Origin of the sequence: Amycolatopsis sp. lyj-23 (assembly GCF_046549135.1) — a bacterium.
In the GTDB taxonomy this organism is placed as follows: Bacteria; Actinomycetota; Actinomycetes; order Mycobacteriales; family Pseudonocardiaceae; genus Amycolatopsis.
Genome location: NZ_JAJPWN010000005.1, coordinates 55,144 through 111,662, shown reverse-complemented (window position 1 = coordinate 111,662; position 56,519 = coordinate 55,144). Strand labels below are relative to the sequence as shown.

At 72.7% G+C, this 56,519-nt stretch carries 51 protein-coding genes (2 of these 51 only partly in view); 20 read left to right on the top strand and 31 right to left on the bottom strand.

Annotated elements, in window-relative coordinates; all coding sequences use genetic code 11:
• Positions 1 to 293 carry the 3' portion of an RNA 2'-phosphotransferase gene (locus ACLJPY_RS13130; protein ID WP_410588473.1) on the top strand. 241 nt of this gene lie to the left of the window's left edge, so the window shows 293 of its 534 coding nt (coding positions 242-534); its start codon lies off the left edge, out of view; it ends in the stop codon at positions 291 to 293.
• Positions 294 to 485: 192 nt separating this feature from the next.
• On the opposite strand, the gene ACLJPY_RS13125 is transcribed toward ACLJPY_RS13130, so the two are convergent.
• Positions 486 to 1,079 carry a TetR/AcrR family transcriptional regulator gene (locus ACLJPY_RS13125; protein WP_410588471.1) on the bottom strand — a complete coding sequence of 198 codons (594 nt, stop codon included), beginning with the start codon at positions 1,077 to 1,079 and terminating at the stop codon, positions 486 to 488.
• 205 nt (positions 1,080 to 1,284) lie between these two features.
• On the opposite strand from ACLJPY_RS13125, the gene ACLJPY_RS13120 reads away from it, so the two are divergent.
• The 3 genes from ACLJPY_RS13120 (at position 1,285) to ACLJPY_RS13110 (ending at position 5,337) form a co-directional block, all read left to right on the top strand.
• The gene (locus ACLJPY_RS13120) at positions 1,285 to 3,468 is read left to right on the top strand and encodes an MMPL family transporter (protein WP_410588470.1); all 2,184 of its coding nucleotides are present in this window, start codon (positions 1,285 to 1,287) and stop codon (positions 3,466 to 3,468) included.
• Between the two features lie 93 nt (positions 3,469 to 3,561).
• Positions 3,562 to 3,912, top strand: coding sequence for an effector-associated constant component EACC1 (locus ACLJPY_RS13115; RefSeq protein WP_410588468.1), 351 nt, complete (start codon positions 3,562 to 3,564; stop codon positions 3,910 to 3,912).
• Positions 3,913 to 5,337 carry a caspase domain-containing protein gene (locus tag ACLJPY_RS13110; RefSeq protein WP_410588466.1) on the top strand — a complete coding sequence of 475 codons (1,425 nt, stop codon included), beginning with the start codon at positions 3,913 to 3,915 and terminating at the stop codon, positions 5,335 to 5,337. It begins immediately after the preceding gene.
• On the opposite strand, the gene ACLJPY_RS13105 is transcribed toward ACLJPY_RS13110, so the two are convergent.
• The 5 genes from ACLJPY_RS13105 to hisD are packed head-to-tail and all read right to left on the bottom strand — an operon-like array spanning position 5,237 to position 9,486.
• On the bottom strand, positions 5,237 to 6,259 hold the full coding sequence (locus tag ACLJPY_RS13105) for a hypothetical protein (RefSeq protein WP_410588464.1): 1,023 nt from the start codon (positions 6,257 to 6,259) through the stop codon (positions 5,237 to 5,239). The two genes, ACLJPY_RS13110 and ACLJPY_RS13105, sit on opposite strands and share 101 nt — an antisense overlap.
• A gap of 53 nt (positions 6,260 to 6,312) precedes the next feature.
• Complete coding sequence (locus ACLJPY_RS13100; RefSeq protein ID WP_410568863.1) at positions 6,313 to 6,471, bottom strand: hypothetical protein; 159 nt, start codon at positions 6,469 to 6,471, stop codon at positions 6,313 to 6,315.
• Positions 6,468 to 7,067: an imidazoleglycerol-phosphate dehydratase HisB gene (gene hisB, locus ACLJPY_RS13095; RefSeq protein WP_410588463.1), complete on the bottom strand. Its 600-nt coding sequence runs from the start codon at positions 7,065 to 7,067 to the stop codon at positions 6,468 to 6,470. Before hisB ends, ACLJPY_RS13100 begins: the two co-directional genes overlap by 4 nt.
• Entirely contained in the window at positions 7,064 to 8,164 is a 1,101-nt protein-coding gene (locus ACLJPY_RS13090) for a histidinol-phosphate transaminase (protein ID WP_410588462.1), read from the bottom strand. The genes hisB and ACLJPY_RS13090 overlap by 4 nt, the downstream gene beginning before the upstream one ends.
• Positions 8,161 to 9,486 (bottom strand): histidinol dehydrogenase, encoded by a 1,326-nt coding sequence (gene hisD / locus ACLJPY_RS13085; RefSeq protein WP_410588460.1) that lies wholly within the window; start codon positions 9,484 to 9,486, stop codon positions 8,161 to 8,163. Before hisD ends, ACLJPY_RS13090 begins: the two co-directional genes overlap by 4 nt.
• Positions 9,487 to 9,570: 84 nt before the next feature.
• Between hisD and ACLJPY_RS13080 the strand changes: the two genes are divergently transcribed.
• On the top strand, positions 9,571 to 10,365 hold the full coding sequence (locus tag ACLJPY_RS13080) for a carbon-nitrogen hydrolase family protein (RefSeq protein WP_410588458.1): 795 nt from the start codon (positions 9,571 to 9,573) through the stop codon (positions 10,363 to 10,365).
• Positions 10,366 to 10,492: 127 nt separating this feature from the next.
• Here ACLJPY_RS13080 and ACLJPY_RS13075 read toward each other — a convergent pair whose 3' ends face one another.
• The 3 genes from ACLJPY_RS13075 to eccB are packed head-to-tail and all read right to left on the bottom strand — an operon-like array spanning position 10,493 to position 13,247.
• Positions 10,493 to 11,122, bottom strand: a complete 630-nt coding sequence (locus tag ACLJPY_RS13075) for a response regulator (RefSeq protein WP_410568868.1) — start codon at positions 11,120 to 11,122, stop codon at positions 10,493 to 10,495.
• The gene (locus tag ACLJPY_RS13070; protein ID WP_410588456.1) at positions 11,119 to 11,814 is read right to left on the bottom strand and encodes a response regulator; all 696 of its coding nucleotides are present in this window, start codon (positions 11,812 to 11,814) and stop codon (positions 11,119 to 11,121) included. Before ACLJPY_RS13070 ends, ACLJPY_RS13075 begins: the two co-directional genes overlap by 4 nt.
• Before the next feature lie 11 nt (positions 11,815 to 11,825).
• On the bottom strand, positions 11,826 to 13,247 hold the full coding sequence (gene eccB, locus ACLJPY_RS13065; RefSeq protein ID WP_410588454.1) for a type VII secretion protein EccB: 1,422 nt from the start codon (positions 13,245 to 13,247) through the stop codon (positions 11,826 to 11,828).
• Positions 13,248 to 13,388: 141 nt separating this feature from the next.
• Here eccB and ACLJPY_RS13060 point away from each other — a divergent pair, with 141 nt between their 5' ends.
• A complete protein-coding gene (locus ACLJPY_RS13060) occupies positions 13,389 to 14,429 on the top strand; it encodes a type VII secretion protein EccE (protein ID WP_410588452.1) in 1,041 nt (346 codons plus the stop codon).
• A 2-nt stretch (positions 14,430 to 14,431) separates the two neighbouring features.
• Here ACLJPY_RS13060 and ACLJPY_RS13055 read toward each other — a convergent pair whose 3' ends face one another.
• The 7 genes from ACLJPY_RS13055 to ACLJPY_RS13025 all read right to left on the bottom strand — a co-directional run bounded on the left by ACLJPY_RS13055 (position 14,432) and on the right by ACLJPY_RS13025 (position 21,238).
• On the bottom strand, positions 14,432 to 15,697 hold the full coding sequence (locus ACLJPY_RS13055; protein WP_410588451.1) for a glucuronoxylanase: 1,266 nt from the start codon (positions 15,695 to 15,697) through the stop codon (positions 14,432 to 14,434).
• 120 nt (positions 15,698 to 15,817) lie between these two features.
• Entirely contained in the window at positions 15,818 to 17,191 is a 1,374-nt protein-coding gene (gene eccD, locus ACLJPY_RS13050; protein ID WP_410588449.1) for a type VII secretion integral membrane protein EccD, read from the bottom strand.
• A gap of 34 nt (positions 17,192 to 17,225) precedes the next feature.
• The gene (locus tag ACLJPY_RS13045; RefSeq protein ID WP_004558471.1) at positions 17,226 to 17,546 is read right to left on the bottom strand and encodes a YbaB/EbfC family nucleoid-associated protein; all 321 of its coding nucleotides are present in this window, start codon (positions 17,544 to 17,546) and stop codon (positions 17,226 to 17,228) included.
• Positions 17,543 to 18,013 (bottom strand): hypothetical protein, encoded by a 471-nt coding sequence (locus ACLJPY_RS13040; protein WP_410588447.1) that lies wholly within the window; start codon positions 18,011 to 18,013, stop codon positions 17,543 to 17,545. Before ACLJPY_RS13040 ends, ACLJPY_RS13045 begins: the two co-directional genes overlap by 4 nt.
• Complete coding sequence (locus ACLJPY_RS13035) at positions 18,013 to 19,374, bottom strand: WXG100 family type VII secretion target (RefSeq protein WP_410588445.1); 1,362 nt, start codon at positions 19,372 to 19,374, stop codon at positions 18,013 to 18,015. The genes ACLJPY_RS13040 and ACLJPY_RS13035 overlap by 1 nt, the downstream gene beginning before the upstream one ends.
• Before the next feature lie 3 nt (positions 19,375 to 19,377).
• Positions 19,378 to 20,436 carry a hypothetical protein gene (locus ACLJPY_RS13030; RefSeq protein WP_410588444.1) on the bottom strand — a complete coding sequence of 353 codons (1,059 nt, stop codon included), beginning with the start codon at positions 20,434 to 20,436 and terminating at the stop codon, positions 19,378 to 19,380.
• Positions 20,437 to 20,467: 31 nt separating this feature from the next.
• Positions 20,468 to 21,238, bottom strand: coding sequence for a WXG100 family type VII secretion target (locus ACLJPY_RS13025; RefSeq protein ID WP_410588442.1), 771 nt, complete (start codon positions 21,236 to 21,238; stop codon positions 20,468 to 20,470).
• Between the two features lie 143 nt (positions 21,239 to 21,381).
• On the opposite strand from ACLJPY_RS13025, the gene eccCa reads away from it, so the two are divergent.
• Positions 21,382 to 25,308, top strand: coding sequence for a type VII secretion protein EccCa (gene eccCa / locus ACLJPY_RS13020; protein WP_410588440.1), 3,927 nt, complete (start codon positions 21,382 to 21,384; stop codon positions 25,306 to 25,308).
• Positions 25,309 to 25,350: 42 nt separating this feature from the next.
• Here eccCa and ACLJPY_RS13015 read toward each other — a convergent pair whose 3' ends face one another.
• Both ACLJPY_RS13015 and ACLJPY_RS13010 read right to left on the bottom strand, forming a co-directional pair.
• The gene (locus ACLJPY_RS13015) at positions 25,351 to 25,677 is read right to left on the bottom strand and encodes a hypothetical protein (RefSeq protein WP_410588439.1); all 327 of its coding nucleotides are present in this window, start codon (positions 25,675 to 25,677) and stop codon (positions 25,351 to 25,353) included.
• Positions 25,674 to 29,444: a hypothetical protein gene (locus tag ACLJPY_RS13010; protein ID WP_410589186.1), complete on the bottom strand. Its 3,771-nt coding sequence runs from the start codon at positions 29,442 to 29,444 to the stop codon at positions 25,674 to 25,676. The genes ACLJPY_RS13015 and ACLJPY_RS13010 overlap by 4 nt, the downstream gene beginning before the upstream one ends.
• A gap of 634 nt (positions 29,445 to 30,078) precedes the next feature.
• Here ACLJPY_RS13010 and ACLJPY_RS13005 point away from each other — a divergent pair.
• The 5 genes from ACLJPY_RS13005 to ACLJPY_RS12985 all read left to right on the top strand — a co-directional run bounded on the left by ACLJPY_RS13005 (position 30,079) and on the right by ACLJPY_RS12985 (position 36,114).
• Positions 30,079 to 30,606, top strand: coding sequence for a hypothetical protein (locus ACLJPY_RS13005; RefSeq protein ID WP_410587854.1), 528 nt, complete (start codon positions 30,079 to 30,081; stop codon positions 30,604 to 30,606).
• A gap of 35 nt (positions 30,607 to 30,641) precedes the next feature.
• Positions 30,642 to 32,654 carry an FG-GAP-like repeat-containing protein gene (locus tag ACLJPY_RS13000; RefSeq protein ID WP_410588438.1) on the top strand — a complete coding sequence of 671 codons (2,013 nt, stop codon included), beginning with the start codon at positions 30,642 to 30,644 and terminating at the stop codon, positions 32,652 to 32,654.
• Between the two features lie 191 nt (positions 32,655 to 32,845).
• A complete protein-coding gene (locus ACLJPY_RS12995) occupies positions 32,846 to 34,762 on the top strand; it encodes an FG-GAP-like repeat-containing protein (RefSeq protein WP_410588436.1) in 1,917 nt (638 codons plus the stop codon).
• 136 nt (positions 34,763 to 34,898) lie between these two features.
• Complete coding sequence (locus tag ACLJPY_RS12990) at positions 34,899 to 35,603, top strand: S1 family peptidase (RefSeq protein WP_410588434.1); 705 nt, start codon at positions 34,899 to 34,901, stop codon at positions 35,601 to 35,603.
• 64 nt (positions 35,604 to 35,667) lie between these two features.
• Positions 35,668 to 36,114 (top strand): YdeI/OmpD-associated family protein, encoded by a 447-nt coding sequence (locus ACLJPY_RS12985; RefSeq protein WP_410588432.1) that lies wholly within the window; start codon positions 35,668 to 35,670, stop codon positions 36,112 to 36,114.
• Here ACLJPY_RS12985 and ACLJPY_RS12980 read toward each other — a convergent pair whose 3' ends face one another.
• Positions 36,115 to 37,521 (bottom strand): class I adenylate-forming enzyme family protein, encoded by a 1,407-nt coding sequence (locus ACLJPY_RS12980; protein ID WP_410588430.1) that lies wholly within the window; start codon positions 37,519 to 37,521, stop codon positions 36,115 to 36,117.
• Positions 37,522 to 37,553: 32 nt separating this feature from the next.
• On the bottom strand, positions 37,554 to 38,543 hold the full coding sequence (locus ACLJPY_RS12975) for a hypothetical protein (protein WP_410588429.1): 990 nt from the start codon (positions 38,541 to 38,543) through the stop codon (positions 37,554 to 37,556).
• A gap of 217 nt (positions 38,544 to 38,760) precedes the next feature.
• Here ACLJPY_RS12975 and ACLJPY_RS12970 point away from each other — a divergent pair, with 217 nt between their 5' ends.
• The 6 genes from ACLJPY_RS12970 (at position 38,761) to ACLJPY_RS12945 (ending at position 42,834) form a co-directional block, all read left to right on the top strand.
• Complete coding sequence (locus tag ACLJPY_RS12970; protein ID WP_410588428.1) at positions 38,761 to 39,105, top strand: WXG100 family type VII secretion target; 345 nt, start codon at positions 38,761 to 38,763, stop codon at positions 39,103 to 39,105.
• A 17-nt stretch (positions 39,106 to 39,122) separates the two neighbouring features.
• Positions 39,123 to 39,425: a hypothetical protein gene (locus ACLJPY_RS12965; protein ID WP_003057455.1), complete on the top strand. Its 303-nt coding sequence runs from the start codon at positions 39,123 to 39,125 to the stop codon at positions 39,423 to 39,425.
• Positions 39,426 to 39,528: 103 nt separating this feature from the next.
• A complete protein-coding gene (locus ACLJPY_RS12960; RefSeq protein WP_410588427.1) occupies positions 39,529 to 39,915 on the top strand; it encodes a hypothetical protein in 387 nt (128 codons plus the stop codon).
• Positions 39,912 to 41,216, top strand: a complete 1,305-nt coding sequence (locus ACLJPY_RS12955; RefSeq protein ID WP_410588425.1) for a WXG100 family type VII secretion target — start codon at positions 39,912 to 39,914, stop codon at positions 41,214 to 41,216. The genes ACLJPY_RS12960 and ACLJPY_RS12955 overlap by 4 nt, the downstream gene beginning before the upstream one ends.
• Positions 41,216 to 42,484 carry an alpha/beta hydrolase gene (locus ACLJPY_RS12950; RefSeq protein WP_410588423.1) on the top strand — a complete coding sequence of 423 codons (1,269 nt, stop codon included), beginning with the start codon at positions 41,216 to 41,218 and terminating at the stop codon, positions 42,482 to 42,484. The genes ACLJPY_RS12955 and ACLJPY_RS12950 overlap by 1 nt, the downstream gene beginning before the upstream one ends.
• Positions 42,481 to 42,834, top strand: a complete 354-nt coding sequence (locus tag ACLJPY_RS12945; RefSeq protein ID WP_410588421.1) for a hypothetical protein — start codon at positions 42,481 to 42,483, stop codon at positions 42,832 to 42,834. Before ACLJPY_RS12950 ends, ACLJPY_RS12945 begins: the two co-directional genes overlap by 4 nt.
• A gap of 347 nt (positions 42,835 to 43,181) precedes the next feature.
• Here the strand turns inward: ACLJPY_RS12945 and ACLJPY_RS12940 are convergent, their stop codons facing one another.
• From ACLJPY_RS12940 to nadA, 4 genes are all read right to left on the bottom strand, one after another.
• Positions 43,182 to 44,318, bottom strand: coding sequence for a S8 family serine peptidase (locus ACLJPY_RS12940; protein WP_410589184.1), 1,137 nt, complete (start codon positions 44,316 to 44,318; stop codon positions 43,182 to 43,184).
• Between the two features lie 88 nt (positions 44,319 to 44,406).
• Positions 44,407 to 45,300, bottom strand: coding sequence for a carboxylating nicotinate-nucleotide diphosphorylase (gene nadC, locus ACLJPY_RS12935; protein ID WP_410588419.1), 894 nt, complete (start codon positions 45,298 to 45,300; stop codon positions 44,407 to 44,409).
• On the bottom strand, positions 45,297 to 46,940 hold the full coding sequence (locus tag ACLJPY_RS12930) for an L-aspartate oxidase (RefSeq protein WP_410588417.1): 1,644 nt from the start codon (positions 46,938 to 46,940) through the stop codon (positions 45,297 to 45,299). The genes nadC and ACLJPY_RS12930 overlap by 4 nt, the downstream gene beginning before the upstream one ends.
• Positions 46,937 to 47,947, bottom strand: a complete 1,011-nt coding sequence (gene nadA / locus ACLJPY_RS12925; protein WP_410588415.1) for a quinolinate synthase NadA — start codon at positions 47,945 to 47,947, stop codon at positions 46,937 to 46,939. Before nadA ends, ACLJPY_RS12930 begins: the two co-directional genes overlap by 4 nt.
• A gap of 112 nt (positions 47,948 to 48,059) precedes the next feature.
• Here nadA and ACLJPY_RS12920 point away from each other — a divergent pair, with 112 nt between their 5' ends.
• Together ACLJPY_RS12920 and ACLJPY_RS12915 are read left to right on the top strand one after the other, a co-directional pair.
• Positions 48,060 to 48,692, top strand: a complete 633-nt coding sequence (locus ACLJPY_RS12920) for an NUDIX hydrolase (protein WP_103339831.1) — start codon at positions 48,060 to 48,062, stop codon at positions 48,690 to 48,692.
• Between the two features lie 40 nt (positions 48,693 to 48,732).
• Positions 48,733 to 49,449: an LON peptidase substrate-binding domain-containing protein gene (locus tag ACLJPY_RS12915; RefSeq protein ID WP_410588413.1), complete on the top strand. Its 717-nt coding sequence runs from the start codon at positions 48,733 to 48,735 to the stop codon at positions 49,447 to 49,449.
• Positions 49,450 to 50,055: 606 nt separating this feature from the next.
• Here the strand turns inward: ACLJPY_RS12915 and ACLJPY_RS12910 are convergent.
• From ACLJPY_RS12910 to ACLJPY_RS12880, 7 genes are all read right to left on the bottom strand, one after another.
• Positions 50,056 to 51,084, bottom strand: a complete 1,029-nt coding sequence (locus ACLJPY_RS12910; RefSeq protein ID WP_410588411.1) for a M48 family metallopeptidase — start codon at positions 51,082 to 51,084, stop codon at positions 50,056 to 50,058.
• A gap of 49 nt (positions 51,085 to 51,133) precedes the next feature.
• Positions 51,134 to 51,730 (bottom strand): DUF2567 domain-containing protein, encoded by a 597-nt coding sequence (locus ACLJPY_RS12905; protein WP_410588410.1) that lies wholly within the window; start codon positions 51,728 to 51,730, stop codon positions 51,134 to 51,136.
• Positions 51,731 to 51,827: 97 nt separating this feature from the next.
• Positions 51,828 to 52,031 (bottom strand): hypothetical protein, encoded by a 204-nt coding sequence (locus tag ACLJPY_RS12900; RefSeq protein ID WP_410588409.1) that lies wholly within the window; start codon positions 52,029 to 52,031, stop codon positions 51,828 to 51,830.
• A complete protein-coding gene (gene bioB / locus ACLJPY_RS12895; protein ID WP_410588407.1) occupies positions 52,018 to 53,031 on the bottom strand; it encodes a biotin synthase BioB in 1,014 nt (337 codons plus the stop codon). Before bioB ends, ACLJPY_RS12900 begins: the two co-directional genes overlap by 14 nt.
• A gap of 79 nt (positions 53,032 to 53,110) precedes the next feature.
• Positions 53,111 to 53,836 (bottom strand): dethiobiotin synthase, encoded by a 726-nt coding sequence (gene bioD / locus ACLJPY_RS12890; RefSeq protein ID WP_410588405.1) that lies wholly within the window; start codon positions 53,834 to 53,836, stop codon positions 53,111 to 53,113.
• A gap of 114 nt (positions 53,837 to 53,950) precedes the next feature.
• Positions 53,951 to 56,134, bottom strand: a complete 2,184-nt coding sequence (locus tag ACLJPY_RS12885) for a SulP family inorganic anion transporter (protein WP_410588403.1) — start codon at positions 56,132 to 56,134, stop codon at positions 53,951 to 53,953.
• 266 nt (positions 56,135 to 56,400) lie between these two features.
• Positions 56,401 to 56,519, bottom strand: partial view of a bifunctional SulP family inorganic anion transporter/carbonic anhydrase gene (locus tag ACLJPY_RS12880; protein WP_410588401.1) — the end only. It continues 2,113 nt past the right edge of the window; the window shows 119 of its 2,232 coding nt (coding positions 2,114-2,232); its start codon lies beyond the right edge, outside the window — the gene reads right to left on this strand; its stop codon occupies positions 56,401 to 56,403.

Below are 56,519 nucleotides of genomic sequence, written 5' to 3'. Positions count from 1 at the left end.
TCGACCTCGACCTGCCGGACGCGACACCACCGGACGTGCTCTTCCACGGCACGGTGGCGACCCACCTCGACGCGATCTTCCGCGAAGGCCTGCGTCCGATGAACCGCCACGCGGTCCACCTCTCGGCGACGATCGAGACGGCGAGGATCGTCGGCGCCCGCCGCGGCAAGCCGGTGGTCCTCCGGGTCGACGCGGCTGCGATGACCAAGGCCGGGCACGCGTTCCAGGTGAGCGCGAACGGGGTCTGGCTGACGTCGGCGGTGCCACCGGAGTACTTGGCGTTCACCAGCTGACCGCCGCCGGCGGGGTCAGCCCGCGTACCCGAAGGGTCGGCTTGCGTACCTGGAGGGTCGGCTTGCGTACCTGGAGGGTCGGCTTGCGTACCTGGAGGGCCGGCTTGCGTACCTGGAGGGCCGGCTTGCGTACCTGGAGGGCCGGCTTGCGTACCTGGAGGGCCGGCTTGCGTACCTGGAGGGTCGGCCGGGTCAGAGGGCGGCGAGCGAGGTGGGGGTTCGGCGGCGGGGGCGGCCCAGGAGGCGGCGGCCCACGTCCAGGAGTTCCGTGCGCAGCTCTTCGTCGCCCAGGCCGGCCAGGTCCGGGGAGCCGCCCGCCATCGCGATGCCCGTCAACGTCACCAGGGCGTTGACCCGGGCCGTCGTGTCCGGGTCCGGGCCCGACAGGATCCCGAGCAGCACCTGGCCGAAGCCCTCCATGCCGCCGTGAGCCGACTTCTCGATCGCGCGGGCGATGCCCGGGTCGCTCGAAAACAGCGCCACCAGCGCCCGGTGGCGGATCACCAGGTCGACGAACCCCTCCAGCAGCAGGTCCACCTGCGCGCCCCGGCGCTTCTGGGCCGCCGCGCGGCGGACGAGCTCGTCCAGGTCGCGCACGCCCGGTTCGGCGACCGCCTCGGTGATCTCCGCCTTCGTCTTGAAGTGGTAGTACACGGCCGCCTTGGTGATGCCCAGCGCGTCGGCGATCATCTGCAGCGACGTGCCCTCGACCCCGTGTTCGGTGAACAGGCGCAGCGCGGTGTGCAGCAGTCGGGTCCGGGTGTCCTCGGCCGGGCCGGCGGTCATTCTTCCTCCTCAGCAGCCGTCGGAGCCTACGTCACGCCCTGTCGATCGGCAAACCGCCTTACTAGCCGACCGGCTAGGAATAAACCTTGCTGTTCGGCAAGTCACATACTTGCCGATCGGCTTGGAGTCCCCCTTGCCGATCGGCTAGCTTGGAGTAGACCCTATGGAGTGAACCGACCCCGTTCGGGCGAAACGGAGCTGACTCGTGGCGACCTTCCTGTACCGGCTCGGCCGGTTTTCCTTCCGGCGCAGAGCGCTGGTCGCGGCCGTCTGGGCGGCGGTCCTGGTGGCGCTGGGCCTCGGCGCGCTGACGCTGTCGAGCCAGCTGTCGAACTCGGTGACGATCCCCGGCACCGAGTCGCAGCGGGCGATCGACCAGCTCACCGAGAAGTTCCCGCAGGCCAACGCGGGTGGCGCCACCGCGCGCGTGGTCATCGAGGCGCCGGACGGCACCACGGTGACCGACGCCAAGGGCAAGGCCGCCGTCGAAGCGCTGGCCGGCCGGCTGAAGTCGGCGCCGAAGGTCGTCGCCGTGGTCGACCCGTTCCAGGCGCGGTCGATCTCCCCCGATCAGCGCGTCGCGCTCGCCCAGGTCAGTTACGGAGCGAAGGCGTACGAGCTGACGGACGAAGATCGTCAGGCGCTGCTCGACACCGCGAACGCCGCTCGCGCCGCCGGGTTCACCGTCGAGTTCGGCGGCGACGCCGTGCAGGGCGTACCCGCGACCGGCGCCACCGAAGGCCTGGGCGTCGCGGTCGCCGCCGTCGTGCTGGTCATCACGTTCGGCTCGCTGCTCGCCGCCGGGATCCCGCTGCTCACCGCGCTGATCGGCGTCGGCACCGGGATGGCGGGCATCTTCCTCGCCTCCGGGTTCCTCGAGCTGAACTCGAACACGCCGGTCCTGGCGCTGATGATCGGCCTGGCCGTCGGGATCGACTACGCGCTGTTCATCGTGTCGCGCTACCGCCACGAACTGAGCATCGGCCGCGAGCCCGAAGAGGCCGCGGGCCGCGCCGCGGGCACCGCCGGGTCCGCCGTCGTCTTCGCCGGGCTGACCGTCATCATCGCGCTGGCCGGCTTGACCGTGATCGGCATCCCGTTCCTCGGCCAGATGGGCGTCGCCGCCGCCGTCACCGTCGCGATCGCCGTGCTGATCGCCCTGACGCTGCTGCCCGCGATCCTCGGCTTCGCCGGGGCCCGCGTCGCCGGCGGCCGGATCCGGCTGCGCCGCAAGCCGGTCGAACCGACGCACGGCGAACGCTGGGCGCGGTTCGTCGGCCGGCACCGGATCCCGGTGCTGCTCGTCGCGCTGGCCGGGATGGCCGTCGTCGCGCTGCCCGCGCTGAGCATGCAGCTCGGCCTGCCCAACGACAGCACCGCGGCGCCGGAGTCGACGCAGCGCAAGGCGTACGAGATCGCCAGCCGCAGCTTCGGCGAAGGCTCGAACGGGCCGCTGCTGGTCGTCGTCGACGTCTCGCAGAGCGCCAACCGCCAGGCCGCCCTCGGCCAAGCTGCGGCCGACATCCAGAAGCTGCCCGACGTCGCCGCCGTCACTCCGCCGCGGGTCAACCAGGCGGGTGACACGGCGTTGCTGACGGTGATCCCGAAGAGTGGTCCGAGCAGCCAGCAGACCGAGGACCTGGTCGCCGCGATCCGCACGGAGTCCGGCAAGCTGGACGCGAAGCTGGCGGTCACCGGCCAGACCGCGGCGAACATCGACGTCTCCGAGAAGCTGTCGGACGCGATGCTCCCGTACCTGGCGCTGATCGTCGGGCTGGCGTTCGTGCTGCTGATGCTGGTGTTCCGCTCGGTGGTGGTGCCGCTGAAGGCGACGATCGGCTTCCTCGGCTCGGTCGCGGCCACGTTCGGCGCGGTGGTCGCGGTGTTCCAGTGGGGCTGGCTGACGGACGTGCTCGGCGTTTCCTCGACCGGCCCGATCATGAGCATGCTGCCGATCCTGCTGATCGGCGTGCTGTTCGGCTTGGCGATGGACTACCAGGTGTTCCTGGTGACGCGGATGCGCGAGGAGCACGTCCACGGCGCGCAGCCGCAGGAGGCGGTGGTGACGGGCTTCCGCCACGGCGCCCGCGTGGTGGTCGCGGCGGCGCTGATCATGATCAGCGTGTTCGCCGGCTTCGTGCTGGCGGAGTCGTCGTTGATCCAGTCGATCGGTTTCGCACTGGCGTTCGGCGTGCTGGTGGACGCGTTCGTGGTCCGCATGACGCTGGTACCGGCGGTGATGTCCCTCCTCGGCCGCGGCGCGTGGTGGCTGCCGAAGTGGCTGGACCGCGTGCTGCCGGACGTGGACGTGGAGGGCGAGAAGCTGACGAAGCAGCTGGACGACGCCCCTGGCGACGACGGACGCGAACTGGTCGGCGCGAACCGCTAGCACCGAATTCCCCGGCCCGGTCGTGACGTGACAAAACCACGTCACGGCCGGGCTTTGTCGTTCCCGCAGCGAGCACGAATTACACTACGACGTGTGACGGGGACGACAGTATTGATCACGGTCGAGGGTGAAGACGACGCGCTCGGCCTGCTGGACTGGCTCGAACAAGACTTCCCTGGAAATGCGCGTCTGGACAACCAGTCCGCCGGCAAGGGCACGATGGGCCCGGCCCTCGACACGGTCTCGCTGGTCATCACCAGCGGGTTCACCGCGATGACCACAGCTCTCGTCGCCTACCTCAGAACGCGGGGCATGAAGGTCGACATCACGGTGAAGGCAGGCGACAAAACCGTTTCTCTCAAAGGGGAGCGCATCCACCGGACCGCCGTGAAGGACCTGAACGACACCGCGATCGCGTTGGCCAAGCAACTCGGCGAGGAATGAATGCGCCTGGCCGACCCCGCGGGCTCCAAAGCGATTCTCATCGGCGCCGCCCAGTACGACGACCCGGCGCTGGATGACATCGCCCAGGCAAGAGCCAACGTCGACGACCTCGCTGCCGTCCTCGCCGACCCGGAGCTCGGCGGCTTCCTGCCGGGCAACGTCCGCACGATGGTCAACCCGCGGCACAAGGACGACGCGGGGCTGGAGATCGCGCGCTGGTGCCGCACCGCGACCGATACCCTGATCGTGTACTACGCCGGCCACGGACTCGTGGACATCAACAGCGAGCTCCTCCTGGCCACGAGCGACACGATCGAAGCGGAGAAGGAATTCCACTCGCTGCGCGTCGAGACGTTGCGCCGGGCGGTGAACAAGAGCGACGCCAGGATCAAGATCGTCATTCTGGACTGCTGCTACTCCGGCCGCGCCTTCGGCAAGGCCATGGCGAACGAGGCGTCCGGGGTGCTCGACCAGATCGAGACCTCGGGCACGTGCGGCCTCGCTTCCGCGCCCCGGCACCTGGCCTCCCTGTTCGTCGAGGGCGAGCGGCACACGGTCTTCTCCGGAGAGCTCATCAGGGTGCTGCGGGAAGGACTGCCCGACGAGGGGGCGCTGCTGTCGTTGTCCGCGGTCTACCGGGAACTCCGCAGCCGGATGCGGAAACGCGAGCACCCCGAGCCGAAGATCACGCACAGCGACTCGGTGAGCGACTTCGCCCTGGTGCGCAACCGCGCCTACCGCCCGGCGCCGGCCGCGCCTGCTCGGGCCGTGGCCCCACCGCCGCCTCGGCCGGCGGCACCACCGGTCCAACGCCCGTCGCCGCTGCACACCATCGCCGAAGCCGACGCTCTCGTGAGCGGCTTCCCCCGCGGCGGCACCACGAACACCCAACTCGCCTCGGCCGCGATGCACCCCACCTGGCCGGTGCTCGCCCGGCTGCGGTTCGTCTCGGAGCTGGCAGTCGCCGGAGAAACGTTCTTCGCCGAGCAGGCCTTGCAGGGCTTTGGGGTACCGGACACGGCCCGGGCGGTCTCCGCCGTCAAGCGGTTGTGCAAGGACTTGGCCAAGGGCCGGATGTGGGAGAAGAACGACGAGTGGGACGTCGGCGAACTGGTCCCGGACGGCGCGGAAGTGACGGACGTCGATGCCAGGCAGCTCTGGGGCATCGCCATGGCGATGCTGCTCGCCGCCGCCGAGCTGCCCGAGCCCGTGCGCATCCAAGCGATCCGGGAACTCGCCGATCTCGGCCACCGCGACGAGGCGGAGTGGATTGCGCAGGGCATGCTCCGCGATCAGCACGCCGTTCCCGCGCTGGTCGCCGACGTCATGGTTTTCCTGAGCCAGGCAGCAGACGGAACACCGGGTCGGACCGGCGCAACTCCTCCAGCACCCGGGCGATCCCGCCCGGCCGAGCCCCCGACCTGATGAGGAAGGCCAGTTCGGTGAGCGCCCGCATCCCCCAGCGGACGGCGATCAAAGCTGCACCGGCCGCACCCACTTCGAGGGCGGTCACCAGCCAGCCCGCCAGTTCCCCGACGATCGCCGTGACCAGCGCCGCCACGGCGGCGAGGCCGACCGCGAGCGCACCGAAAGCCGAGAAACCGGACTTGCTGCCGGCCGCGTCGATGAACACCCTGTCCGGCACCACTTCCCACGTCCCGCGGCCGACGAGCCAATAGAGGAGCAGGAACCCGAGGAGCGGGACGATCAGGTACCCGCCGAGGACCGCCCCCGACGTCAGCAGGGCGTCGACGAACGACGGCAGGTCGAACGACGCCATGATGGTGATCAGCACCGCCGCCACGCCCACCCCCGCGCTCGCGGCCAGCAGCAAGTGGCTCCCGTCGTAGGTCGTCACCGAACCCGCGCGGGTGAAGCCGTCATAGAGGAAGAGAGATGCCGCATCGACGACGAACGCGGCGGCGAAGGACGCAGTGCCCACGTTCATCAAGCTGTCCCAGCCGGAACCGAAGTCGACGAAGATGTCGGCCAGCAACGACGCCACCGCGAACAACGGCAGCCTGACGATGGCGTCGTCCCCATCGTTGGCGAAGGACACGGCGATCGCGCCGATGCCGACCAGGCACGCCACCACGATGCCGAACAGCGGCTGCGGAGCGTGGATCCGCTCGTCGAAGTGCGTCAACCTCTGGGCGACCACCGCTGCGATGCCGACGGCCAGCACGAAGATCCCGTAGCCGTAGCCGTTCTGGGCGAGCGCCGTCAGCAGCAGCAGCGTGCCGATGCCGATCGCGACCCACGAACCGCCCGCGACCACGCCCGTGGTCTGCGGCGGAACGGCGAGGACCAGGTGCGCCAGCAGTCCGGCGACACCCAGGATGATCACGAGAAGTCCCGCTCTGCCCACGGTCGGTCATCATACCGCCGGGCGGCTTCGCGTCAGCTCGAGAACCAGAAGATCGCGCCGCCGATGGCGAGGGCTGCGGCCACTCCCAGGACCACCGCCATGAACTTCGCCGTCTTCCAGGTCGAGTACACCCCGCCCAGCAGGAAGCCGCCCAGGGCCAGCAGGAGGACTCCGACCACTCCGTTGCTCACAGGACGCCCTTCGTCGACGGGATGCCGCCCGCCCTCGGGTCCGGTTCCGTGGCCGCGCGCAGGGCCCTTGCCACCGCCTTGTACTCCGCCTCCGCGATGTGGTGGGGGTCGCGGCCGTGGATCACCCTCACGTGCAACGCGATCTGCGCGTGGAACGCCAGCGAGTCGAACACGTGGCGCGTCAGCACGAACGGGTAGTTGCCGCCGATCGTGAAGGTGTTGAACTGCTCCGGCTCGCCCACGTGGACGCAGTACGGGCGGCCCGACACGTCGATCGCCGCGTGGGCCAGTGTCTCGTCCATCGGGATCCAGGCGTCGCCGAAGCGGCGGATGCCGCTCTTGTCGCCCAGGGCCTGGCGGATCGCCTGGCCCAGGACGATCGCCGTGTCCTCGACCGTGTGGTGGGCGTCGATGTGGACGTCGCCCGTGGCGTCGACCTTGAGGTCCAGCGAACCGTGGACGCCGAACGCCGTCAGCATGTGGTCGTAGAACGGGACGCCGGTCGAGATCTCGACCTCGCCCGTCCCGTCGAGGTCCAGCTGCACGGAGATCGAGGACTCCTTGGTGGTCCGTTCGACCTTGCCGATGCGGGTCATCGCGAGACTTCCTTACTCGCCTCGAGGAAGGCGTCGTTCTCTTCCGGGGTGCCGATGCTCACGCGCAGGTGACCGGGGATGCCAGGGTCGCGGATCAGCACCCCGCGGTCCAAATAGGACTGCCATGCGTCCGCAGGCGAGGAAAACCGTCCGAAGAGGACGAAGTTGGCGTCGCTGGGCACCGGGTCGTAACCCAGGCCCGCCAACGCTTCCACGACCCGATCGCGCTCGGCCGCCAGCTTGTGCACGCTGCCCAAAGTGGCGTCCGCGTGCCGCAGCGCCGCCCGGGCGGCCGCCTGCGTCAGCCGGGACAGGTGGTACGGCAGCCGCACCAGCTGCAGCGCGTCGACCACCGCCGGCGCCGCCGCCAGGTAGCCGAGCCGGCCGCCCGCGAACGCGAACGCCTTGCTCATCGTGCGCGACACGATCAACGACGACGGGTAGTCCGCCAGCAGCGAGACCGCGCTCGGCTGCGACGAGAACTCCGCGTACGCCTCGTCGACGACCACGATCCCGGTGGCCGCGTCGAGCAGCGCGCGCAGCTCCGGCAACGGGATCGAGCCACCCGTCGGGTTGTTCGGGCTGGTCACGAACACGATGTCCGGCCGCCGTTCCGCAATGACCGCGGCCGCCGCGGCCGTGTCCAGCGTGAAGTCTTCGCGGCGCGGCGTCGGCACCCACTCGGTGCGGGTGCCCGAGGCGATGATCGGGTGCATCGAGTACGACGGCTCGAAGCCGAGCGCGCTGCGCCCGGGGCCGCCGAACGCCTGCAGGATCTGCTGCAGCACCTCGTTGGACCCGTTCGCCGCCCAGACGTTCGCCTCCGACAGCACCACCCGCGTCGACACGCTCAGGTAGTCCGCCAGGTCCTGCCGCAGCGCCACCGCGTCGCGGTCCGGGTAGCGGTGCAGCTCGGCCGCCTCGAGCCGGACCGCCTCGGCCACGTCCGCGACCAGCGCAGGCGGCGGCGGGTACGGGTTTTCGTTCGTGTTGAGCCGGATCGGGACGTCCAGCTGCGGTGCGCCGTAGGGCGACTTGCCGCGCAGGTCCTCCCGCAGCGGCAGCTGGTCCAGCGTGACCTCTTCGCCGATCGTCATCGGACCGCTCCTCCGAACCGCGCGGTGACGGCCTCGCCGTGCGCGGGCAGGTCCTCGGCGTCGGCCAGCGCGACGACGCGGCCGGCGACCTCGCGCAGCGCGTCCTCGGTGTAGTCCACGACGTGGATGCCCTTGAGGAAGCTCTGCACGGACAGGCCCGAGGAGTGGCGGGCGAACCCGCCGGTGGGCAGGACGTGGTTGGACCCGGCGCAGTAGTCGCCCAGCGAAACCGGGGCGTACGCGCCGACGAAGATCGCGCCCGCGTTGCGGACCCGGGCCGCGACCGAACGCGCGTCCGCCGTCTGGATCTCCAGGTGCTCGGCGGCGTAGGCGTCGACGACCCGCAGCCCGTCGTCCACTGTGGACACCAAGATGACGCCGGACTGCTTGCCGCCCAGGGCTTCGGCGACCCGCGAGCTGTGCTTCGTCGCAGCGACGCGGTTCACCAGCTCCTTGTCGACCGCGTCGGCCAGCTCGATCGACGTCGTCACCAGGACGCTCGCGGCGAGCGGGTCGTGCTCGGCCTGGCTGATCAGGTCGGCGGCGACGTGCACCGGGTCGGCCGTCTCGTCGGCGAGGATGGCGATCTCGGTCGGCCCGGCCTCGGCGTCGATGCCGATCAGGCCGCGCAGCAGCCGCTTGGCCGCGGTCAGGTAGATGTTGCCCGGCCCGGTGACGATGTCGACCGGGGCGAGCTCGGCGCCGTCGGTGTCCGTGCCGCCGTACGCCAGCAGCGCGACGGCCTGCGCGCCGCCGGCCGCCCACACCTCGTCGACGCCGAGCAGCTCGGCCGCGGCGAGGATGGTCGGGTGCGGCAGGCCGTCGAACGCGGCCTGCGGCGGCGAGCAGACGACCAGCGAGCCGACGCCGGCGATCTGCGCCGGGACGACGTTCATCACCACGGTGGAGGGGTACACGGCCAGCCCGCCCGGGGCGTACAGCCCGACCCGCTCGACCGGCACCCACTTCTCGGTGACCGTGCCGCCCTCGACGACGGTCGTCGTGACGTCGGTGCGGCGCTGCTCGGCGTGCACCTTCCGGGCGCGGGTGATCGACTCCTCGAGCGCGGCGCGCACGGCCGGGTCCAGCTGCGCCAGTGCCTGCGTCAACGCGGCCCGCGGCACCCGCACGGACGCGGGCCGCACCTTGTCGAACTTTTCGGTGTACTCGAGGACGGCGTCGACACCGCGGTCGCGGACCGCCTCGACCACCGGGCGCACGTGGTGCAGCGCCGCGTCCACGTCGTATTCGGCGCGGGGCAGCGTGGCGCGCAGTTCGGCGGCGGTCGGGACCTGCCCGCGCAGGTCGGTGCGGTTCAGCATGCCCACCAGGGTACGAGGTCACGCCCAGCCGCTTTTCAGCGATACTCCCCGGTGACGGCCGATCCCAGCATGCAGGAGGCAGCGGTGGCGCGAATCGCGTTGTGCCAGGTCAACTCGGGCGACGATCCGGAGGCGAACCTGAAACTCGTTCGCTCCGGCGTGGAGGCCGCGGCGGCGGACGGCGCGCGGATCGTCGTGTTCCCCGAGGCGACCATGGCCCGCTTCGGCCGGCCGCTCGAACCGGTCGCCGAGCCGCTCGACGGACCCTGGGCGTCGGCCGTGGCCGCGGTGGCCGCCGAGCACGACGTCGTGGTCGTCGCCGGGATGTTCACCCCGGCCGGCGACGGGCGCGTCCGCAACACGCTGCTGATCACCGGCGGCGGGCACCACCGCGGCTACGACAAGATCCACCTCTACGACGCGTTCGGGTTCGCCGAGTCCGACACGGTGGCGCCGGGTTCCACGGCGACGACGTTCGAGCTGGACGGCGTCGTCCACGGCGTCGCGACCTGCTACGACGTGCGGTTCCCGGAGCTGTTCCGGGCGCTGGCGGACGACGGCGCCGACGTCGTGCTGCTGCCGACGTCATGGGGGGCGGGCGCGGGCAAGCGCGAGCAGTGGGAGGTCCTGGTGCGGGCGCGGGCGCTGGATTCGGGCTGCTGGGTGCTGGGCTGCGGCCAGGCCGACCCCGCGGCGACCGGCCTCACGGTCAACCCGAAGGCACCGACGGGCATCGGGTACTCGCTGGTCGCGGACGGCTTCGGCCGGGTGGTCGCTCAGGCGGGTCCCGCTCCCGAGACCCTCCTGGTGGACGTGGACCCGGCGGTCTCGGCCCAGGCCCGCGCAGCCACGGGAGCCCTGGCCAACCGGCGGCTCTGAAGCCGGAACTCGCGTGATCCGGCCCGGAACTCGCGTGATCGAGGCCGGAACTCGCGTGATCGGAGCCGTAACTCGCGAGTTCCGGCTTCAATCACGCGAGTTGCGGCGCTGATCACGCGAGTTCCGGCTAGCGGAGGAGGCCTTCGCGGATGGCGACGCGGACGAAGCCCGCGCGGCGGCGTTCGCCGGTCTTGTCGCGGATGCGGTCCAGGTACGAGCGGACCGTGCGGACGCTGATGTTCAGGATCTCCGCCACGTCGACGTCCCGCTCGCCCGCCGCCACCAGGCGCAGCACCTGCTTCTCGCGCTCCGACAGCACGATCTTCGGGCCCGCGTGCCGCTCCTCGCTGTCCTGGATGATCATCCCGGCCAGCGTCGGCGACACGTACGCGTTGTCGTCGGCGATCGTGCGGATCGCGCGCAGGAGCTCGTCGCCGTCGACGTCCTTCGACAGGAAGCCCTTCGCGCCCGCCTGCATCGCGCCGAGGACCTCCGGCTGTTCCGCGTGGGCGGACACCACCAGCACCTTGTGCCCCATCTGCCCCACTTCCAGGACCGCGGCCGCGTCCTGGACACCCCGGAGCTTCAGGTCGAGCACGACGACGCTGCCCGCCGGCTGGTCCTGGACCGCGAACCGGGCCACCGAGTCGGCGACCGCGCCCAGCTCGATGTCCGCGGCCTCGGTCAGCACGCGGGTCAGCGCGTACCGGTAGAGCGGGTGGTCTTCGATGACCCCCACCGCGATGCGCCCGCTCATTTGCGGCCGCCGCGCCGGGGGCCCGCCTCGCCGATCAGGCCGCGGCGGATGGCCTCCTTGACCAGGCCCGGCCGCCGCCGTTCGCCCGTCTTGTCGCGGATGCGGTCGAGGTAGCCGCGGACCGTCCGGACGCCGATGCCGAGGATCAACGCGATGTCGACGTCCCGCTCCCCCGCCGCCACCAGCCGCAGCACCTGCTCCTCGCGCGGGGACAGCTCCGCTTCGGCCGACACGGCGGGCCGGTCGGCGTTGTCCTTCATGATCATCCCGGCGACCACCGCCGAGACGTACGCGCCGCCGTCGGCGACCGTCTTGATCGCGATCAGCAGCTCGTCCGCGTCGACGTCCTTCGACAGGAACCCGCGCGCCCCCGCGGCGATCGCGCCGAGCACGACCTCCGGCTCGGCCTGCGCGGACACGACGAGGACGTGGTGCCCGAGCTCGCACACCTCCAGCACGGCCGCCGCCCCGGCGACGCCCGGCAGGCCCAGGTCGAGCAGGACCACGCTGCCCGGCGGCTGCCGGTGCACGTGGAACCGGGCGACCGAATCGACGACCGCGCCGAGCTCGACGAAGTCGGCCTCGGCCAGCACCCGTTCCACGGAGACGCGGTACAGCGGGTGGTCTTCGACGACCGCGACCCGGACCCGCCCCTGGTCCAGCTCACCCTCGGTCGGACGCTCTTGTGTCATGTGCACGACTTTCACCCCGTTCCACCCGACGGAGCCGGCCGCCCGGCCGTGGCCGGGTCCAGCGCGGGGCCCGTCGGCACCAATGCCAGCAAACTACCGGTGACCGGCGGCCTGGCCACGCTTCCGTAACCGAGCGAAGCCAAAGCCTGCCCGTTCACCACCGGGTACTTGCGGCCCGTATCGGTCACCAGGTAGGCGGTGACCGAACCGGCCTCGACGACGACAGCACCTCCGGACGGAGGGACGAAAACCTCGTCGGCCACCCGTGCTTCGGTCCGGGTGGCGACCTGGATGGCTTTGGCGCCGGCGGGAAGCGGGAATTCGGCCGAAACGAGCAACCGGCTGCCCTGAACGCACAGCGCGACGGAACCGCCGGTGATCGGCGCCTTGCCGGGGATGCGGTCGGGGTAGGCGGCCGGGTCGGCCCCGCCGGCGCGCGGCGCGGCGACCTTCGCGACGGCGGCGACGTCGGCTGCGCGGACCTCCACCGGCGCGGGTGGCCCGGCGTAGGCGGCGGCGTTGGCCGCCGTCGTCACCAGCAGGCTCGCCTCCGTCTGCCCGACCGGCTCGAGGCCCTCGCGGTGGACCAGGTAGTACGACGTGGCCGCACCGGGCGCGGCCATGGCGTCGACGACGGCGAGGACTTCGCCGACCCGGGTGCCGCGCCCGCCCACCGCCGGTCCCGGGTCGCCGGCGCCGCCGACCGGCAGCGCGGTGAGGTCGCGCCCGGCCGGGACGGTGTCGATCCACCGCGAGGACACCGCGATCGTCGGGTAGCTGTCGAACTGCAGCGCGGTCGCGGCCTCGTCGCTCAGCTTGTAGCGCCGTCCGCCGGCCAGCAGGAACCGCTCCCCCTGCGGCAGCCGCACGATCACGCCCTGGTCCCGCGGCAGTTCGACGCCGGACGCGGGCGCGGCGAGCAGGACGGCGGTGCGCGGCTCGGCCGACGCGGGCGCGTCCTGCGTGGTCCGGCTGCAGCTCGTCCAGGGGACGTCCACGAGCGCGTGGGGCGACGGCAGCGAGTCGGGGGCGCCGGGGATGCCGATCTGGGTGCCGCGGCCCGCCTTGCCGAGGTTCTCCGGCGACACGGACACGGTCGCGTCGCCGGTGCCGCCGGCCAGCAGCCGCGCGGACGCGTAGTTGAGGACCGGGTGCAGCACGCCGTCGGCGCCGAGCACGAACCGCGCGCCGGTGCCCTCCTCGACGATCACCTTGCCGCCGGCCAGCCAGTCCTTGCCGCCGGCGGGGTTCAGCAGCCCGATGATGCCGAACACGGCGGTGACCAGGAGCGCGGCCACGACGCCGAGGACCGTGCCCAGCACGAGCCGGCGGCTGGGCGAGACGGGGTGGTTGGCGTCGGCGGCGACGAGCGCGGAAACCAGCCTGCGGCGGAGGAACTGGTACGCCTGGATCTGGTCCCGCTGCGTCCACACGCTGCTGTGCCCCCGGCTGTGTGCGTCGACCTCCCGAGCGCCCGATGCTAGGCACCCGACCGGGGTGCGGCGAGGGTAATTTTTACGCCCACGCCCTATCCGGGCAGGCAGTAGCGTCGGAGGCCGGGGAAAGGGGAGCCCGTGTCCGTCGATACCGCCGTCCGCCCGGCGCCGTCCCGGCCCGCGCCCGCACCGCTGCCGTGGCTGCTGCCGATCCGGCCGCTGCAGGCGGCGCTGTGGGAGGTCGCCGCCATCGCCGTGCTGCTCGCGTGGCTGGCCGGCGGCGTTTCCCAGCCGGTGCGCATTGCCGTCAGCGTGCTCGCCGGGCTGCTGGTGCTGCTGACGTCGGTGCGCTTCGCCGGGCACCACCCGGCCGGCTGGGCGCTGACGTGGACGGCGTTCCGGTTGCGCCGCCACGACACGCGCCGCGACAGCCCGGACCCGCTGCTGGCGGTGGCGGGGCCGGTCAAGGTGCGCCAGCACGTCGACCGCGCGGGCAACCGCTTCGGCGTCGCGGAGATCGACGGCGGGTGGAGCGCCCTGATCCGCCTGACACCGGGTCCGGGAGCGCCCGGGCCGCTGGTGGAGGCGTTGCGCGCGGCTTACGCGCGCGCGGACATCCCGCTGGCGTCGGCGCAGCTGCTGACGTGGGCGATCCCGCGCGGCGACCAGGTGCTGCGCGTCCGGTGGCTGGCCGTGCGCTACCGGCCGGACCTGGCCCCGATCGCGGCGCTGGCCCGCGGCGGCGGTGACCTGGGAGCGCTGCGGAGCACGGCGTCGGCGGCGTTGAGCTTGATGGGCGCTCTGGCCGAGGCGGGGTACCAGAGCACGGTGCTGGAGGCCGGGGAACTGGCGAAGGAGCTGCGGGTGGCGCTGGGTGTGCAGGGGCCTCCTTCCGGGGCGCCCGAGGGGTGGCGGGCCTGGACGTGGGGCGACTCGGTGCAGACGTGCTTCACCCCGCGGTCTTCGCGGGTCCTCGATCCGGCCGTCCCGGGCGCGGCGTTCACGGCGACTTCGTACACGCTGACGCGGACGGCCGGCGGCAAGGAGAAGGCGGAAGTGACGATCCGGGTCGGGGCGCGGGCGGGTGCGCCGGTTCCCGTGCCGCCCGGCGTGGTCCCGCTGCACGGGCGGCACGGGGCCGGAGTGCGGAAGACACTCCCGCTCGCCCTGGACGGCTGAGGTCAGTTCACGACGAACGTCCGGATGCTGCGGGCGGGCAACTGGGCGTTGAACGCCCCGTTCGCGATGGTGACGTCGGTGGAGCGCGCGAGGTTCGCGCTCTGGTTCGTCAGCCAGGTCTGCGCGGTCGCGGACCCGGTGTCCCGGAGCGTGAACGCGAGGTCGGCCGCCGCGGTGTTCTTGTTGACGGCGACGATGACGATCCGGGTCCCGCTCTTGAACGCCGAGACGTAGACGTTCGCCTGCGGGTTCGCGGTCGCGGTGATCCGCTGGTAGCCGGGGCGCACCCACTTCGCGAAGTGCGCCATGTAGGCGCCGCGCTTGCTGATCTGGCCGTCCTCGCGCAGTGGGCCGTACGAACGGCGGATGTACCACCACACGTAGGTCTGGAACCGGCCGTCCACCAGCGCGCGGTGCATGTGCTCGCCGACGTCGAGCGCCTGCGGCCAGAGGTCGGCCGAGTCGGTGCTGTTGGGGTAGTAGACCTCGGTCATCCACAGTTCCTTGCCGGCGCCCTTCTGCTGGAAGAGCGGGTAGGGCAGGTCCGCGAACGAGGTGCCGTAGAGGTGTGTGCCGATGATGTCCACGTTGGCCAGGGCGGTGGCGTCGTTCAGGATGGGGTCGGACATGGCCTTGCGGTACTGGAACGACTCGGGCGCGATGACCCGGGTGGTGAGCGAACCGGCGTTCTCGCGCAGGAACTTGACGATTTCGGCGGGGGTCCACGCCGTCCACGCCGACGCGTAGTCCGGCTCGTTCTGGACCGAGATCCCGTACAGGTTCACGCCGTTGTTCGCCATGAAGGCGGTGAAGTCGTTCAGGTGCTGCGCATAGGCGCCGTAGGAGCCGTACTTCAGCCGCTTGCCGCCGGAGAAGCTCTCGGTCATCGAGGCGGGCGGGTTCCACGGCGAAGCGATCACCTTGGCCCCGAGGTCGCTCGCCCGCTTGGCCGTGGCGACCTCGCGGCTCCAGTTGGTGCGGTCCTCGTGCACGGGGATGCGCAGCACGGTGAACCCCAGCTGCCCGGTGCCGTTGCCGAACGCCGTCTCGCGCTGGGCGGCGGTGAGGTCGCTGATCCAGACGGTGTGGTTCATCCCGCCGAAACCCAGGATCGTCTGCTGCACGTTCGACGGCTCGACGACCACCGCGGTGGCCGCCGCGGCCGGGGTCGCGGCCGCGGCCAGCACCGGCAGTGCGGCGCCGGCCGCCAGGACGGTCCGCCGCTTCAGCAGCGGCGAGTTCTCGGACTGTTCCGGACGTGGTGACATCGCATCTCCCAGGAGTCGGCGGGCAACAGCCTGGGAGCGCTCCCAAATCAGTCTTAACAGTGTCTTCGCGACACCGTCAATGAAACGTTCAGTCGAAAACATCGACCGCCCGCAGACGGTTCAGCCGCGGACGGCTTCGTACACCCCCGCGATCATCGCCACCACCGGGACCAGCGACAGCAGCACGAGGAACTCCGTCACGTCCAGGAGCCGTGACCAGTACGGCGACCGCAGGCCCCGCGCCACCCGCGTCGCGTACACCAGGCACACCACCGCCGCCACGACCACCGCGCACCCGGCCGCGAACACCGCCGTGCGGTGGCCCGAAGCCACCAGCCACACCCCGGCGCACACCAGTCCCGGGACGCCGAACCCGACCAGCACCAGCCGCTGCGCGCGGCCCGCGTACGACCGCGAACGGAGGATCCACGCCAGGCCCAGCAACGCCGCCAGCCCCGCCTCCCACGGCCCGCCCGAGGACAGCACCACCGAGGCCGCCAGCACCACCAGGCCCAAGGCCACCAGCAGGCCGGTCAGGACCGCCTGCGCGTGGGACGTCCGGCCGATCATCTCCGTGCCCAGCGACGGCTGCTCGTCCGCGCGGAACGCCTCCATGTCGTCCGGCACCCGCGGCAACGGCAGGCGGGCCAGGCGCAGCGCCAGCATCGGGGCCACCGCCGCCAGTGCCGTGCCCAGCACCGCGACCACCCCGGCGGCCGACACCGCGGAGACACCGGCCAGCAGGACCACACCGGTCGTCAGCGCGCCGAGACCCGCCGCGCCGGTGATCGCCACGAACCACGGCAGGCGGTCGGCCACCGAGACCGCCGCCAGGACGCCGTACACCGTCACCGCCGCGAATCCCGCCGCCAGCGGGCCCGCCGACAGCGAGAACAGCGGGTGCGGGGGCAGCACCGACATCCCGGCCAGCAGCGCCACGCCGACGCCGGCCAGCGACCCCGCCGCGCCCGCCTCCGCGTCGCCGTACGCACGGCTCAGCGCGCCGCCGCCGAGCAGGAGCACCAGGGCCAGCAGCCCGGTCCCGATCGGGGCCAGGACGCTGCCGGACGCCGCCGCCTGCACCAGCAGGCCGCCCGCCAGCAGCAGGACCACCGCGGCGACCAGGCCCGAGCGCCGCGCCACCGACGGGCTCCAGCCGCCGGACGTGTCGGCGACGCTGGCGATCGAGTCGACGACGTCGTCGAACAGCAGCGGACCCCGCGGGCGCTCCCGCGGGGTCAGGTGCAGCACTTCGCCGTCGCGGATCTGGGCCGCCGCAACGCTCAAGCCCAGTGCCAGCGGCGCGCCGCCCAGCCTCGACAGCACCCAGCCCGGGTGGTCGGCCGACGCCTGGCCCGACGCCCCGGCCAGCCGGACCAGCTGCGGCACCAGCTCGGCGAACGTCGACTGCTGCGGCAGGGCGACGTCGACGCGGGCCCTCGGCGTGACCACCGTGACCCGCCGGGTCGTCCCCGTCAGAGAAGCCGTGTTCATGCCGCCTCCGCGGGGAAGAGAACGTCGGCGCTCATCACACGTCTTTCGCGGCCGCGATGACCGGCGCGAACTTGGCGCTCGACGCCTCGGCCAGCTTCTGCAGCCCGGCGTTGACCGCCTCCAGGACGATCTCCGAGAGGTTGCGGGCGTCGTACTCGCGGATCGCGCGGGGGTCGATGTCGATCGAGGTGAAGCGGCCGTCGCCGCGGAGGGTGACGGTGACCTCGTTCTGCCGCGAGTGCGCCTTGACCTCCATCGCCTCGACCGTGCGCTGGATCCGCTGGACCTCTTCGGTCTGCTTGCGCACCTGCGCGAGCAGCTCGTCCATGTCCGGCACCGCGTACGGATCGGTCACTGTGCTTTCCCTTCGTGCTGGCGGACGTGGACGCTGGCCACGAACCGCTGGAAACCGGGTGAGAGCCGCCGCGCGGTCGCGGGCGCGGCCGTGCAGGCGAGCTCGAGCACCAGCCGGTCCGCGGGCACCGCGCCGGGGACCGTCAGGTGCACCTGGGTCTGGATCAGCTCGGTGCCTTCGCCGGTGCGCAGGCGCAGGAGCTGCATGACGGCGGGAGCGGCCGCGTCACCGACGTCACGCCGGCTCAGCACCTCGAGCCCGGCCAGCGTCCGGGAAAGCCGTTCGACGGCTTCGGCCGCGATGGCGTCGATCGAAGCGCCGTCCGGCCGCTGCTGCACGCTGACGGTGATGTTCGGGACGAACTCGCCCGGGGCCGCCGCGTGCACGGCGACGAACACCGCGCCGGAATCACCCGGGTCGACGGCGGTCCAGCCGTCCGGGATGACGAAGTCGAGGGGAAGGGTCATCACAGCCCCACGGCGGAAACGGCGTCGTGCCAGGCGGCGCCGACGGCGTCGGCCGCGTCCGAAGCCGCGTGGCCGACCGCGTCGACCGCCCCGCCGCCGTATTCGCCGATCGTGTGGCCCAGCTTCGGCAGGTCGATGTCGATCTTCGCACCGACGCCCAGTCCCAGGCCGAGCGCCGCGCCCGCCTTGAAGTTGACCTTGACGTGCCCGGCGTCGTAGACGGCCTGGGCGTCCAGCTGCGCGCCGAGCCCGTACTGCAGCGTGCCGTTCGCGCCGACGCCGAGGCCGGCGACGTCCGCGGCGACCTCGCCCTCGACCTTCCCGCCGACGAAGGCGTTCGCGTGCGCGCCGACGCCGTGGGCGCCGATCGTGCCGGACGCGCTCACCTCGCCGCCGGCGAACACCGTGCCCTTGGCGTGGGCTTCGGCGACGCCCCACTCCTTCTTGGCTTCGGCTTCGCCGTGCAGCGCCGCGAGTTCCGCGTGCCCGGACGCGCCGGCGTCCCAGCCCTTCGACGTGATCTTCCCGTCGTACTCCGGGGAAAAGCCGTCCTGCTCGTGCTGGAACTTGTAGTAGGTGATCTCGGTGTTGCGCCCGAGCTTGTTCTTCAGGCCCTCGGCCTCCGGCTGCCCGAACGGCGTGTCCGCCTTCTTCGGCGCGCGCGTCCCTTCGAGGCCGTCCCAGGTGAGCTTCTTCCAGCCCGAGTTGCCGAACCACGACGGCACGGTCCGCGGCCGCTTCCGGCCGTCCAGCGGCTCGCCGTTGAGCCAGTGCAGCGGCCCGCGCGCCCACTTGCCGAGCTCGTGCTCCAGCCGTCCGACGCCTTCGGGCGGGAACAGCTCGGCGAGCGCGTCGGAGAACTCGTCGACGACCTGGCGGGCCGCGGCGACGCTCTGCTCCCCGAGCTGCCGCGCGGCCTGGATGAACGCACCCACCGACGCGGAGTTCACCGCGCGGGCCTGCGCGGTCAGCTGGGCGGCGTAGGAGTCGAACTGCGCGAGCACCGAGCGGACGGCGGCTTCGGCGGACTGCACGAGCCGGGCCGCGGTGGCGAGCCGGTTCGCCTGGTCGCCGAGCTTGGCCGCCGTTTCGGCGAGTTCCTTGCCGAGATCTGCGGCGGCCGTCGCGAACGCCGTGTACGCGTCGCCGTCCCAGTCCGCGTGCAGGGTCTTCGCGGACTCCTCGACCTCATGCGCCCGGCTCGAAACCGCCGACGCCCGGGTCGCGACCCGCTGCGAGGCGGCGCTCAGCGCGCCGGGATCCCCGGTGACGCACCGCAGGCACTCGACGAGCACGCGCCGGTACCCGGACAGCACCGAGCTGACCACCCCGGACGCGTCGACGACCCCCGAGCCCGCCACCGGCTAGTTCCCCGCCGCGTCGTAGCCGACGTGCTGGCTGAAGTGCTTCCCGTTGTAGTCCAGCGCGATGTCGAGGTCGAAGTCCTGCCCGCCCGGAGCCTCCACAGTGGACTCACCGGTGGTGAGGTTGGTGTGGATGACGACTTCGTCGGCGCTGTGCACCGGAGCCGGCGCGGTGACCGGGGCCGGCTGGGTGACCGGCGCCGGCTGCGTCGGCACGGTCGCGCCGTGCTGCGCCGGGTCCACGGCGATCCAGCTGTTCGCCGGGTTCAACGGGGTGCCGTTGCCGGCCACCGCCGGCCCGGTGCTGGAACCGCCGCCGGTGGCGAGCGCGGGCGGGGTGTAGTCGGTGAACGAAGGCTGCTGCGGGATCCCCCCGCCGCTCCCGCCCGCCACCGCCTGCTGCCCCGACGGGCTCGCCACCGGCGGCGGGGTCTGCGGGGCGGTGACCGGGGTGCTCCCGATCGACGACTGTGGTGTCGCGCCCGAGCTGCCGGAGGAGTGGTGGAAGAGCTTCTCGATCTCGCCGATGACCTGCGCGAGGGTGGTGACCTGCTGGGCGAGGTCCACCGCGCCGAGCGCCTTGAGCAGCGCGCCGATCGACGTGATGAACGCCCGCAGCGACGCGCTCGTCGCGGTCGACAAAGCGACCGCGGCCCCGTAGGTCCACCAGTTCGACATCAGCGCGGCGACCGTGGGGTTCACCGCGGAAACCACCGCGCGGTAGGCCTCCTGCGCGGTTTTGATCAGCGTGCCGGAGACGCCGAGGAGCTCGGCGCCCTTCTGCACGACGTCGATGATCTTCGTGAGCTGGCCGAGGGAGTCGCTGATCTTCTTCAGCGCCGACTCGCTCGCCGCCCCCGACCAGATCTTGCCCAGCTGGTCGGCGGCCTTGGTCAGCTCGTTGTACATGCTCAGGAACTGCTCGGCCTTGCGGACGAGGTCGGTCACGTGCTTCGCGATCTGCTCCGGCTGTCCGGTGACGATCTGCGGCAGGACGGTGATCGGCCCACCCGAAGACGCGGTCGCGTCCATCGCGCTGGAGTTCGGGAAAGTCAGCATCGGTCCTCACAGGGAGTTCGGGGGCGGACGATCAGACGACGGAAGCGGGCCGGTAGACGCTGACCCTCGCCAGCCCGCCGGTGCGGGCGTCGAGCAGCCCGTGGTTGTAGAGGCGCCCGCCGTCGCCGGCGACGCCGATGACCGGCTGGCGGTCGGAGAACAGCAGCGGCTCCACGACCACGACGTCCCCGCTGTGCACGCCGCCCGGCACGTCGGAGAAGGTGCGCGCGGTGCCCGCGTAGACCTCGATCAGCCCGACCCGCGCCTGGTTGTCGGCGTCGCCGGCGAGCCAGTCGTTGAAGTCGGCGACGCCGTGGAAGCGCGTGTCGGTGATCGGGTGGTCGCCGAGCCGGCCCAGCTGCGCGTCACCCAGGTAGCGCAGCACGTTCCCGACCGACGAGGGCTCGCCGTGGGCGCCCGCGCTGTCGTTGATGGCCAGGGTGGCGAGTTCGGAGGCGTGCGAGCTGCCCCAGATCGACGACGCGGTGCCGCTCGGCGCGTGCCCGCCGCCGTAGCCGGAAGCCACGTCCTGGTCCGCCGCCTGGTAGGCGTCGGCGCTGGCCTTGACCAGCCCGTTGATCTGCTGCAGCAGCTGCAGCAGCGTCCGGACGGCGGTGATCTGGCCGGAGTGCAGGGCCGCGTTGGCCGCGGCGACCGCGCTGCCGAACGAGGCGAACGACATCGGCTGGACGACGAGCCGTTCCAGGTCGGCCACGGCGTTGATGCCGTGGGCGATGATGCCCCCGACGTTGCCCACGGCGGAGCGCATCGCCTCGGGCTCAGCCCGGTACTCGCCGGCCATGGGTCTCCTTCCGGGGGGTGTGCTCGGCCCGAGCGTAAGTTCGGCCCCGGAAGCGGGCGGACGGCAAAAGTACCCACCGCGCCGCGGCGGCGAGTGGCCAAAATACCGGTCAGAGCCACCCCGATCCGCTGGAGCATTGCTGCATGAGCCTCACGCCCGAGCGCCCGTCCGAGATCGTGCTGCAGTCGCCGCCGATGCTCCCGAAGAGCTCGTCGGGCGGCATGGTGCAGCTGATGATGTTCCTGCCGATGATGCTCGGCATGGGCGCGATGTCGTTCGTCTACATCGGACGCGACGGCGGCGTGATGACCTACGTCTTCGGCGCCCTGTTCCTCTGCGCGATGGGCGGCATGGTCGTGATGTCGCTGGGCCGCGGCGGGATGGCGAAGAAAGCGCAGATCAACGACGAACGCCGGGACTACCAGCGGTACCTGTCCGGGCTGCGCGCGCAGGTCCGCGACATCGCCGACGGCCAGCGCGCGGCGATGATCGCCGTCCAGCCGGACCCGGCGGACCTGTGGGCCTACGTCGAAACCGGGAAGCTCTGGGACCGCCGCCGCAGCGAGCCGCAGTTCGCGCAGGTGCGCGCGGGCACCGGGCCGCAGCGGCTCGCGACGCCGTTGAAGGCGCCGCAGACCGTGCCGCTGGAGGACCTGGACCCGGTGTCCTCCACCAGCCTCAAGCACTTCATCCGCACCTACTCGACGGTGGACGGCCTGCCGGTCGCGTTGTCGCTGCGGTCGTTCGCCGCGGTCACCGTGGCCGGGCGGCGGCCCGACGTGCTCGGCCTGGTGCGGGCGCTGCTGTGCCAGCTCGTCACCTTCCACTCCCCCGCGGACCTGCGGGTCGCGCTCTGCGTGGCACCGGAGCGCCAGCACGACTGGGAATGGGCGAAGTGGCTGCCGCACGCCACGGCGGCCGGCGCGGCCGACGCCGTCGGTTCGCGGCGGCTGGCCGACGGCACCGCGGCCGGGCTCGCCGAGCTGCTGGGCGCCGACCTCGGCGAGCGGCCCGCGTTCAGCCGCCGCGCGGCCGCCGAACTGGACCTGCCGCACCTGGTGGTCGTCGTCGACGGCGGCAACGCCCACGGCGAGCCCCGGCTGATCGGCGTGGACGGCCGGCTCGGCGTCACGGTGATCGAGGTCGGGCAGGAGCACCCGCGGGCGTCTTCTAGTGAGAAGCTGCTGAGCCTGCACACCGCGCCGGAGTCCCTCGGCATGGTCGTCGGCGACGGCGGCGAGCAGCGGCTCGGCTTCCTCGGCCGCCCGGACGTCCTCGACCGCGGTGCCGCGGAAGCACTGGCCCGGATGCTGACGCCGTTGCACACCCCGGCCGCGGTCGTCGGCGAGAAGCCGATGTCGGCGACGTTCGGCCTGGCCGGGCTGCTGGGCATCGGCGACCCGCGCGACACCGACACCGCCGTCACGTGGGCGCCGCGCGCGGCTCGCGACCGGCTGCGGATCCCGCTGGGCGTCAACCCGGAGGGCCGTCCGGTCGAGCTGGACCTCAAGGAGTCGGCCGAAGGCGGGATGGGCCCGCACGGCCTGGTCATCGGCGCGACCGGGTCCGGCAAGAGCGAGCTGCTGCGGACGCTGGTGACCGCGCTGGCCGTGATGCACTCGTCGGAGACGCTGAACCTGGCGCTCATCGACTTCAAGGGCGGCGCGACCTTCGCCGGGATGACCGGGCTGCCGCACACCTGCGCCGTGATCACCAACCTGTCCGACGACCTCGCGCTGGTCGACCGGATGGCGGACGCGCTCAACGGCGAGCTGCTGCGGCGGCAGGAACTGCTGCACGCGGCCGGGAACTACGCGTCGGTGCGGGACTACGAGAAGGCCCGCGCGGACGGCGCGCCGCTGGACCCGCTGCCGTCGCTGCTGGTGATCATCGACGAGTTCAGCGAGCTGCTGTCCTCGCGGCCGGAGTTCATCGACCTGTTCGTCGCCATCGGCCGGCTCGGCCGGTCGCTGGGCATCCACCTCCTGCTGGCGTCGCAGCGGCTGGAGGAAGGGCGGCTGCGCGGGCTCGACTCGCACCTGTCGTACCGGATCGGGCTGCGGACGTTCTCGGCCGCGGAAAGCCGGGCCGTGCTGGGCGTCGCGGACGCCTACCACCTGCCGCCGGTGCCGGGGTCGGCGTACCTGAAGTCCGACACCGAAACGCTGATCCGGCTCAAGGCCGCCTACGTCTCCGGGGAGCTCCCGCCGCGCAGCACGGTCGTGCGCGAGGACGGCCAAGAGCTCGGCGTGCTGCCGTTTTCCCTGGCCCCGGTGGAAATCCCGGTGACGACCGAGGTTTCTCCGGCGCCGTCGGCCGAAGGCACCGGCGAGACGATCATCGGCGCGATGCTGTCGCGGCTGGCGGGCCGCGGCCCGGCCGCGCACCAGATCTGGCTGCCGCCGCTGGCCGAACCGCCGACGCTGGACCAGCTGCTGCCGCCGCTGGGCGAGGACGCCGCGCGCGGCCTGTGCCCGCTCGGCTGGGGCGGCAACGGGAAGCTGACGATCCCGGTGGCGCTGGTGGACAAGCCGTTCGAGCAGCGCCGCGACCTGCTGTGGGCCGACTTCTCCGGCGCGGCCGGGCACGCGCTGATCGTCGGTGCGCCGCAGAGCGGGAAGTCGACGCTGATGAAGGACATCGCGGGCGTGCTCGCGCTGACGCACACCCCGGCCGAGGTGCAGCTGTTCGTGCTGGACATGGGCGGCGGCGCGCTGGCGCCGATCGCCGGGCTGCCACACGTGTCCGGGTACGCGACCCGCCGGGACGCGCAGCGCTGCCGCCGGGTCGTCGCCGAGCTGACGACGTTGCTGGAGCAGCGCGAGGAGTTCTTCGCCGCGCAGGGGATCGAGTCGATGGCGGCGTTCCGCGCCCGCCGTGCCGAGTTCACCGAGAGCACGGACGAGCGCGAGTTCGGCGACGTGTTCCTGTTCGTGGACAACTGGACCACGATCCGCCAGGAGTACGAGCAGCTGGAGGAGCAGATCACCGGCCTGGCGGCGCGCGGGCTCGGCTTCGGCATCCACGTGATCGTCTCGCTCAACCAGTGGATCGGCGTCCGCGCCCAGCTGCGCGACGCGATCGGCACGCGCTTCGAGCTGCGCCTGGGCGACCCGATGGATTCGTCGGTCGACCGCAAGGTGGCGGCCAACGTCCCCGCCGACCGCCCGGGCCGCGGCATCACGGCGGAGAAGCTCCACTTCCTGGCGGCCCTGCCCCGCATCGACGCCGACCAGCGCCCGGAAACGGTCGGCGCGGGCGGCGTCGACCTGGTCCGGCGGATCTCGGAGGCGTGGCGGGGGCCGCGGGCCCCGCAGGTCCGGCTGCTGCCGCCGGAGGTGCCGCTGGAGTCGTTGCCCGCTGCTCCTGCGCGGCAGGTCACGCTGGGCATCGCGGAATCGACGTTGCGCCCGGTGTACCTGGACTTCGCGGCCGACCCGCACTTCGTGGCGTTCGGCGACGTGGAGTCGGGCAAGTCGTCGCTCCTGCGGGCGATCGCGTCCGGAATCACCTCGGCGTACACGCCGGAGGAGGCGGCGATCATCGTGGCGGACTACCGCCGCGGTCTCCTGGGCGCGGTGCCCGAGCCGCACCTGCTGGGCTACGCGGGCGCGGAGGGCAAGCTGACGGACCTGATCGCGGAGTGCGCCCAGGCGATGCGCAACCGCCTGCCGGGCCCCTCGGTGACGCCGGAGCAGCTGCGCAACCGCTCCTGGTGGCGCGGCCCGGAACTGTTCGTCCTGGTGGACGACTACGAACTGGTGGCCACAGTGGGCCGCAACCCGTTGCAGCCGTTGCTGGAGTTCCTGCCGCAGGCCCGCGACATCGGCCTGCACCTGGTGATCGTGCGCGGGTCCGGCGGTGCGGGCCGGGCGTTGTTCGAGCCGGTGTTGCAGCGGTTGAGGGAGCTGGGCTCGCCGGGGCTGATCATGTCGGGGGCGAAGGACGAAGGGGCGTTGCTGGCGGACGTGAAGCCGTCCCTCCAGCCACCGGGCCGCGGCACGCTGGTGTCGCGGCGGCACGGGACCGGGCTGGTCCAGGTGGCGTGGACGAAGCCGGCGGAGTCGTAGGGCCGCCGCACGCCTCGGGCAGCGGGCGGGGAACCGGCAGGATCATCCGGCATCCGCCCAGGACGGCGCCACCTTCTTGAGCTCGTCGACCCACTTGCGGACCGCCTCGCCGTCGGGGCCCGGGAACCGGGCCGCCGCCGCCGGGGCCAGCGGGCCCTGGATCAGGTCCAGGACCTCCCGCCGCTGCGCCGGGGTGAGGTGGCCGAGGTCGACCGTCCGGAAGCCGTGGGTGGTGGCCGCCCGGAACTGCTCCGCCACTTCGCCGTCGGTGACTTCCGCGGCGAGGTAGTCCAAGACCCAGTAGTACGTGCCGCTGGACGCGCTCCACCAGTCCGCCGAGCCGGACCGCCCGATCTCCCCGGACATCACGCGCCCACGATGAACACGTTCGGGCCGAGCGGCGCGATGAAGTCGCGGACCTGCTGGATCTGCTCGGGGCTGAACTGCGAAACATCCACCGGGACGCGCTCCGCCTTCTCGTTGATGTGCCGGAGGATCTGGGACTTCAGATTCTCCCACTGCTGGTCGAAGAACCTACCCGGGAAGTTGCCGACGGCGTCGTAGGTGAACCCGTCGCTGCCCACCCAGTCGTAGGAAGCGCCCTTGGGCGCACGCTGCAGCTGGATCCCGAGCTGTTGCTCCACCCGCACGGCCGTCTCGGCTTCCGAGGCCCGGTAGGCGCCGACCGCCGGGTCGACGCCGAGCTGGTAGACCCGTTGCTCCTCGGCCAGCTGGGCGAGCTTGGCCGTCTGCGCGGCCAAGGCCGCGTCGAGGGCTTCCGCCTCCACGCTCGCCGCCTCGAGCTCGGCCATCGCGGTCCGGAAGGCGACCGCGCCCGCGGCCGCCTCGGCGGAGAGCGCCGCGGCCGTGGTCAGGAACGGCATGAAGGCCGCGCCTTCGGGCACCAGGGAGAGGAGCAGCCCGCCGATGATCTCGCCGCACGGGCCGCACGCCGCGGTCAGCACGATCCCGCCGATGGTGATGGCCAGGATGCCCAGCAGCGTGTCGGCCCGCTCTTGCGACTGCTTCCACTGCTCGATCGTGGGCAGGTACTGCATCCACGTCTGCGGCACGAAGTCGACGGCGAAGATGTTCTGCGGCATGACACAGCGGTTGAACTGCGGGCTGCCCTGCACGTTCCAGTCCAGGCAGGCCTGCCCGCGGCTCAGCATGATCCGGGCCCGGTCGGAGTCCGTCCCGGTGACGATCAGCACGCAGTCCTGGTAGTCGCTGCTGGCGGCGTCGGGAAACTTCGCGAAGCACGCCTGTTCACGCTGCTTGCGCAGAGCGTCCCGCTCGGCGTCGACCTTCACCTTCGCCGCGTCTCCCGCGGCTTTCGCGGCGTCGAGCGCCTTCTGGGCGTCGTCGCCGGCGTTCTTGGCCGAGTCGTACGCGCGCTTCGACGCGCCGTACGCCTCGGAGGCGTAGCGCGCGGCCTCGCTCGCGGAGGCCTGGGCCGACAGGGCGAAGTGCGTGGCCTTCTGCGCCGACGCCCGAGCCGAGTCCGCGGCGGCCGCCGCGGTCCGCGCGGATTCGGCCGCGGCGCGCGCGGAGTTCTCCGCGTCCGTGGCCGACTGCGCGGCCTGCCGGGCGTAGTCGGCCGCCTGGTCGGCGGCCACCGCGGCCTGCCGGGCGTAGTTGTCCGCGTCGGCGGCCGCGTTGCGGGCCCGCGCGGCGGCGGCTTGGGCGTCGTTGGCGTTCTGCGCCGCCGTGGCCGCCGTCTCCGCCGCCTGCAGCACCAGGCCCGCGACGAGCGCGTTGTGCGCCGCCGTGTTCTGGTCCCGCCGCGCCGCGGCGTACTGCCCGCTCTCGAGGAACTGGTGCAGGAAGGCCGGCGGCCCGTCGAGCGCCGCCTGGGCCTGCGCGCGGACCTCCGGTCCCCCGGCCGCCAGCAGCCGGTTGACCTTCACCCGCTCGTCACTGGCCTGGGCGCTGTACTGGCCCGAGTCGAGGAAGGCGCGCAGGGACGCGCTCGTGTCCTCGTCGAGCGCGCGCTGCGCGGCGGCCGGCACCGCGACGCCGCCGGCCTGCTGCGACGCGGCCATGATCTGGTTGACCTTCATCCGGTCTTCGGCGTACCGGCCCCGGTAGTCGCGCGTCGCGAGGAAGCGCTGGACGTCCGCGTCCGAACCGGCCAGCGCGGCGTCCGCGGCTTTCTGCATGGCGGCGGTGCCGGTCACCTTCAGGTCCGCGAGCACCACGCGGTCGTCCTGACCGGCGGCCGCCTGGACGCCGCCCTTGACGTAGGCCACGGCCTCCGGGTCCGAGGCGGTCAGGGCCGCGGTCGCGGCCGCCCGGGTCCACGGGCCGTCGGAGGAAGCCAGTGCCAGCGCGACCTTGCGGGCGTCGGCCTGCACCAGCGCCGGATCCGTGGTGGGCGCGTTCGCTTCGGCGATCAGCCGGTTGGTCTCGGCCGTGCCGTGGTCGGCCTGCGGGGCGTCCCACGCGACGGTGGCCGGCTGGGCCGACAGCGCCGACGTCAGCTCCAGGGCGTCCTCGTCCGCCTGCTCCGCCTCGACGGCCATCCGCTCGTCGTCGGCCCGGCGCGCGGCGTCGAAGACGGCTTTGGCCTGGGTCGCGGCGGTCGCGGCGGCCTCCGCAGCCTGGCTGGCGGCGTTCGCGTGCTCGGTCGCTTCCCGTGCCGCGTCGGCGGATTCACCCGCGTGCGCCGCGGCTTCGTCGGCGGCTTGAGCGGCCGCGAGCGCCAGGTCGGCGGCCGCGTTGGCCGCGTTCCGCGCGTCGTTGGCCGCGGTCGCCGCCTGCCGCGCGAGCGACCCGGCCGCCGAGGCGGCCCGGGAGGCCCGCGCCGCGTTGGCGCGCGCCCGGGCGGCCGCCGCGGTGGCCGCGGAGGCGTCCGCACCGGCCGACCGGGCGAAGTCCGCCGCCTGGGTGGCGGCGTCCGCGGCCGTCGCCGAACGCCCGCTGGCGTCCTTGGCGGCGTCCGCGGCGATCCCGGCCTGGGTGGCCGCGTCACCGGCCGCCTTGGCCGCGTCGGCGGCGAGCTTCGCCCCGGCGGCGACATCGCGGGCGGCCTGGGCCGCCTTCCGGGCGTCGGCGGCCTTGGTGGCGTCCCCGGCGGCCAGTGCCGCCGCGTCGTTCGCCGTCGCGGCGGCCCGGCCCGCCTTGGTGGCCGCCGCGGCCGCCCGCGCCGCGGCACTGGCCGCGACCTGCGCCGCCGCGCTCGCGGCGTTCGCGGCACTGGTCGCTTCCCGCGCGGCGGCCGCCGCGCCCTGCGCCGCCGTCGCCGCCCGGGCCGCGGCCGCCGCGGCTTCGGCCGCCTTGCCCTGCGACGCCTGCGCGTCGGCCTGCGCCCGCTGCGCGGCCAGCTTGGCCTCTTCGGCCGCCTTCACCGCGCGGTCGGCAGCGTCCTTGGCCGCGACGGTCTGCTGCGCGGCCTGCTGCCCGGCGTCGACCGCCGCCGCGACCAGCTCGCCGACATCGGCCGTCTCCTGGTCGCGGGCCTGGGCGATCGGCCAGTCGTAGTCGAGGAACTGGACGAGGCTGTCGACGGAGTTCGCGTCGAGCGCCTGCTGGGCGACCTTCTTCACCTCCGGCCCGCCCGAGGCCATGATCTGGTTCACGCGCACCCGCTGGTCGTTCTCCCACGGCGTGCGCCAGCCGGTGTCGACGAACTGCCGCAGAGCGTCGACCGTCCCGGCGTCGAGCGCCTGCTGGGCGACCTTCTTCACCTCCGGCCCGCCCGAGGCCATGACCTGGTCGACCCGGACGCGCTGGTCGGTCTGCCAGGGCTGCTGCCAGCCGGTGTCCAGGAACGTGGCCAGTGCTTCGTCGGTCCCGGCGTCGAGGGCGGTCTGCGCCGCGGCCTTCAGCGCCGTGCCGCCCGCGGCCATCAGCTGGTTGACGCGGATCCGGCGGTCGACGGGCTCGGTCTTCAGGTGCCCGGTCGTCAGGAAGGCCGACACGTCGGCGTCCGACCCGGCGAGCGCCTGCGCGGCGGCGGCCTGGGTGGTCGGCCCGCCGAACCGCCACAGCGACAGCACGCGGGCGCGGTCACCGCCGGCGGCGGCCGCCGGCTCGGCCGCCGCAGCCGGCACCTGCAGGACGGAAGCCAGCACCGCGCCGAGCGTGACCACCGCGGTCGCCACGGCGAACCGGTCCCGCGTCCGTTGCCACATCCCCACTTCGACCCCTCCCCGGGTCCCCGCAAGGGCCCGCGCGGCCGGGGCCGCACGCACGGCGCGCTCGTCGGGAAAGAAATTGCGGCACGCCTGACGAAGCGCGCCGAAATGATGAGAAACACCCCTCTTGGCCTGCGCCGGAGCGACAGGCTTTCACACACTAACCGAACACCTGGTCGAGCTGAAATGTGAGGTACATCACTCGCACTTTCGGTAATATTCGGAGTTTGCTGTCGATGGGATCACCGGGCGAACAGCCGCTTTCCGAACATCTCCGGAAACCGGACAGTTGCCCGCGAGGGGGTCTGACCTGCGCTGCTGCGACCACCGTCACGGTGGTTGCGACGTTCGGCGTATGGACAGGCCGGGAGGGATCGACTAGGGGAGGAAATCCGGTCGGGGGGCCGGCTGCCGCGCGGGGAACGGTTGCCCGCCCCATTTCGGCGCGCCATTTTCCCGGTGAGCGAAACCACGCTCACCGGTCGGTCGAGTCACGGCGAAAATCGCCATTCCGCGCACACATTCACCCCGGGGTCCGACAGCCCGCGCGCTCCGGACGCCGTCCGCCTCCACCCCAGGAACCGCCGGCCGGAACCGGTCCGCCGGCACGCACGAGAAGAAGGACGAACGCATGCACTTCACCAAGAAGATCGCCGTCACGGCCGTCGCCGCGGCCGCACTCGCCACCGCCGGCGTCTGGACCGCCTCCGCCGCCTCCAACACGACCCAGGACGACACCCCGCCGTCCATCGTCGAGGACTACTCCTACCCCGGCGCCGCCGCCATCCTCGCCCAGTACCACGTCACCCTCATCTCCGGCGACGGCCACATCATCTTCGCCGACTGCGCCACCCCGCCCGTCGACAACATCAGCGTCATGCAGGTCCGCTCCACCGAAGACGTCGGCACCAACGGCCTCGTCTGCTTCAAGGTCCTCGCCCCCACCGGCCACCTCGAACTCCGCATCCCCGCCGTCTACGAAATCCGCGGCGACGGACGCACCACCGGCACCGGCCACAAGGTCAAAGCCGAAGTCACCACCGACGCCGGCCAGCACTCCACCGTCGACGTCAACCCCAGCGGCAGCACCCAGGTCGGCATCGGCGCCAACCCCAACAACGCCCCCACCACCCTCCTGCAGCTGACCGCCGCGCCCTGATCACCGTGCTCCGAGGAACGAGGGGAACGAACCACATGTCCATCCGCCCCACCAGGGTCGTGGCGGCCGCCACGACCCTGCTCGCCGCCGGGCTGCTGACCGCAGCGCCCGCCGAAGCCGTGTCCGGCGGGACCACCGCCGCCGCGGGCGCCTACCCGTACGCCGCCAAGCTCACCGCCGACGGGCGGGCCTGCGGGGGTGCGCTGGTCGAACCCGACCTCGTCCTCACCGCCGCCGCCTGCTTCCCCGAGAACCCGCAGGGCGGGGTGCCCGTCAAGGCCACCACCGCCACCATCGGGCGGACCAGCCCGAGCGGCACCGGCGGGCACGTCGTGCCGATCACGAACGTCGTCGTCCGCGCCGACCGCGACGTCGCGCTGGCCCGGCTCGCGACGCCGGTCACCGACATCGCGCCCCTGCCGCTCAGCACCATCCCGGTCAACCAGGCCGGCAGTGACGAGACGCTGAGCCTGGCCGGCTACGGCCGCACCGAGAGCGAATGGGTGCCCGACACGCTGCACGTCGGCACGTTCAAAGCGCCCTCCTCGACGGCGACCACGCTGGCGCTCACCGGGACGAACGGCACCGACGCCTGCCGCGGCGACGCCGGCGCCCCGATCTTCCGCGACGCCGGTGGCCGCACCGACGTCGTCGGCGTCACCAGCACGTCGTGGCAGCACGGCTGCTTCGGGGAAACCACCACCCGGCAGGGCACCACGGCCGCCCGCGTCGACGACATCGCCGGCTGGATCCGCCAGCAGACGCTCGCGCCGGCGGCCAAGGCCGTGGGCCACGCCATCACCCTCACCTGGCACCCGGTGACCGGCAGCACCGGTTACCGCGTCTACGCCGCCGCCACGCCGGACGTGCCGGTCGACGCCGCGCACCTGCTGGGCAGCTTCGGCGGCACGTCGTACACGCACACCGGCCTGCCCGCCAAGCAGACCCGCTACTACCGCATCGTCGTGGCGACGACCGACGGCTGGACCAGCCAGCCCACCGACGCGATCTCGGCGACCACGCCGGTTTCCGCGGGCAACGACTTCACCGGCGACGGCAAGGACGACGCGGGCGCGGGCTACGACCTGAAGAACGCCCGCACCGGCGCGTACGTCTGGCCGACGAACGCGACCGGCGGGATCGACAACCCCCAGCAGAAGTGGAGCGCCGACGGCTGGGAGGCCTCCCGGGTCCGCTGGGTCACCGGTGACTTCAACGGCGACGGCCGCACCGACTTCGGGGCGTTCTACGACTACCTCGACGGCGGCACGAACCTGTTCCTCTGGTACGCCAACGCTTCCGGCGGCTTCGACAGCCAGGGCATCAAGTGGAGCGGCGCCTTCCGGCCGCTGAACGCCCGGTTCACCACCGGCGACTTCGACGGCGACGGCCGCACGGACATCGCGGCCGCCTACGACAACGGCAACGCCGACCTGAGCGTGCTGACCTGGCACGCGACGGCGACCGGGTTCGACGCCCCGGTCACGCAGTGGCGCACCGGAGCCGGCAACTGGAACCTCGCCCAGTCGAGCTGGCGGGCCGGGGACTTCAACGGTGACGGCCGGGCCGACCTGGCCGCGTTCTACGACTACCGCGACAACACCGCGAACCTGTTCCTCTGGTACGGCAACGCTTCCGGCGGGTTCGACGCGCAGAACGTCAAGTGGAACGGGGCCATCCCGTCCGGGAAGGCGAAGTTCGTTTCCGGCGACTTCGACGGTGACGGGCGCACCGACCTCGGTGCCGCCATCGACCTCGGCAGCGCGAACCTGACGTTCCGCACCTGGCGGGGCACGGCCACCGGCGTCGACGCGCCGGTCACGCAGTGGACGACCGGCGCCGGCGGCTGGAACCTCAACCAGTCGCAGTGGACCGTCGCCGACTACGACGGGGACGGCCGCACGGACCTGATCGCCTCCTACGACTACGGCAACTCGAACGCGAGCCTGTTCCGCTGGCACGCGAACGCCTCCGGCGGGTTCGACTCCGAGGGCGTCAAGTGGAGCAGCAACGGCACGTTCAACGCCGCCCAGTCGACGTTGTTCTGACCCCGTGGTGGCGGCGTCCCCGCGACGCCGCCACCCGGTCATCGACAGCGGGGGCCCGACGGCGACGGACACCGGCGCTCCGGCCGAAGCCGAATCGTCATCGCGGCCGGGCAGCCCGATCGGCTCGGACCGCCGCTCCGGTTCCTGCCGCCGGCGCGGCTGATCCCCTTCCTCCGACGAGAAAAGATCCGATGCGAACTGCACTGAGACTCACGGCGGTTTCGGCCGCCCTGCTGGCCGCGACCGCGGCCGTCGTCGTCCCCGCGGCCGCCGTCTCCGGCGGCACCGGAACCGACGCGTACGGTTTCGCCGCCAAGCTCACCGCCGAAGGCCGGGCCTGCAGCGGCGCCCTGGTGGCGCCCGGCTGGCTGCTCACCGCGGCGAGCTGCTTCCCGGAAAACCCCCAGGGCGGCGCGCCCGCCAAGGCCACCACGGCGCTCGTGGGCCGCCCGGGCCGCACCGCGCAGGTGACGAACGTCGTCGTCCGCGCCGACCGCGGCATCGCGCTGGCGCGCCTGAACACCCCGTTCACCGACGTCCCGGCGGTGGCGCTGCCGGCGACGTCGCTGGTGGTCGGGGAGCCGCTGCGGCTCGTCGGCTACGGCCGGACGTCGGCCGAGTGGGTGCCGGACCAGCCGCACTCCGCGGTCTTCACGAGCGCGGCGGGCGCCACCGGCACGCTGTCGCTGACCGGCGCGAACGGCGCGGACGCGTGCAAGGGCGACGCCGGCGGGCCGGTCATCCGCGAGATCGGCGGGGCCACCGAGGTCTTCGCCGTGGCCACGACGTCGTGGCAGCACGGCTGCTTCGGCGAGACCGAAACGCGGCAGGGCACCACGGCCCAGCGCGTCGACGACCTCGTGCGCTGGATCCGCGCGCAGGTGCTCGCGCCGGTGGCCAAGGGCGGCAACCACAGCGTCACCGTCTCGTGGTCGCCGCTGCGTGCGGAGGACCAGGCCACCTACAGCGTCTACGGCGGCACCGACCCGCAGGTGCCCACCGACCCGGCGCACTTCGTCGGGCAGACCACGGCGACCTCGTACGTCCACACGTCGGTGCCGTCGAAGCAGACCTGGTACTACCGGGTCATCGCGAAGCCGAACCGCGAGGGGTCCGGCGACCCGTCCGCCGTCGCCTTCGCCAAGACGACGGCCCGCTCGGTCAGCGACTTCACCGGCGACGGCAAGGACGACATCGCCACCTTCACCCGCGGCACCGCCGCGGACGCCTACGCCGCGACCTCGGACGGCACCAAGTTCGTCGGCAACGAACAGAAGTGGAACGACAACCTCGCCGGTGACGGCGAAATCCCGCTGAGCGGCGACTTCAACGGTGACGGCAAGGTCGACTCGATCGTCTTCAAGCGCGGCTCGAGCGGCGACGTCGTGGTCGCCCTGTCCGACGGCACCAAGTTCGGCACGCCGACGCTGTGGCACGACTACTTCGGCATCGCCGCCGAAATCCCCGCCGTCGGCGACTTCAACGGCGACGGCAAGGACGACATCGCCACGTTCGTCCGCGGTTCTGCCGCCGACGTCTACGTCGCCCTCTCCGACGGCACCAAGTTCGGCACCTCGTCGCTCTGGCACGACTACTTCGCCGCCAACGACGAAACCCCCGAGATCGGGGACTTCAACGGCGACGGCAAGGACGACATCGCCACCTTCACCCGCGGCACCACCGGCGACGTCTACGTCGCCCTCTCCGACGGCGCCAAGTTCGTCGGCAACGAACAGAAGTGGCACGACTACTTCGGCATCGCCGCCGAAATCCCGGCCGTCGGCGACTTCAACGGCGACGGCAAGGACGACATCGCGACCTTCGTCCGCGGCACCGTCGGCGACGTCTACGTCTCGCTCTCCGACGGGACGAAGTTCGGCACTTCGTCGCTCTGGCACGACTACTTCGGCATCCAGGCCGAAATTCCCGCGGTCGGCGACTTCGACGGCGACGGGAAAGCGGACCTCGGGCTGTTCGTCCGCGGCTCCGCGGCCGACGTGTTCGTGGCACTCTCCGACGGCACCGAGTTCGGCACCAGCGCCAAGTGGCACGACTACTTCGCGCCCAACGGCGAAGTCCCCGTGCCCCGGGCGATCACCGTCCTCTAGCGGCCGGCCCGCCCCCGGTTCCCGGGGGCGGGCTCCCGACTTCGGTAGGTTCCGAAAATCCTTCACGGCTCTTACGTTGAGCTGGTCGTCCCGTTCGGGACGGATATCCGGATCACCTGGGCCGAAGGGCATTTTCATGCGAATGTCGAGGGCTGTCGCCGCGGTGGGTGCTGCCGCCGCGGCGCTGAGTCTGGTCTCAGCGGGGGTTGCGGACGCCCAGCAGGACATCATCGGCGGGAGCACGGTCTCCTCCGCGCCGTGGGGCGCCCAGATCTACTGGAACAACGTCACGACGTACGGCGGTTTCGAGTGCTCGGGGACGATCATCGCCCCGCAGTGGGTGCTCACCGCCCAGCACTGCCTGAACTCGCCCGGCATGCACGTCAAGGTCGGCAGCGTGACGCTCCAGCAGGGCACCAACGCCGCCGTCGACCAGCAGAAGGCGTCCCCGAACGGGGACATCGCCCTGCTGCACCTGTCGACGGCGGTGAACACGACCTACATGAAGCTCGGCACCGGCAACCCGCCGACCGGCTCGACCAACCAGATCTACGGCTGGGGCCGCACGCAGGGCAGCAGCCCGCCCTCGAGCACCCTGAAGACGGCCAACGTGCGCGTGACGGGCACCAGCACGGACGCGTTCGGCGGCACGGCGATCGCCAGCCAGGGCATCAACGGCTCGGCGTGGCACGGCGACTCGGGCGGCCCGGAGCTCTACAACGGCCTCCAGGTCGGGGTGTGCTCCACGGGCAACAACTCCGGTTCGAACCCGCAGGGCACGCAGAACTACGCGAGCATCGCCGCCAGCCGCAGCTGGATCCGCTCCACCGCCGGCGTCTGACGCACCTGGGCACCCGCGTGCCGGTCTCCCTGCCGGGGCGGCCGGCACGCGGCATACTCGCGGCATGGAGTTCCGCACCCGGGTCCTGCTCGGCGGCAAGACCGCAACCGGCCTGCCGGTTCCCGCCGACGTGGTCGAGGCGCTCGGCGCCGGCAAGAAGCCCGCGGTCACCGTGACCGTCGGCGGGCACACCTACCGCACGACGGTCGCGAGCCGCGGCGGGCAGTTCCTGGTGCCGCTGAGCGCGGAGAACCGCGAGCGGGCCGGGGTCGCCGCGGGGGACGACGTCGAGGTCGGGATCGTCCTCGACACCGCGCCCCGGGAACTCGAGATCCCCGCCGACCTGGCGGAAGCCCTGGCCGGCGACGAGACCGCCCGGGCGCGCTTCGAACAGCTTTCCTACAGCGCGAAACAGCGGTTCGTGCTGCCGATCGGCCAGGCGAAGACCGCCGAGACCCGGCAGCGGCGCGTCGCCAAGGTGCTCACGGACCTGCGCGCCGACGCCCGGTAGTCACTCCACGATGGACGCTCGCAGCGCCGCCTTGTCCGGTTTTCCCGACGGCGCCACCGGAACCGCGCCCACGAAGCTGAACCGCGCCGGCACCGCCGCCTCCCCCAGTTCGGCCGCCACCGCCTTGCGCACCTCGGCCAGGTCCGGCGAGCGGCCCGGCGCCGGGACCAGGAACGCGTGCGCCGCCTCGCCCGTTCGCGCGTCCGGGACCGCCACCACGTACGCCTGGTCGACGTCCGGGCACGCCGCGATCGCCCGCTCGATCGGGCCGGTGTAGTGGATGATCGCGTTCACGATCACCACGTCCCGCGCGCGGCCGGACAGGTGCAGGTAGCCCTCGGCGTCCACGAACCCCAGGTCCTGCGTTCGCACCCAGCCGTCCCTCAGGACGGCAGCCGTCCCGGCCGGATCGCGCCAGTACCCCGCGAACGCCGACGGCGTCCGCACCCAGACCTCCCCGTCGCGCACCGAAACCTCCACCGTGTCGCACGGCTTCCCGACCGACCCGGCGCCCTCGTCGGCCCGGCAGATCGTCAGCATCCCGGTCTCGGTCTGGCCGTACGCGTGGTGCATCGCGGGCCCGATCCGCCCGGCCGCCTCGGCGAGCGTGTGCGGCGGCACCGGCGACCCGGCCACGATCAACCTCCGCAACGAACCCAGCGGAATGTCCGTCTCCCGCAGCACCTCGAGCACCTGGTGCAGCCGCGGCACCGTCGTCAACGCCGCCGTGATGCCCAGCCGCGGCAGCACCGCCGGGAAGTCGGGCAGCCCTTCGGGGACCACCGCCGTGCCGCCGGCGAACAGGCACACGCCCAGCTGCTCGACCATCACCGCGCTGGCCAGCGACCCGAACAGCAGGTACCGCCCGAACCCCGCGCCCAGCCGCTCGTGCGCCGAGCCCGGGACCGGCGGCCGCCACACGCGGCCTTCGGTCAGTGCGCGGTAGCTGTAGGCCACGCCCTTCGGGACGCCGGTGCTGCCGCTGGTGAACACCACCGTCGCGATGTCGTCGAGCTGTCCCTGCGGCACCGGCTCGGCGTAGGCGCCCAGCAGCCGCTCCACCCGCAGCACCGGCACCGCGGCAGCCTGCGGCTCCGAGTCGGTGACCAGGACGTCGACCTCGCCCAGGATGTGCCGCAGCTGCGCCTCCGGCAGCCCGGGCCGCACGGCGACCGCGCGGGCGCCGAGCACGTGCACCGCGACGAGCGCGGCGAACCCCTCCGGCGTGACGGCGGTGGCCAGCCCGACGCCGTCGCCCGGGCCGAGCCCCGCCGCCCGCAGGCCCGCGGTGAACCGGCCGATCAGGTCCCGCAGCTGCCCGCGGGTGGTCACCCGCGGGCCGTGTTCGAACGCGGGGACCTCCGGAGCGCGCTCCAGCTCGTCCAGCAGTGCCTGCGGGTGGACCATCGCGACTCACCTCTCGCCCGGGGGTCACCGGTCTACCGCGCGGATCTCAGAATTTCGGCAGAAACGACCGGCTCCCGCGGGAGCGACCGCAGCGACAGCGTGCCCGCGACGGCGACGGCCGCGATCAGGCCGGTGGCCGCGGCGAGGGTCCAGAAGTCCGGGTGGACGATCGACTGGCCGCGTTCGGCCTGCCAGGTGAGCAGCGCGATCAGGCCGAGGTAACCCGCGCCCGCGGTCCGGACCAGCCGGCGGCGGACGACGTCGGATTCGAGCACCCGGTAGCGGCGGGCCAGCAGGAGCAGCCCGAACGCCACCAGCGGCAGCGCCTGGAGGGCGTGGATGCCGATGAAGTGCGGGATCCGCAGGTCCCCGCCGACCGTGCTCCAGCCGACGACCGGCAGCCCGGGGCCGCCGTCCTCGACGCCGACCGAATGCGCGCCGAACGTCGAGTACTTCCCGCCGGCCTCGAGCACGGCCTGCTGCGCCAGTGTCGGCGAGAACATCAGCGTCGCGACGTACATCCCCACCACGGCGAGGCCGGTGCCCCAGCGCAGGGCCGACCTCAGCGCCCGGTCCGGGATGCGCTGGAACAGCAGCAGGACGGCGACGGCGGCGGTCATCAGCCACGCCGTGTACGCGCCACCGGCCACGATGTTGTTGATCATCTTGTCCGCCGGGGTCGCCTGGTTGAAGTGCAGCGTCCGGCCGCGGACGATGATCTGCCACAGGAGCAGCGCGAAGTCCACGCCGATACCCGCGGCGAAGAGCGTGCCGAACCACCAGCCGGCGCGGCGGCCGCGGCGCACGTGCGTCAGCAGCCACGCCAGCGTCAGCGCGTACAGCCCGATCGAGACGGAGAACTTGAACGGCTTGAGCCAGATCGGCGCGTTGACCAGCGTGCGATCATCGAAGAGGAGCCCGAGCAGCGAGACCGCGCACAGCACCCCCATCGCCCCGGCGAGCACCACCAGCGGGCGGTGCCACGCGCGGCGCGTGACCAGCGGATTTCCCTTGTCTGCCATGGCCTCAAGCCTGGCTTCCGGGCCGCGCGGGGTCACTGGAGCGCACCACCGTGCCGGGGTGGGGACCGCCCTACCCCCGCCCGCGTGGGTAATAGTGCCGTCAGCGCGACCGGCAGTTGTGCCGTTTGACCACACTGGCCTCTTTCCTAGCGTGACTTTCACACCGCGCGGACCACCGCGCCCGGGGAATTCGCTTCAGGAAGGAGGTGGCCCGTCGATGTCCAGTCCGGGATTCCAGGCAGATTCCGCTGCTATGACGCGCGCCGTCCAGGGTTTCGAGGAAACCGCGACGAACGCCAAGTCCACGATGGCCAGCTTGGAGTCCGAGCTGACCGAGGCCCTGCGCAACTACAAGGGTGACCAGGCCGTGGCCTTCTGGGACCTGCAGCGGCGGCTGCAGGAGAAGATGTCCGCCGCGGTGAAGGAGCTCGACACGATGTCGCAGCTCGTGCACACCAGCCACGCGAACTACGGCCGCGGCGACGCCGACGTCCACCAGAGCTTCCAGGGGGTCGGCCACACCCTCGAGGGCTCGGGCGTGCTCCCCCGACTCAACCCCTGACCGAGAGGACGCCCACCATGGCCGACGTCGTCGAAATCAACTTCGCCGCGCTGCAGCACAGCTCGGCATCCCTGGCCGCCAAGGCCAAGGCGCTCACCTCGCAGCTGGAGCAGCTGCACCAGAACCTGCAGCCGATCACCGCGACCTGGTACGCCTCCGGCAGCTCCGCCGGTGACGCCGCCCGCCAGGCCGAGACGCGCCTGCGCCAGGCCACCGCGGACATCGTCGCGATCATCGCGCAGTTCGGCGGGAAGGTCGGCGAGGCGCACGACCTCCAGCAGTCGCTGGAGAACCGCAACCAGGGCCTGTTCGCGGGCTGACCCGCGCCCCAGACGTCGGTCGGCCGGTGCGGGAAACCCCCCGCTCGCACCGGCCGACCGGCTTTCCCCTTCCGCGTCCGTGCGACAAGAGAGCCGGGACCCGATGCACGACCAGTCGTACTACGTCCACCTGGAATCGCTGAAGGACTTCGTGCGGGAGCTGGAAACCCAGATCCACGCGATGGCCAAGCCGAACGACTTCCTGCTCACCCTGGGCGAAGAGCCGCTGCTGTTCGGCGAGTTCGGCGAGGCCGGGTCGCTGGCCGACGCCCACCGCGCCGCCGTCTCGGAGATGCAGGGCCTGCTCGACCAGGTCCGCAGCGCGATCGGGTTCGCCCAGGACGTGACCACCACGGTCGCCGACGGCTACTCCAGCGCCGACCAGTCGGTCGCCGGTGACCTGCACGCTTCGGGCGCCGTCACCGGCCTGCTCGACCCGGTGCTGGGCCTGCTCGGCGGCGGAGACACGGACGGGAGCCGCAAGGGATGACGAACACCGCGCACACGAACTTCGCCGCCTACAGCCACCAGCAGCTGTACGCGATGCTGCAGGCGGGCGACCCGAACAGCGCCCGGCACGCCGCCGACAAGTGGCAGTCCGCCGCGCGGCACCTGCACGAGCAGGCGCACAACCTGAACTCGGAACTGACCGAGTTCTCCGGCCAGTGGACCGGCGGCGCGGCCGAGCAGTACCAGCACATGATCACCGACCTCGCGAACGGCATCTCGAAGGTGGCGCAGACCGCGGAGGCGATGAACGTGATGCTCGGCGACGCCGCCGACGCGCTGGTGAAGGCCAAGAAGGAGATGCCGCCGCCGGTCGCGGTGCCGGACGTCGCCCCCGCCGACGTCGCGCTCGCGGTGAACCCGCCGCTGCTGCCGCCGGACGCCTCCCCCGCCGTCGTGCAGGCCGCGGCGCAGCAGCGCCAGCAGGCCATCGCGAACGTCGAAGCGCAGCAGGCCGCGGCGAACGCCGCCGGCTCGGCGCACGGCAAGGCCATCGCTGTCATGACGCAGCTGGCCGGGGAGTACACCGTCGCCGAGGAGTCGATCCCGGCTTCGCCGAACGCCGTGCAGACGCCCACCACCCCGCCGGCCGGCGGCGGCGCGGGCAGCACCGGTTCGCCGGGGCTCGTCGGCAACGGCCTGACCGCACCCGGCGTCGTCGTCACGCCCACCGACGGGCACCCGCTGCCCGGCGCGGGCGGGACGACCGTGGTGCCGGGCACGACCGTGCCGACGTCGAACCCGCTGTTCGGCGACATGTTCACCGCCGGGCTCGCCGCGGCTTCGGCCGCCGCGTTCGGCCGGTTCGGCTCGATCATGCCGAAGGTGCCGTCCTGGGCGACCGGCAAGGACCCGAAGGACGACGAGGACCAGCCGCCGGGCACGAAGCTCGGCGGGGGCGGCGCCGGCGTCGAGGGTGGCACCGGCGGCGGCATCCCGATCGGCGGCGGTGACGCGCCTTCGTTCGGCGGTGGCGGCGGTGGCGTCCCGGTCGGTGGCGGGCTGACCGGTCCCGGCGAAGCACCGGCGGCGCACTCCGGCCTGGCCGGCGACGGCGGCGCGGGCAACGCGCTGAGCGGGCTCGCCGGCAGTGCGGCCGGTGCCGCGGGCGCGGCGGCGGCCAAGAGCGCGATGCCGATGATGCCCATGATGCCGATGGGCATGGGCGGCGGCGGGGACATGGGCTCCGGGCGGCGGATCCCGGCGTGGCTGGTGGAGACGGAGAACGTCTGGGGCCAGTCGGCGCCGGTCGCGCCGCCGGTCATCGGCGAAGACGGCGTCTGATGACCGCGGCGGGCTACCGCGTGGCCCCGGCCCGCCTCGACGCGGTCGCCGGCGAGTCCGGTTCCCGCGCCGAGGCGCTCGCGCAGGCGCAGTCGGCGGTGGCGGGCGAGAAGGTGCCGGCCACCGCGTTCGGCCGGGTGGGCGAGTCCGCCGCCGCGGCCAAGACGTTCGAGAAGACCATGACGGAGCTCGGTGCGAAGCTCGAGTCGCACGTGGCCCGGCTGCGGATCATCCAAAGTGGACTCACCGCGTGCGCCGCCGGGTACCGGCGCGCCGACGCGCAGGTCGCGGCGATGTACCGGGCGCTGCTGCCCGAGGACCCGTTGCCGCGGGCCGGGAATCCCGCCGGGATCGGTGGTACGGCGGACACCGGGGCGTGGGCGCACGCGATCGCGGGCAACCGCGTCAAGGTCGCCGACGCGCTGACCGCCGAGCGGGCGCGGCTGGCCGCGTCGACCGACGGCGACGAGATCGCGCGGTCGCGGGCGCGGATCAAGCTGTACGAAGACATCCTCGCGCACGACCGGCAGATCCTCCGGTTCGACCCGGCGGGCAACGGCCGGATCGCCGAGCTCGTCGGGCACATCGAGCCGGGGACGCGCAACGTCGGGCTGTTCGTGCCCGGCGTCAACACGCAGATGGCGAACTTCGACGCCTACGCCGGCCTCGGGCGCAGCCTGGTGGCCGCGGACCCGTCCGGGCGCACCGCGGTCGTCGTCTGGGCCGACGGGGTGTTCCCGCAGGGCCCGGTGGCGCAGGGGCCGGACGCGAGCTACGCGCAGGCGATGGCGCCGGACCTGAAGCACTTCGCCGACGACCTGCGCGGCGAGATCGCGGGCCACGCCGGTTCCGGCGTCACGCTGACCGCGATCGGGCACAGCTACGGCGGGGCGACGGTCGGGCTGGCGGAGGCGCACGGCCTCGACGTCGACCGTGTCCTGCACGTCGAGTCGGCCGGCATGGGCCACGGCGTGTGGTCCCCGGCCGACCTGCCGCCGAGCCAGGCGGGGGTCCGGCGGTTCTCGATGACGGCGCCGCTCGACCCGATCGTGCTCGCCCAGGGCAACGCGTGGGGCCTGGAGTGGACGGGCATCGGCCACGGCGCGGACCCGGACGTCTTCCCCGGCGTCACCGAGCTCGGCACCGGCAACGACGCTTCCGGTTCGCCGTTGTGGGGCGTGTCGTCGCACAACGACGTCCTGAAGCCGGGTTCGGACTCGTGGACGAACATCTACCGCGTCCTCACCTCGGGCGGTGACCTGCGGTGACCCCGGAACTGACCCGCCTGGCGGCCGAGCTGACCACGGTGATCGACGACGTCGCGGCGGCCTTCGGCGCGCCGGCGGACCCGACGGTCTCGGGCGAACTGGACTGCGACCCGACCCACCCGGGACGCCTGCTGTGCTGGCAGTACGGGGTCCGGGTGGAACACCCGGCGTCCCCGGAAGCCCGCCTGGCGTCGTACGTCCCGGAGCTGCACCGCGCCGGCTGGCAGTCCCACGACCGCAGCACCCCCGCCGAGCACATCACCCGCTTCACCCGCGAAGGCGCGGACTTCACGGTCCACATCGCGAGCGCTGTCACGATCATCGGCTCCACCCGCCCCGTCCCCGCCTGACGCGATGCCCCGCCAATCACACGTGATGCCCCTCCAGTCACGCGAGATCCCCCTCCAATCACACGAGTCCCGTCCCCAATCACACGAATCCCGTCCCGAATCACGCGAGTCCCGTCTCTGATCACGCGGATCCCGAGTCCCGTCCTTGACCGCGGCATCCGACCCTCCAGGTACGCAAGTCGACCCTCTAGGTACGCAAGTCGACTGTTCCGGTACGCGGGACTCGCGTGTGCAGAAGCGGAACTCGCGTGATCAGGGACGGAACTCGCGTGACGGAAGGCGGATCTCGCGTGATCGAGCGGGCATCACTCGTGATCGGAGGGGCATCACTCGTGATTGGGCGGGCATCACGGGGTGAAGCGGGTGGGGCGCCAGGCTCGGCGGCGGGCGCGGCGGACCGCCGCCACGGTCACCCCGGCGGCCGCGGCCAACGCGACCCCGGCCAGCGCGAGCGTGCCCGCCGCGACGTCGGGCCGGTGCGGGGCGGGAGCGGCGGCCGGGACCACGGCGGGAGCCGAGGCCGGAGCGGGAACCACGCCCGGCGGCGAAACGTCCGCCGGCAGGGTGGACGACACCGCCGCGTACGCGTCCAGCACTCCCCAGCCCAGCCGCGGGTCGTGCCCGCCGGACGACGGGCGGTGGGCCGTCAACGTCAGGCGCGTGACGACCTGGTCGCCGGACAGCGACGGGTGGTACGCCCGCACCAAGGCCGCCACCCCGGCGACGTAGGCCGCCGCGAGGCTCGGGTCGGTCACCGGCCAGCGGTGGGCCACCGCGCCGCCCGCTCCCGCCGACGTGCTCACCAGGTTCGCGCCCGGCGCCGCGACGCCGAGGTAGTCCCCCGCTTCCGTCTGCACCGGCTCGCCCGCGGGGTTCACCGACCCGACGGCCAGCACCCCGGACGTCGCCGTCGGGAACGTCCGCGCGCCCTGCTGGGTCGCCGACGCCGCCGAGACGACCACCGCCCCCGCCGTCCGCGCCCGCGAAACCGCCGCCGACAACGCCGGGCTGTCCGCGGCCGTCGGCACGGCGATCAGGATCACGCCCGCCCGCCGGTCCACGGCCTTGTCGATCGCCTCGGCCAGCGCGCCCGGGTCGCCGCCGTCGGACGTCGTGTACCGGAGCGGCAGCAGCCGCACGCCGGGTGCGACGCCGGCGAACGTCGTCGACGGATCCGGCTGCGCGCCGACGATCCCGGCTGCGATCGTGCCGCGGCCGTCGCAGTCGGCAGTCTCGGTGCCCGCCCCGCCCTGGAGCTGGCCGGGCGCGAACTGCGTGTTCTGCGCGTCGACGCCGGTGCCGACCACGGCCACCAGCTGCCCCTCGCCCCGCGTCAGCGGCCAGAGCCGCGCCGGGTCGACCAGGCGCTGACCCCACGGGACCTCGCCGGTGTAGGTGCCGGACGGATTCGCGCAGCCCTGCGCCGAAGCGGCCGGCGCGAGGAACCCGCCCGACGCCGCCACCAGGCCCGCCACCGCGAGCACCGCCGGTAACCGCACCCGAACCCCCGAAGCCGAAAGACGGTGGCGGAAAAGGACTTCCGCCACCGCCAGTCTAGCCCGGAACCGGGCGTCAGCGAAGGTCCATGCCGAGATCCAACGCCGGTGAGGAATGCGTCAGCCCGCCCACCGACAGGTAGTCCACTCCGGACTGCGCGTAGGCCCTACCACGATCCAAGGTGAGCCCACCAGAGGATTCCAGCCGCGTCTTCGGGGAAACTTCGTCGCGGCGCGCGACGGCCCGGCGGCACTCCTCCGGCGTGAAGTTGTCCAGCAGCACCTCGTCCGCCCCGGCGGCCAGCGCTTCCTCGAGCTGCGCGAGCGTGTCGACCTCGACTTCGCAGGCCAGTTCCGGCGCGTGCGCGCGCGCCGCTTCCAGCGCCGCCGTCACCGAACCCGCCGCGACGACGTGGTTGTCCTTGATCAGCACCGCGTCGCCGAGGCCCAGCCGGTGGTTGACGCCGCCGCCGCAGCGGACAGCGTACTTCTGCAGCAGCCGCAGGCCCGGCAACGTCTTGCGGGAGTCCCGGATCGCGCACCCGGTTCCGTCCACTTCGGACACCCAGGCGGCGGTCGCGGTGGCGACGCCGGAGAGGTGGCACAGCAGGTTCAGCGCCGTCCGCTCGGCGGTGAGCAGCCCGCGCACCGGGCCGGCCAGCACCAGCGCCGGCTCCCCCGCGACCAGCCGGTCGCCGTCCTCGCGCCGGGCCAGGACCTCGTAGCCGTCGCCCAGGACCATGTCGAAGACCGCGAGCGCCACCGGCAGCCCGGCGACGACGCCGTCGACGCGCGGGGTCAGCTCGGCCACCGCGGTCGCCTCGGCCGGCACCGTCGACGCCGTCGTCGCGTCCGGCCCGTACCGCAGGTCCTCGCCCAGCGCCGTGGAAACCACGCGCTCGACGTCGTCGACGTCCAGCCCGGAGGCCGCGATCAGGCGGCGGACGGTGTCGGAGATCGGGAACGTCATGCCACGCCCTCCAGGGGGATCGGGTCGGCCAGCACGGGCTGGCCGGACGGGCTGAGCCGGATGAGCTGGCTGCGCCGCCAGCCGTCGTCGCGCGCGGGGAAGTCCGACCGCACGTGGCAGCCGCGCGACTCGGTGCGCCGGACGGCCGCGGCGAGCAACGCCTGCGCCACCACCGTCAGCGCGGCGTCCTCGACGCCCGCGTGTGTCCACAACGGAGTGTCCGAAATCGACAGATCGAGCACGGAACCGGCGGCGGCGAGCCCGTCGGCGTCCCGGCCGATGGCCGCGTACCGGCTCATCACCCGCTGCAGGGAGTCGCGGTCCGCCGCCGGCGCGGTGGTCCGCGACGGCAGCCGGCCCCGCGCCGGATCGGCCAGCAACCCGGCCGCGAGGTCCGCCGCGACGGCCTCCGCGACGCGCTGCCCGACGACCAGTCCTTCGAGCAAGCTGTTGGACGCCAAGCGGTTCGCGCCGTGCAGGCCGGTCCGCGCCACCTCACCGGCGGCGTAGAGCCCGGCCACCGACGAGCGGCCGTCCACAGTGGTCACCACGCCGCCGCACGAGAAGTGCGCGGCCGGGGTGACCGGGATCGGGTCCACGGCCGGGTCGAGCCCCAGCGCCGCGCACGCCGCGAACACCGTCGGGAACCGCTGCGCGAACCCCGCGATCGAAGTCGCGTCGAGGAAGACGTGGTCGTCGACGCCACCCGGCGCGGTCGCCATCCGCCGCGTGATCGCCCCCGCGACGACGTCCCGCGGCGCCAGGTCGCCGAGCGGGTGCACGCCCCGCATCACCGGCAGGCCGGCGCCGTCGACCAGCGTCGCCCCCTCGCCGCGCACCGCTTCGGTGACCAGCGGGCAGCGGCCGCGCGCGCCCGGGGTGTAGAGGACGGTCGGGTGGAACTGCACGAATTCGATGTCCGCCACGGCCGCGCCGGCCCGCAGCGCGAGCGCGAGCCCGTCGCCGGTGGCCAGCTCCGGGTTCGAGGTCGCCTGGTAGAGCTGCCCGAGCCCGCCGCTGGCGACCACCACGGCCGACGCGCGGACGACGCCGGGCACACCGTGGCGGTCGAGCACCGTGACGCCGGCGACCCGGCCGCCCGGGGTGAGCAGCGCGTCGACGGCGATGTGGTGCTCGAGCACCGGCACCCCCGCCCGCCCGGCCTGCGCGACCAGGGCGCGTTCGACCTCGGCGCCGGTCGCGTCGCCGCCCGCGTGGATGACGCGGAACGCACTGTGCCCGCCCTCGCGGGCCCGCGCGAGCAGGCCGTTCCCGGCGCCGTCGAACTGCGCGCCGCCGGCCCGCAGCCGGGCGACCGCGGCCGGCCCGCCGTCGAGGATCGAGCGCGCGGCCACCTCGTCGCACAGACCGGCGCCCGCGGTGAAGGTGTCCTCCGCGTGCTTGGCGACCGAGTCGTCGAGGTCGTGCTGGTCCGCCAGGACCACGGCGACGCCGCCCTGGGCCCAGCGCGTGTTGCCGTCGGCGACGGCGCCCTTGGTGATCACCAGGACGTGCAACCCGAGGGCCTGGGCCCGCAGCGCCGCGGTCAGCCCCGCGACCCCGCTGCCGATCACGACGAGGTCGGCACGGGCTTCCCAGACCGGGGTTTTCGCCTGTGGGTCATTAACCGGCGTGGTCATTCGCCGCCGCCGGGCTGCCCGATTTCGATCATCCGCTGCACCGAAGCGCGGGCGCGGGCGGCCGTTTCGACGTCGACGTGGACCTCGTCGAGGCCGTCACGCAGGCAGCGCAGCAGCGCGGCGGGCGTGATCATCTTCATGTACCGGCAGGACGCGCGGTCGTTCACCGCCCGGAAGTCGATGCCCGGCGCGGCCTTGCGGAGCTGGTGGATCATGCCGATCTCGGTCGCCACCAGGACGGTCTTCGCCCGGGTGTCGCGGGCCTCGTGGACCATGTCGCCGGTCGAGAGGATCTTGACCCGCTCCGGCGCCACCGCGCCCTCGCCGGCCAGGTAGAGCGCCGAGGTGGCGCAGCCGCACTCGGGGTGAATGAACAGGTCGGCGTCCGGGTCCTCGGCCGCGCGCTCGGCCAGCTCGGCGCCGTTGATGCCGGCGTGGACGTGACACTCCCCGGCCCAGATGTGCATGTTCTCCCGGCCCGTGACGCGCTTGACGTGCGCACCGAGGAACTGGTCCGGCAGGAAGAGAACCTCCTGGTCGGCGGGGATGCTCGCGACGACGTCGACGGCGTTCGAGGACGTGCAGCAGATGTCGGTCTCGGCCTTCACCTCGGCCGTGGTGTTGACGTAGGAGACGACCACCGCGCCCGGGTGCTCGGCCTTCCAGGCCCGCAGCTGCGCGCCGGTGATGGAGTCGGCGAGCGAGCAGCCGGCCCGCGCGTCCGGGATCAGGACGGTCTTCCCGGGCGAAAGGATCTTCGCGGTCTCGGCCATGAAGTGCACACCGCAGAAGACGATGGTGGAGGCGTCGCTGCTCGCCGCGATCCGGCTCAGCGCGAGGGAGTCGCCGGTGTGGTCGGCGATGTCCTGGATCTCCGGGACCTGGTAGTTGTGCGCGAGCAGGACCGCGTCGCGCTGCTTCGCCAGGCGCCGCACCTCCTCGGCCCAAGCCGCGTTCGCCTCGACCCCGCCGTAGGGGGTGAGGTCCTGTTCGAGCGTCGAAGTCATGCTGGCCCTCCTGGACCGGTCTCCGGTTTTCGCCTTATAATCGAAAACCGTGCGAAGTCATCTTAACACCCAGGCACCTCTGGCCCACGAGGTTTTGGGAGCGGTCCTTCAAGTGCGCTCGGACACACTCCGGGTGCTGCTGTGGCGCCGCGCGCTCGACCCGCACCTCGGCCGGTGGTCGCTGCCGGGTGGCCGGCTGCGGCCCGACGAGGACGTCGAGACGTCGATCCGGCGCCAGCTCGCGGAGAAGGTGGACGTCCGCCAGCTCAAGCACGTCGAGCAGCTCGCGGTGTTCAGCGACCCGGACCGGGTGCCGGGGCCGCGCGTGGTGGCGACGGCGTTCCTCGGGCTCGTGCCCTCGGACGTCGACCCCGAGGTGCCGGAGGACACCGAGTGGCACGACGTCGCGAAGCTGCCGCGGACGGCGTTCGACCACGAGGCGATCGTGCTGCGCGCCCGCGACCGGCTGCGCTCGAAGCTGTCCTACACCAACCTGGGGTTCGCGCTGGCCCCCGACGAGTTCACGATTTCCGCGCTGCGCGGCCTGTATTCGGCGGCGCTGGGTTACCGCGTCTCGGCGACGAACCTGCAGCGCGTGCTGTCCCGGCGCGGTCTGCTGGTGCCGACGGGGCACACGGCGCCGCCGGGCCGCGCGGGCGGGCGCCCGGCGGCACTGTTCTCCTTCGCCGGCAAGGGCATGCAGATCACCGACCCCTTTGCGGTGTTCAAACCACCCAACCGGTGACCATCCTGCGCCGACGGCGTTCTCCCCTTACGGTGGACGGGTGACCGAGCCGGAATCGGAAAGTGACGCGACGACGACGATCCTGCCGTTGTTCCCGCTTCAAACCGTGCTGCTGCCCGGCACCAAGCTCCCGCTGCACATCTTCGAACCCCGGTACCGGCAGCTGACGGCGGACCTGGTGAGCGGCACGGTGCCGGGCCGCGAGTTCGGCGTGGTCGCGCTGCGGTCGTCGCTGACCCGCGAAGTCAGTGGTCTGGACCAGCTGTACGAGATCGGCTGCAGCACGGTGCTGCGCGAGGCCAAGCGCCTGCCGGACGGCCGGTTCGACGTGGTGACGGAGGCCCGCCGCCGCTTCCGCCTGCGCGACCTGGACTGCGTCTCGGCCCCGTACCTGATCGCCTCGGTGGAGTGGGTGGACGACGACCCGGCCACCCCGGCGGGCGGCATGGCCGAGCGCCTGGCGACGGTGGCCCGCACGGCCCACGAGCGCTACTGCGAAACGGCCTGGCGCAGCGACGACTGGCAGGCCCCACCGGCGGACACGACGCTCACCGAGCTGGCGTACGCCCTGGCGGCGGACTGCCTGCTCCCGCTGGAGGACCGCCAGCGCCTGCTGGAGGAGCGCCACCCCCTGCGCCGGCTGCGCATCGCCTGCCGCCTGCTGACGCGCGAGGCGGGGTTCCTGAACACGCTGGGCGCGGTGCCGGTGCCCCCGGGCGAGCTGACCGACCTCAGCCGGCCGGCCAGCTTGAACTGAGCCTGAGGCCCCCACAGAACGTGCCCCACCCGTCCCTGGGGGCTGACCCCGGTCCAGTCTATCGGCCACCACCGACAAGAACCGGCGGAACAGCGCAGTTGTCCACACCCGAGCCGACCTGGGGACAACCCCGGCCGGCCCGGGCGTCAAGCCTCAGCCCTCAGTCCTCAGAGCCGTTGCCGAACGTGCTCCACACCTTCCCCGCCGCCCCGGAAGCCCTCACGTGACGCCGGGCCGAAGTCGCCCAGGCCGAACGCCACAAGCCGGCAAAGGTCCACGGCCAGTTCGAACCGACCGACCACCCCCACAGAACAGGCCCCACCCATCCCTGGGGGCTGACCCCGGTCCAGTCTATCGGCCACCACCGACAAGAACCGGCGGCAAAGCCGGAGGCCCCCAAGGGTGTCCACAATCAGCCACCCCTGGGGACAACCCCGCAACGGCACCCGAAATACCGCCGTGACGTGCAGAACAGCGCACCCCTCGACCAACCGGGCCACCGAACGTTCGCCCCAAGCGCAACGGGCAAGAGAGGCAACGCACGAGAGCTACCGCGACCACCAGTAACCGCCCCGCCACCAGCGGAAACAGCACACCGGCAGAACCTCAGTCCTCCGACCCGTTGCCGAACTTGCTCCACACCTTCCCCGCCGCCCCGGAAACCGCCTCCCCGACATCGCTGAACGCCTTCGTCAGCGGGTCCGTCGACGAGTTCCACGAGTCCTTGTACGACTTGGCCGCCGACTTGAGGTCGTCCTTCCAGTCCGACCCCGGGGAGTCGGCATCCCGGCGCGCGTAATCGCCCGCCAGGATCGCGCGGTACTCCCCCGATGCCGCCCACTTCTGCAGCTGCGCCGCGCGGACCACCGCGAACGGGTGCGACTCCGTCTCGACCGAGCGCAGCTTGAGGAAGCTGTCGCGGATGTCCTCGACCGACTCGTACTCCGCGGCCTGCTGCAGGAACGACGGGACGTCGATGCGCGCCGGGTCGATGCCGCCGGCCACCTGGATCTGGGCGCGCAGCGCCGCCGTCGGGTCCTGGCTGCACAGCAGCCCGGCCCGGTCGCACGACAGCTCGGCCTTGCGGAACCACTCGCGCAGCGCCGCGATCACCGCGCGGATGCCCAAAGCGCTGATCGGCGTCCACGACATCACCAGCTGCAGGTTGATCAGGCGCACCATGATCGTGCGGTACACCGCGTGCCCGGACAGCACGTGCCCCATCTCGTGCCCGAGCACGAACCGCAGGGACTCCTGGCCCATCAGCTCGACGAGCCCGGTGCTGACGCGGATGAACGGCTCGTCCATGCCGACCGTCTCCGCCCGCACCCGCGGGTCCTGGAAGACGAACACGTTCGGCACCGCGGGCAGGTCGAGCGTCTCGGCGCACTCGTGGCGCAGCCGCTCCAGCTCCGGGTACTGCTTCGGCCCGACGCGGATCGACGACGCCAGCGCCATCAGGCGCTCGCCGCGCTCGTTGTAGAAGCCCGAAACGGCCTTGACGACCTGGGCGAAGCCGGGCACCGCGCGCAACGTCGCGAGCGCGCCGCGGTCCACCGGGTGCTCGTACGCGCGTGGGCTGATGCCGGGAAAGCGGACGGCGTTGTGCCGCGATGCTTCGATGTCCTCGGTCACTGCTGGTTCCCCCCTGTAGGTGACGCAGCACACTTTAGGGGAAAACGCTTCAGCCGAGGCGGCGCCCCAGGTCGTCGCGCCCGTTCCAGGTGGCGAGCAGGCTGTAGGCGATGGAGACGCCGAGCGGGCCGGTCAGCAGCACCCACCACGACTCCAGCCGCGGCGCCAGCTCGATCACCGAGCCCAGCGTGGGCGGGGTGGCGATGGCGTGGAAAGCGTTCGCCCAGCCGACGCCGATCAGCTTGGCGAGCGCAGCGGCGAGCGTGACGCCGAGCACCGCGGCGAGGAAGACCACCGGGCCACGCCGTTCCCGCAGCAGCCAGACGACGACGCCGGCGACGATCCCCAGCCCGAGCGTGAGGAACCCGAAGATCGCCAGGTCGTCGAAGCGGTGCCAGCTCTCCAGCTCGAGGGCGCCCTGGGTGCCGTCGGCGTCGACGATGCGCACCCGCTCCGGCGGCGCGAGCAGCGCCCACGCGAGGGCGAGCGGGAAGCACAGCACGGTGAGGACGCCGAACACGCCGATGGCGGGCAGCAGATCGGCCTTCACGACGACTCGCGGCCGCCGATCCCGGAAGAGCACGGGCACCGACCACGGACCGGCCACGGCCGACGGCCGGTGCGCGGGTCCCGACGACTCACTCACCCGGACTCCTTCCTGCGATTCCTGCCACCGAGCGTAACCGGTCGGTGCGGGAAGCCGGCGAGCCGCACGCCCGTGTCGCGCGGAACGGCCCGGTTCGTCACCCGCTCGCCGTCTCGCCGTGCCGGCTGCAGCGGGCCGTCCAGCCGAGGGGGCTCACCTGGACGACCAGCCGGCGCGCGCAGAACGTGCAGTACCGCGGCGGCTCCAGCGCCGTCCGCGGGTTGTGGCACGCCGGGTGGTCCGCCCCACCCGGCGATTCCTGTCCACAGTGGACGCAGAACGACGCGTCAGAGGCTGTCACTGAGCGCCTTGATGGGCATCTTGAGCTCGTCCAGCATCTCGAGGTCGGCCGAAGCGGGCCGGCCGAGGTTGGTCAGGTAGTTGCCGACGATGATCGCGTTGATGCCGCCGAGCATGCCCTGCTCCGCACCGAGGTCGCCGAGCGTCAGCTCGCGGCCGCCGGCGAAGCGCAGCATCGTGCGCGGCATCGCGAGCCGGAACGCCGCGACCGTCCGCAGCGCGTCGCGGCCCTCGACGATTTCGTAGTGCTCGTAAGGCGTTCCGGGCTGCGGGATGAGGAAGTTCATCGGCACCTCGTGCGGGTTCAGCTCGGCCAGCTGCACGGCGAACTCCGCGCGCTGCTCGACCGTCTCCCCCATGCCGATGATGCCGCCGCAGCAGACCTCCATGCCCGCCTCGGCCACCATCCGCAGCGTGTCCCAGCGCTCCTCCCACGTGTGGGTGGTGACGACGTCCGGGAAGTGCGAACGCGCCGTCTCGAGGTTGTGGTTGTAGCGGTGGACGCCCATGTCGACGAGCTCGTCGACCTGTTCCTGCGTCAGCATGCCGAGCGAGCAGGCGATCTGGATGTCGTTGCCGTCCTCGCGGATGGCCTTGACGCCTTCGCGGACCTGCGAGAGCAGCCGCTGGTCCGGACCGCGGACGGCGGCGACGATGCAGAACTCCGTCGCGCCGGTTTCGGCGGTCTGCCGGGCGGCCTTGACGAGGTTCGGGATGTCGAGCCACGCCGAACGCACCGGCGTCGGGAAGCGGCCGGACTGGGAGCAGAAGTGGCAGTCTTCGGGACAGCCGCCGGTCTTGAGGCTGATGATGCCCTCGACCTCGACCTCGGGCCCGCACCAGCGCATCCGCACCTCGTGCGCCAAGGCGAGGAGGTCGGGCAGCCGGTCGTCGGGCAGCCGGAGCACGTCGAGGACCTGCTGTTCGCCGAGGCCGACGCCGTTTTCGAGGACCTGCTCGCGCGCGAAGGCGAGAACGTCGGTGTCCGGGACTGCGGTCACGGCGGCTCCTTGATCGAGGTGGTGCGGGAAAGCGTCCCTCATCGTGCCCGAAGGGGCCGCGGGGGAACAGCGACGCAGGTCACTTCCCGGCGGAAGCGCAGCCCGCGAACAGCTCGGGGTCGAATTCGCCGCCGAACCACGGCGAGAGCCCGGCCCGCGCCGCGGCCAGGAAGTCCTCGCGGGAGGCCTGCCCGATGTCCGCGGGCAGCACGCCGAGCAGCGGCGCGCCCGCGGCGACCGGCAGGTCCTCGAGGTTGGACAGCGCGGCGAGGTCGGGCTCGGCGGGCCAGGCCCCGATGATCACGCCGGCCACGGTCAGCCCGCGCTTGGTGGCGACCTCGGCGGTGAGGGCGGTGGCGTTGAGGGTGCCGAGACCGGCCTCGGCCACGATGATCACGAGCGAGCCGAGCGACCAGGCGACGTCGGCGAGGCTCGCGCCGGCGCCGTCGAAGCGCACGAGCAGCCCGCCGGCGCCCTCGATCAGGGTGAGGTCGTGCGCGGTGTCAAGGTCGGACGCGGCCTGGGCGATCTCCCCGGGGTCGAGTGCCGGCAGCCCGCTGCGCCGGGCGGCGGCCTCCGGCGAGAGCGGGTCGGGGTAGCGGCGCAGCTCCCGGGTGGTGACGTCCGGCCCGGCGAGGCGGACGACGTCCTGCAGGTCACCGGGCTCGTCGGGGCGCACCCCGGTCTGGGCCGGTTTCAGCACGGCCACCCGCTGTCCCCCGGCCGCCGCCAGCGCCGCGATCGCCGCCGTGGTGATCGTCTTGCCGACCCCGGTCCCGGTCCCCGTCATCACCAGCATGGTCACGGACCATCAATTTAGTGACTCACCCACCGCACGCGCACGCGGGCCGTGGTCCGCGCCCGCCTCGTGAGTGGAAAGGCGGGTTCTAACTCGCCTTTCCACTCACGAGCCGGTGGGTCAGGCGCCCGGCACCGTCACCGGTGCCCCCGCCGGGCGGAACGTCCGCCCGGCGTCGTCGAACAGGTACACCTGGGCGTCGCCGACGTGGAAGTACATCGCGGTCAGCTGCAGGTTCCCGGCCGACTCCGCCGCCGCCACGGACGGGTACTCGCGCAGGTGCTCCAGCTGCTGGAGCACGTTGTGCAGCGCGAGCCGATCGCCCTCGCGGTCCGGGACCGCTCCGTCGAGCGTCGCCGAGCCCAGGCGGTGCGCGCTCGGCTCCGCGTGGCACAGCCAGTCCGACAACGGCCCCGGTGGCGGGCCGTCGGCCAGCGCGGCCATCGCGCCGCAGCTCGAATGGCCGCACACCACGATCTCCGCCACCCCGAGCACGCCCACCGCGTACTCGATCGAGGCGTTCATCGACGCGTCGGCCTGTCCCGGCGGCACCAGGTTGCCGATGTTGCGGATCGTGAACAGGTCGCCCGGCCCGCTGGTCGTGATCAGGTTCGGCACGATCCGCGAGTCGCCGCAGGTGATGAACAGCGTGTGCGGCCGCTGGCCGTCCGCCAGGCCCGACAGCGTGTCCCGCAGCAGCGGCGCGGCGCGGCGGTGGAACTCCGTGGCGCCGCGGCGGGTCTGCTGGGCCGGGATGTCGACGTTCTCCGCCGCCTGCCACGCCGACCACGGCGCCAGCCAGCGCGGCACCGCCCGGCTCGCCGCGATCCGGGACCGCGTCGGGCGGCCCGCCTTGCCCTCGCCGAACCACGGGTGGCCGACCTCGTCGACCTCCACCGTGCCGCCGGCGCGCTCGTGCGCCTGCTGCCACGTGTGCAGGCTCTCGAACGCGGCGTGGTCGAGGTAGTCGACGACCAGTTCCAGCCGCACCCGGACACCGTCCGGGACGGTCCCGAGCACCTTCGACAGCCGCGGTACCGAAAGGAACGTCAGGACGCCTTCGACGACGACGCGCCAGTCGTCGCCTTCCCGTTCGACGTGGATGCCCGACCAGACCGTGCGGCGCAGCATCAGCACCACCGCCAGCGCGATTCCGGCCAGCACGCCGGTCAGCAGGTCGAACACCACGACCCCGCCGAGGGTGAGCAGGTACACCGGCAGGTCCCCGTGGGCCAGCACGGTTTTCATCTGCCCGGGGTTGACCAGCTTGGCGCCGACGTGCACCAGCAGGCCGGCCAGCGCGGCGAGCGGGATGCTCTGGATCAGCCCGGCGAGCAGGACGACGAACAGCAGCACCCAGACACCGTGCAGCACCGCCGACAGGCGGGACTTCGCCCCGGCGGCGACGTTGGTGGAGCTGCGGACGATGACGCCGGTGACGGGCAGCCCGCCCAGCGCGCCGGAGATCATGTTCGCCGTGCCCTGCCCGACGAGCTCGCGGTCGAGGCGGGCGCGCGGCCCGGTGTGCATGCGGTCGACCGCGACCGCCGAGAGCAGGCTCTCCACGCTGGCGATCAGCGCGATCGTGACGACGGCGAGGGCGAACGCGCCCCAGCCGCCGTCCGGCAGCTGCGGGACGAGGTGGACGTCCAGCAGGTCGCCGGGCAGTTCGACGCGCGGGAGCGTCATTCCGAAAACGACCGACACCACCGTCGCCACCGCGATCGCGGCCAGCGGCCCCGGCACCTTGCGCACGGCCGCGGGCAGCTTCGGCCAGAGCAGCAGGATGCCGATGGTGAGCAGGCCGACGATGGCGGCGGAGTCGTGGTGGGCGACGATCTGGCCGGGCAGCTCGGCGACGTTCTCCACGGCCGAGCTCTGGGCCTTGCCGCCGAGGATGACGTGCAGCTGGCCGAGCACGATCGTGACGCCGATGCCGGCCAGCATGCCGTGCACGATGGCCGGCGAGATGGCCAGCGCGGCGCGCGCGATGCGGCTCAGCCCCAGCAGGATCTGGCACGCCCCGGCGGCGACGGTGATCGCGCAGGTGACGGCCCACCCGAACGTCTGGATGGTTTCGGCCATGACCACGGTCAGGCCGGCGGCGGGCCCGCTGACCTGGAGCGCGGAGCCGCCGAGCGCGCCGGCGACGATACCGCCGACGACGGCGGCGACGAGCCCGGCGGCGACCGGGGCGCCCGAAGCGAGGGCGATGCCGAGGGACAGGGGGACGGCTACGAGGAAGACGACCAGTGAGGCCGGCAGGTCGTGGCGGAGCACGGCGAGGGGTCTCATGATCACCATGCAACCGGAAACCGAGTGAAATGTCCGCTATGTACCACCCATTCGAGTGAACGATTGGCCATATTTAGCCCGAACGTCACATATCGGGCACCGCGTTAACGCACCGTTCACAGCGGGATTTCTGTCATGCGACAGTTGAATCCCGTACGACACAAGGGTTTACGCCCACCCAAGCGCTCCAATGTGGCCTTCGGTGCGTCTCACGCAACCAAGGCGGCCTTCGGTGCGTCTCACGCAACCAAGGCCGCCTTGGGGCGCTTCCGGGATCAGTGCTCCAGGGCCTCCGCGGGGACGAACCCGCGCGTGGCACCGTCCAAAAGGGACACCTGGGCCGCGCCGACGTCGAAGTACATCCCGGTGAGCCGCAGCGCGCCCCGGTCCAGTG

Excerpts from the sequence above, each read along its gene's own strand:
- ACLJPY_RS13005 (WP_410587854.1), top strand. The coding sequence starts at position 30,079 with ATGCACTTCACCAAGAAGATCGCCGTCACGGCCGTCGCCGCGGCCGCA.
- ACLJPY_RS12950 (WP_410588423.1), top strand. The coding sequence starts at position 41,216 with ATGACCGCGGCGGGCTACCGCGTGGCCCCGGCCCGCCTCGACGCGGTC.
- ACLJPY_RS12965 (WP_003057455.1), top strand. The coding sequence starts at position 39,123 with ATGGCCGACGTCGTCGAAATCAACTTCGCCGCGCTGCAGCACAGCTCG.
- hisD (WP_410588460.1), bottom strand. The coding sequence starts at position 9,486 with ATGCTGAACCGCACCGACCTGCGCGGGCAGGTCCCGACCGCCGCCGAA.
- ACLJPY_RS13075 (WP_410568868.1), bottom strand. The coding sequence starts at position 11,122 with ATGAGCGGGCGCATCGCGGTGGGGGTCATCGAAGACCACCCGCTCTAC.
- ACLJPY_RS12955 (WP_410588425.1), top strand. The coding sequence starts at position 39,912 with ATGACGAACACCGCGCACACGAACTTCGCCGCCTACAGCCACCAGCAG.
- ACLJPY_RS12990 (WP_410588434.1), top strand. The coding sequence starts at position 34,899 with ATGCGAATGTCGAGGGCTGTCGCCGCGGTGGGTGCTGCCGCCGCGGCG.
- ACLJPY_RS12980 (WP_410588430.1), bottom strand. The coding sequence starts at position 37,521 with ATGGTCCACCCGCAGGCACTGCTGGACGAGCTGGAGCGCGCTCCGGAG.
- ACLJPY_RS12885 (WP_410588403.1), bottom strand. The coding sequence starts at position 56,134 with ATGGTGATCATGAGACCCCTCGCCGTGCTCCGCCACGACCTGCCGGCC.
- ACLJPY_RS12930 (WP_410588417.1), bottom strand. The coding sequence starts at position 46,940 with ATGACCACGCCGGTTAATGACCCACAGGCGAAAACCCCGGTCTGGGAA.
- nadA (WP_410588415.1), bottom strand. The coding sequence starts at position 47,947 with ATGACTTCGACGCTCGAACAGGACCTCACCCCCTACGGCGGGGTCGAG.
- hisB (WP_410588463.1), bottom strand. The coding sequence starts at position 7,067 with ATGACCCGCATCGGCAAGGTCGAACGGACCACCAAGGAGTCCTCGATC.
- eccD (WP_410588449.1), bottom strand. The coding sequence starts at position 17,191 with ATGAACACGGCTTCTCTGACGGGGACGACCCGGCGGGTCACGGTGGTC.
- ACLJPY_RS13000 (WP_410588438.1), top strand. The coding sequence starts at position 30,642 with ATGTCCATCCGCCCCACCAGGGTCGTGGCGGCCGCCACGACCCTGCTC.
- ACLJPY_RS13090 (WP_410588462.1), bottom strand. The coding sequence starts at position 8,164 with ATGACGATCGGCGAAGAGGTCACGCTGGACCAGCTGCCGCTGCGGGAG.
- ACLJPY_RS12995 (WP_410588436.1), top strand. The coding sequence starts at position 32,846 with ATGCGAACTGCACTGAGACTCACGGCGGTTTCGGCCGCCCTGCTGGCC.
- ACLJPY_RS12985 (WP_410588432.1), top strand. The coding sequence starts at position 35,668 with ATGGAGTTCCGCACCCGGGTCCTGCTCGGCGGCAAGACCGCAACCGGC.
- ACLJPY_RS13125 (WP_410588471.1), bottom strand. The coding sequence starts at position 1,079 with ATGACCGCCGGCCCGGCCGAGGACACCCGGACCCGACTGCTGCACACC.
- ACLJPY_RS13070 (WP_410588456.1), bottom strand. The coding sequence starts at position 11,814 with ATGACACAAGAGCGTCCGACCGAGGGTGAGCTGGACCAGGGGCGGGTC.
- nadC (WP_410588419.1), bottom strand. The coding sequence starts at position 45,300 with ATGACGTTCCCGATCTCCGACACCGTCCGCCGCCTGATCGCGGCCTCC.
- ACLJPY_RS12970 (WP_410588428.1), top strand. The coding sequence starts at position 38,761 with ATGTCCAGTCCGGGATTCCAGGCAGATTCCGCTGCTATGACGCGCGCC.
- ACLJPY_RS13055 (WP_410588451.1), bottom strand. The coding sequence starts at position 15,697 with ATGTCACCACGTCCGGAACAGTCCGAGAACTCGCCGCTGCTGAAGCGG.
- ACLJPY_RS12960 (WP_410588427.1), top strand. The coding sequence starts at position 39,529 with ATGCACGACCAGTCGTACTACGTCCACCTGGAATCGCTGAAGGACTTC.
- ACLJPY_RS12975 (WP_410588429.1), bottom strand. The coding sequence starts at position 38,543 with ATGGCAGACAAGGGAAATCCGCTGGTCACGCGCCGCGCGTGGCACCGC.
- eccCa (WP_410588440.1), top strand. The coding sequence starts at position 21,382 with ATGAGCCTCACGCCCGAGCGCCCGTCCGAGATCGTGCTGCAGTCGCCG.
- ACLJPY_RS13040 (WP_410588447.1), bottom strand. The coding sequence starts at position 18,013 with ATGACCCTTCCCCTCGACTTCGTCATCCCGGACGGCTGGACCGCCGTC.
- ACLJPY_RS13030 (WP_410588444.1), bottom strand. The coding sequence starts at position 20,436 with ATGCTGACTTTCCCGAACTCCAGCGCGATGGACGCGACCGCGTCTTCG.
- ACLJPY_RS13010 (WP_410589186.1), bottom strand. The coding sequence starts at position 29,444 with ATGTGGCAACGGACGCGGGACCGGTTCGCCGTGGCGACCGCGGTGGTC.
- ACLJPY_RS13110 (WP_410588466.1), top strand. The coding sequence starts at position 3,913 with ATGCGCCTGGCCGACCCCGCGGGCTCCAAAGCGATTCTCATCGGCGCC.
- ACLJPY_RS13025 (WP_410588442.1), bottom strand. The coding sequence starts at position 21,238 with ATGGCCGGCGAGTACCGGGCTGAGCCCGAGGCGATGCGCTCCGCCGTG.